Annotated in this window: 36 protein-coding genes, 1 pseudogene and 1 other annotated feature; of the genes and pseudogenes, 2 read left to right on the top strand and 35 right to left on the bottom strand. The window is 42.6% G+C overall.

The features are described 5' to 3' along the window. From fusA to AXF17_RS03475, 33 genes and pseudogenes are all read right to left on the bottom strand, one after another. The coding region (fusA, locus tag AXF17_RS03630) for an elongation factor G (protein ID WP_237049079.1) at positions 1-1,578 on the bottom strand (1,578 nt) is incomplete at its 3' end. Between the two features lie 51 nt (positions 1,579-1,629). Beyond that, positions 1,630-2,100, bottom strand: a complete 471-nt coding sequence (gene rpsG, locus AXF17_RS03625; RefSeq protein ID WP_094233848.1) for a 30S ribosomal protein S7 — start codon at positions 2,098-2,100, stop codon at positions 1,630-1,632. 99 nt (positions 2,101-2,199) lie between these two features. Continuing rightward, a complete protein-coding gene (gene rpsL / locus AXF17_RS03620) occupies positions 2,200-2,613 on the bottom strand; it encodes a 30S ribosomal protein S12 (protein WP_094233847.1) in 414 nt (137 codons plus the stop codon). Between the two features lie 177 nt (positions 2,614-2,790). Further along, positions 2,791-6,420 carry a DNA-directed RNA polymerase subunit beta' gene (rpoC, locus tag AXF17_RS03615; protein ID WP_094233846.1) on the bottom strand — a complete coding sequence of 1,210 codons (3,630 nt, stop codon included), beginning with the start codon at positions 6,418-6,420 and terminating at the stop codon, positions 2,791-2,793. Positions 6,421-6,433: 13 nt separating this feature from the next. Then, positions 6,434-10,243 carry a DNA-directed RNA polymerase subunit beta gene (gene rpoB, locus AXF17_RS03610; RefSeq protein ID WP_094233845.1) on the bottom strand — a complete coding sequence of 1,270 codons (3,810 nt, stop codon included), beginning with the start codon at positions 10,241-10,243 and terminating at the stop codon, positions 6,434-6,436. Positions 10,244-10,530: 287 nt separating this feature from the next. Then, positions 10,531-10,896 (bottom strand): 50S ribosomal protein L7/L12, encoded by a 366-nt coding sequence (gene rplL, locus AXF17_RS03605; RefSeq protein WP_094233844.1) that lies wholly within the window; start codon positions 10,894-10,896, stop codon positions 10,531-10,533. A 95-nt stretch (positions 10,897-10,991) separates the two neighbouring features. Beyond that, the gene (rplJ, locus tag AXF17_RS03600; protein WP_094233843.1) at positions 10,992-11,510 is read right to left on the bottom strand and encodes a 50S ribosomal protein L10; all 519 of its coding nucleotides are present in this window, start codon (positions 11,508-11,510) and stop codon (positions 10,992-10,994) included. Between the two features lie 73 nt (positions 11,511-11,583). Continuing rightward, positions 11,584-11,696, bottom strand: a sequence feature (ribosomal protein L10 leader region). Between the two features lie 13 nt (positions 11,697-11,709). Continuing rightward, positions 11,710-12,405 (bottom strand): 50S ribosomal protein L1, encoded by a 696-nt coding sequence (gene rplA, locus AXF17_RS03595; protein WP_094233842.1) that lies wholly within the window; start codon positions 12,403-12,405, stop codon positions 11,710-11,712. Positions 12,406-12,455: 50 nt separating this feature from the next. Beyond that, positions 12,456-12,881: a 50S ribosomal protein L11 gene (gene rplK, locus AXF17_RS03590; protein ID WP_094233841.1), complete on the bottom strand. Its 426-nt coding sequence runs from the start codon at positions 12,879-12,881 to the stop codon at positions 12,456-12,458. A 34-nt stretch (positions 12,882-12,915) separates the two neighbouring features. Then, positions 12,916-13,509, bottom strand: coding sequence for a transcription termination/antitermination protein NusG (gene nusG, locus AXF17_RS03585; protein ID WP_094233840.1), 594 nt, complete (start codon positions 13,507-13,509; stop codon positions 12,916-12,918). 17 nt (positions 13,510-13,526) lie between these two features. Continuing rightward, on the bottom strand, positions 13,527-13,811 hold the full coding sequence (gene secE, locus AXF17_RS03580) for a preprotein translocase subunit SecE (protein WP_094233839.1): 285 nt from the start codon (positions 13,809-13,811) through the stop codon (positions 13,527-13,529). Positions 13,812-13,824: 13 nt separating this feature from the next. After that, positions 13,825-13,974 carry a 50S ribosomal protein L33 gene (gene rpmG / locus AXF17_RS03575; protein ID WP_094233838.1) on the bottom strand — a complete coding sequence of 50 codons (150 nt, stop codon included), beginning with the start codon at positions 13,972-13,974 and terminating at the stop codon, positions 13,825-13,827. Between the two features lie 184 nt (positions 13,975-14,158). Then, the gene (gene rlmB / locus AXF17_RS03570; RefSeq protein WP_094233837.1) at positions 14,159-15,247 is read right to left on the bottom strand and encodes a 23S rRNA (guanosine(2251)-2'-O)-methyltransferase RlmB; all 1,089 of its coding nucleotides are present in this window, start codon (positions 15,245-15,247) and stop codon (positions 14,159-14,161) included. A gap of 127 nt (positions 15,248-15,374) precedes the next feature. Then, a complete protein-coding gene (locus AXF17_RS03565; RefSeq protein WP_094233836.1) occupies positions 15,375-15,860 on the bottom strand; it encodes a hypothetical protein in 486 nt (161 codons plus the stop codon). A 210-nt stretch (positions 15,861-16,070) separates the two neighbouring features. Beyond that, positions 16,071-16,499, bottom strand: coding sequence for a hypothetical protein (locus AXF17_RS03560; RefSeq protein WP_157682554.1), 429 nt, complete (start codon positions 16,497-16,499; stop codon positions 16,071-16,073). A gap of 216 nt (positions 16,500-16,715) precedes the next feature. Continuing rightward, positions 16,716-17,438 (bottom strand): hypothetical protein, encoded by a 723-nt coding sequence (locus AXF17_RS03555; RefSeq protein ID WP_157682553.1) that lies wholly within the window; start codon positions 17,436-17,438, stop codon positions 16,716-16,718. A 97-nt stretch (positions 17,439-17,535) separates the two neighbouring features. Continuing rightward, the gene (locus AXF17_RS03550) at positions 17,536-18,249 is read right to left on the bottom strand and encodes a hypothetical protein (RefSeq protein WP_094233833.1); all 714 of its coding nucleotides are present in this window, start codon (positions 18,247-18,249) and stop codon (positions 17,536-17,538) included. Positions 18,250-18,303: 54 nt separating this feature from the next. After that, complete coding sequence (locus tag AXF17_RS03545) at positions 18,304-19,023, bottom strand: hypothetical protein (RefSeq protein ID WP_094233832.1); 720 nt, start codon at positions 19,021-19,023, stop codon at positions 18,304-18,306. A 10-nt stretch (positions 19,024-19,033) separates the two neighbouring features. Beyond that, the gene (locus AXF17_RS03540; RefSeq protein WP_094233831.1) at positions 19,034-24,247 is read right to left on the bottom strand and encodes an RHS repeat-associated core domain-containing protein; all 5,214 of its coding nucleotides are present in this window, start codon (positions 24,245-24,247) and stop codon (positions 19,034-19,036) included. 15 nt (positions 24,248-24,262) lie between these two features. Further along, positions 24,263-24,580 carry a TIGR04197 family type VII secretion effector gene (locus AXF17_RS03535; RefSeq protein WP_094233830.1) on the bottom strand — a complete coding sequence of 106 codons (318 nt, stop codon included), beginning with the start codon at positions 24,578-24,580 and terminating at the stop codon, positions 24,263-24,265. A 1-nt stretch (position 24,581) separates the two neighbouring features. Next, on the bottom strand, positions 24,582-24,938 hold the full coding sequence (locus AXF17_RS03530; RefSeq protein ID WP_094233829.1) for a hypothetical protein: 357 nt from the start codon (positions 24,936-24,938) through the stop codon (positions 24,582-24,584). A 76-nt stretch (positions 24,939-25,014) separates the two neighbouring features. Then, positions 25,015-25,506, bottom strand: coding sequence for a dihydrofolate reductase (locus AXF17_RS03525; RefSeq protein ID WP_237049078.1), 492 nt, complete (start codon positions 25,504-25,506; stop codon positions 25,015-25,017). 103 nt (positions 25,507-25,609) lie between these two features. Further along, on the bottom strand, positions 25,610-26,440 hold the full coding sequence (thyA, locus tag AXF17_RS03520) for a thymidylate synthase (protein WP_094233827.1): 831 nt from the start codon (positions 26,438-26,440) through the stop codon (positions 25,610-25,612). A 1-nt stretch (position 26,441) separates the two neighbouring features. Further along, entirely contained in the window at positions 26,442-26,831 is a 390-nt protein-coding gene (locus tag AXF17_RS03515; RefSeq protein WP_094233826.1) for a Mini-ribonuclease 3, read from the bottom strand. Beyond that, entirely contained in the window at positions 26,824-28,227 is a 1,404-nt protein-coding gene (cysS, locus tag AXF17_RS03510) for a cysteine--tRNA ligase (protein WP_094233825.1), read from the bottom strand. Before cysS ends, AXF17_RS03515 begins: the two co-directional genes overlap by 8 nt. 66 nt (positions 28,228-28,293) lie before the next feature. Beyond that, positions 28,294-28,884, bottom strand: a complete 591-nt coding sequence (locus tag AXF17_RS03505; protein WP_237049091.1) for a chromate transporter — start codon at positions 28,882-28,884, stop codon at positions 28,294-28,296. Next, a complete protein-coding gene (locus tag AXF17_RS03500; RefSeq protein WP_094233823.1) occupies positions 28,884-29,555 on the bottom strand; it encodes a chromate transporter in 672 nt (223 codons plus the stop codon). Before AXF17_RS03500 ends, AXF17_RS03505 begins: the two co-directional genes overlap by 1 nt. 67 nt (positions 29,556-29,622) lie before the next feature. Beyond that, positions 29,623-31,359, bottom strand: coding sequence for a proline--tRNA ligase (locus AXF17_RS03495; RefSeq protein WP_094233822.1), 1,737 nt, complete (start codon positions 31,357-31,359; stop codon positions 29,623-29,625). A 2-nt stretch (positions 31,360-31,361) separates the two neighbouring features. Then, positions 31,362-31,832 (bottom strand): 2-C-methyl-D-erythritol 2,4-cyclodiphosphate synthase, encoded by a 471-nt coding sequence (ispF, locus tag AXF17_RS09805; protein WP_334293362.1) that lies wholly within the window; start codon positions 31,830-31,832, stop codon positions 31,362-31,364. Between the two features lie 21 nt (positions 31,833-31,853). Next, a pseudogene (locus tag AXF17_RS09800) lies at positions 31,854-32,693 on the bottom strand (IspD/TarI family cytidylyltransferase); the annotation flags it as partial. A 208-nt stretch (positions 32,694-32,901) separates the two neighbouring features. After that, positions 32,902-33,990: a PIN/TRAM domain-containing protein gene (locus AXF17_RS03485; RefSeq protein WP_094233820.1), complete on the bottom strand. Its 1,089-nt coding sequence runs from the start codon at positions 33,988-33,990 to the stop codon at positions 32,902-32,904. Positions 33,991-34,082: 92 nt separating this feature from the next. Next, a complete protein-coding gene (locus AXF17_RS03480; RefSeq protein WP_094233819.1) occupies positions 34,083-34,556 on the bottom strand; it encodes a CarD family transcriptional regulator in 474 nt (157 codons plus the stop codon). Between the two features lie 235 nt (positions 34,557-34,791). Next, entirely contained in the window at positions 34,792-36,021 is a 1,230-nt protein-coding gene (locus tag AXF17_RS03475; protein ID WP_094233818.1) for a prealbumin-like fold domain-containing protein, read from the bottom strand. Between the two features lie 340 nt (positions 36,022-36,361). On the opposite strand from AXF17_RS03475, the gene AXF17_RS03470 reads away from it, so the two are divergent. Together AXF17_RS03470 and AXF17_RS03465 are read left to right on the top strand one after the other, a co-directional pair. Further along, positions 36,362-37,042, top strand: a complete 681-nt coding sequence (locus AXF17_RS03470) for a response regulator transcription factor (protein WP_094233817.1) — start codon at positions 36,362-36,364, stop codon at positions 37,040-37,042. After that, positions 37,023-38,456: a sensor histidine kinase gene (locus AXF17_RS03465; protein ID WP_094233816.1), complete on the top strand. Its 1,434-nt coding sequence runs from the start codon at positions 37,023-37,025 to the stop codon at positions 38,454-38,456. The genes AXF17_RS03470 and AXF17_RS03465 overlap by 20 nt, the downstream gene beginning before the upstream one ends. A 337-nt stretch (positions 38,457-38,793) precedes the next feature. On the opposite strand, the gene AXF17_RS03460 is transcribed toward AXF17_RS03465, so the two are convergent. Further along, positions 38,794-40,224 carry a glutamate synthase-related protein gene (locus AXF17_RS03460; protein ID WP_094233815.1) on the bottom strand — a complete coding sequence of 477 codons (1,431 nt, stop codon included), beginning with the start codon at positions 40,222-40,224 and terminating at the stop codon, positions 38,794-38,796. A gap of 292 nt (positions 40,225-40,516) precedes the next feature. Beyond that, positions 40,517-41,502: magnesium chelatase domain-containing protein (locus AXF17_RS03455; protein ID WP_237049077.1), on the bottom strand; the 986-nt coding region annotated here is incomplete at its 5' end.

Below are 41,502 nucleotides of genomic sequence, written 5' to 3'. Positions count from 1 at the left end.
CTTGAACTCGAATCCAGCGCCTGCTTCTCTTGGGTATAGTCTGAACTTAACGTGTCCGTACTGACCGGAACCACCGGACTGCTTCTTGTGCTTGTAATCTTCATCAACCTCAACGGTGATAGTCTCTTTGTAGGATACCATTGGCTTACCTACGTTAGCCTCTACCTTGAACTCTCTGAGAAGTCTGTCAACGATGATCTCTAGGTGAAGCTCACCCATTCCAGCGATGATAGTCTGTCCAGTCTCTGGGTTAGTGTATGTTCTGAATGTTGGATCCTCTTCAGCCAGCTTAGCGAGAGCGATACCCATCTTCTCCTGACCGGCCTTGGTCTTAGGTTCGATAGCAATCTCGATTACTGGATCCGGGAATTCCATAGACTCGAGAATGATTGGTTTCTTCTCGTCGCAGAGTGTGTCTCCAGTTGTAGTCTGCTTTAGACCTACAGCTGCAGCGATATCTCCTGAATAAACCTTCTCAATCTCTTCTCTGTGGTTAGCGTGCATCTGAAGAATTCTTCCGATTCTCTCACGCTTGCCCTTAGTTGCGTTATATACGTATGAACCAGTCTCAAGCGTTCCAGAGTAAACTCTGAAGAACGCGAGCTTTCCAACGTATGGGTCTGCTACAATCTTAAACGCAAGTGCCGAGAATGGCTCCTTGTCGCTTGAGTGTCTTACATCCTCTTCTTCAGTATCAGGGTTTACACCGCCGATTGAAGGAATGTCTGTAGGTGCTGGCATGTAGTCAACTACACCGTCTAGCATCATCTGAACACCCTTGTTCTTGTATGCAGATCCGCAGAATACAGGGAAAATGTTTCCTGCGATAGTTTCTCTTCTGATAACTGCCTTGAGCTCCTCGATTGATATTTCCTCTCCCTCGAGATACTTCATAGTCAGCTCTTCATCGAGCTCAGCAACAGCCTCGATCATCTTATCATGCCAAGCCTGTGCTTCTCCCTTCATGTTCTCAGGGATATCTACGATTGCGAACTCCTTACCTGTAGCGTCGTTCTTGTCATATACCTCAGCCTTCATTTCGATAAGGTCGATAATTCCCTCGAACATGTTCTCAGAACCGATTGGAATCTGAACAGGTACAGCGTTAGCTCTTAATCTGTCATGAATAGTATCGATTACGTGGAAGAAGTTAGCTCCTAGAATATCCATCTTGTTAACAAAGATCATTCTTGGAACGCTATACTTCTCAGCCTGTCTCCATACTGTCTCGGACTGAGGCTCAACACCTTCCTTAGCACTTAATACCATTACCGCACCGTCGAGTACACGTAGTGATCTCTCTACCTCAACAGTAAAGTCAACGTGTCCAGGTGTGTCGATAATGTTAATTCTTGTGCCATTCCATTGAGCGGTTGTAGCAGCAGAGGTAATTGTAATACCACGCTCCTGCTCCTGAGCCATGAAGTCCATGGTAGCAGCACCGTCATGAGTCTCACCAATCTTATGAGTCTTTCCTGTGTAATAAAGGATTCTCTCGGTAGTTGTTGTCTTACCGGCGTCGATATGAGCCATGATTCCAATATTTCTGGTATTTTCTAGAGTAAATTGTCTAGCCATAAATCCTCCTTCCTGCTTTTATCTAATCTCTGTCAGGTGTGTCATCTCAGATTACCACCTGTAGTGTGCAAACGCCTTGTTAGCCTCAGCCATCTTATGAGTGTCTTCTTTTCTCTTCACAGATGCACCTGTGTTGTTAGAAGCGTCCATAAGCTCGTGAGCTAGTCTCTCAGCCATAGTTCTCTCACCTCTAAGTCTTGTGAACTTTGTGAGCCAACGTAGAGCGAGAGTCTGTCTTCTCTCTGGTCTAACTTCGATAGGAACCTGATAGTTTGCACCACCGACTCTTCTTGCTTTAACTTCTAGTACAGGCATGATGTTGCTCATTGCCTTCTCAAATACTTCCAGCGGTTCTTCGCCAGTGGATTCCTTAATCTGGTCAAACGCATCATAAACGATTGACTGGGCTACACCCTTCTTACCGTCTAGCATGATGCTGTTGATCAGCTTTGAAACCACTACGCTACCGTATACTGGATCTGGAAGTACTTCTCTCTTTGGTACGTTACCTTTTCTTGGCACTTCTCTTCCCTCCTTAAGTTCACGGGGTACTCGGCCTGTTTCTGTCGCTGGCCGTGTGCGCCTTAATATCATATATTAAGGACAATATCCCGAAATCAATTACTTCTTAGGTCTCTTTGCTCCATACTTGGAACGTCCCTGACCACGACCCGATACGCCGGCAGCGTCAAGTGTTCCTCTAACGATGTGATATCTCACACCAGGGAGATCCTTAACTCTTCCGCCTCTGATTAGTACAACACTGTGCTCCTGTAGGTTGTGACCGATTCCAGGAATATATGCTGTTACTTCGATACCGTTAGTCAAGCGAACTCTGGCAACTTTTCTTAGCGCCGAGTTAGGCTTCTTAGGAGTTACAGTCTTAACTGCAACGCATACTCCCCTCTTCTGAGGCGAATTTACATCAGTGAGAGTCTTCTTAAGGTTGTTCATGTTCTTTCCAAGAGCCGGGGAACCTGACTTCTTAACTGCACTCTTTCTGCCCTGACGAACTAATTGGTTAATAGTAGGCATTATTGTCTCCTTTCTTATAAAATTTAACTCATTCAAACCAGCAGTGACCATGTAGACAGTCCCCGCGTAGTATATTGAACCTATACATTATAACAGCCGATGCACTGAATTGTCAATGCATCGGCCATTTTTATACACGATTAATTTGTATGATTTGCGGATCAATTCCGTCTCGATTTATTCCTCTATACCGTCGTAAAGCGGTGTTGTCTGAGGCTGAACGTTAGCTGATGGCATCTTGAGAACCATATTCTCGTCATCATAGCTTGAGTTCATCAGAGGCTCATTTTCGCCGTAATCGACGTCAATTGAACCGTAACGCTTCATGCCGGTTCCTGCCGGGATTAGCTTACCAATCATGACATTCTCCTTGAGTCCGTCGAGATGGTCTGTCTTACCCTTAACCGCAGCGTCTGTCAGGACACGAGTTGTCTCCTGGAACGATGCAGCAGATAGGAACGAGCTTGTAGCAAGAGCTGCCTTGGTGATACCAAGTAACTGACGCTCGTATGTAGCCATCTCTCCCTCTTCTGGGTCAATTTCAGCATTTGCGTTGTTGATCTCATTGATACTGTACATGCTTCCAGGAAGCAGATTTGTATCTCCTGCCTTTTCAATCTTGTACTTGGATAGCATCTGAGATGCGATTACCTCAACGTGCTTGTCATTGATGTCTACACCCTGTTGTCTGTATACTCTCTGAACCTCGCGTAGCAAGTATTCGTATACGCCCTGAACGCCGAGGATTCTCATTACATCGTGTGGATCAAGAGGTCCCTTTGTAATCTGACCACCTGCCTTAACAGTATCGCCAACCTTTACATTGAGTCTTGAACCGTAAGAAATGATGTAATCACGGTTGCCATCTTCCTCCTTAACGACAACGCAAGTTCTGTTGTCATCAGTTGGCTCGATGGATACAACCTCTCCATCTCCTTCGCAGATTTCAGCAAGTCCCTTAGGCTTTCTAGCCTCAAACAGCTCCTCAACTCTTGGGAGACCCTGCGTGATATCGCTTCCAGCTACCCCACCGGTGTGGAACGTTCTCATAATCAGCTGTGTACCAGGCTCACCGATAGACTGAGCAGCTATGATACCAACAGTCTCACCTGGAAGAACTACCGTTCCAGTAGCGAGGTTTTTACCATAGCACTTAGCACAAACTCCATGCTCCGCCTGACAAGTCATAACAGACCTAATCTTAACCATCTCAACACCAGCAGCCTCGATTGCTTCTGCAACATCATCTTCGATGAAGTCACCTTCATCCGCGAGAACTTCGCCAGTCTCAGGGTGCACAACAGCTTCTGTTACGAATCTGCCTGCGATTCTCTGTGCTAGCGGCTCGATTACTTCCTTACCATCTGTGAATGCCTTGATTTCAACACCTTCTACTGATCCACAGTCATCTGTTGTAACGATTACGCTGTGCGAAATATCCACAAGTCTTCTCGTTAGATATCCGGAGTCTGCTGTACGAAGCGCAGTATCCGCAAGACCCTTACGAGCACCATTTGATGAAATGAAATACTCCAGGATAGACAGTCCCTCACGGAAGTTAGCCTTGATAGGAATCTCTACCGTGTGTCCTGTCGCGTTAGCCATCAGTCCTCTCATACCGCCAACCTGGCTGATCTGAGACTTGTTACCTCTGGCTCCAGAGCTTGCCATGATAAATAGGTTGTTGAGAGGTCCCAGGGAATCCATCAGTGCGTCCGCAACCTGATCGGTTGCATTCTTCCACGTCTTGATGATTCTATCGTAACGCTCTCTATCTGTCATCAGACCACGTCTGTATGCAGCCTCGAACTTATCTACCTGCTTGTTAGCAGCTGCAACGATTTCAGCCTTTTCCTCAGGAACCTCCATGTCGGATACACTGATTGTAACAGCAGCCTTAGTTGAGTAGTGGTAACCTATGCTCTTTACATAATCGAGCATAAGAACTGTTCTTGTATTGCCGTGCTTCTTGAAGCACTTGTCGATGATAACACCGAGCTTCTTCTTGTCACAGAGGAAGTCTACCTCGAGTGAATACGGATCTTCTTCTCTATTTACAAAGCCCATATCCTGAGGAAGTCCCTGGTTGAAGATGAATCTACCTACTGTAGATTCTACTAGCCGCCCTGGGTCTCCAGGGAACGCCTGTCTTCTAACCTTAACCTTTGCGTGAATTCCTACAGAATGGTTTCTATATGCCATGAGCATCTCATCAATATCTGCAAAGCACTTGCCGTCACCCTTTTCGTTCTCAAGGTTACGAGCTTCTGTACCCTCATGAGTGAGGTAGTAGCTTCCGAGAATCATGTCTTGAGTTGGAATTGTGATAGGTGAACCATCCTTAGGAGCAAGGATATTATTAACTGACAGCATGAGGAATCTAGCCTCTGCCTGTGCCTCTACGGATAGAGGTACGTGAACAGCCATCTGATCTCCGTCGAAGTCGGCGTTGAACGCTGTACAAACTAGCGGATGAAGCTTAATAGCCTTACCCTCTACTAGAACTGGCTCAAAAGCCTGAATTCCGAGTCTGTGCAGTGTCGGAGCACGGTTAAGAAGTACCGGATGATCCTTGATTACGTAGTCAAGAACGTCCCATACCTCGGACTTCATCTTCTCAACCATCGTCTTTGCACTCTTAATGTTATGCGCAAGTTCACGCTCTACAAGCTCCTTCATGATGAATGGCTTGAACAGCTCTAGCGCCATCGTCTTAGGAAGTCCGCACTGATAGAACTTCAGTTCAGGACCTACTACGATTACAGAACGTCCAGAGTAGTCAACACGCTTACCGAGCAGGTTCTGACGGAAGCGTCCCTGCTTACCCTTCAGCATGTCGGATAGTGACTTAAGCTGTCTGCCAGCAGCACCGGTAACTGCTCTGCCTCTTCTGCCGTTATCGATTAGAGAGTCAACTGACTCTTGAAGCATTCTCTTCTCGTTTCTAACGATGATGTCAGGTGCTCCGAGCTCTAGTAGCTTCTTAAGTCTGTTGTTTCTGTTGATAACTCTTCTGTATAGGTCGTTAAGATCAGATGTAGCGAATCTGCCACCCTCGAGCTGAACCATAGGTCTGAGATCTGGTGGAATTACAGGAACTACATCGAGAATCATCCACTCAGGTCTGTTTCCAGACTGCTTTAGTGCCTCGATAACCTCGAGCCTCTTAACTAGACGAATTCTCTTCTGACCAGTTGCCTTCTTGAGCTGCTCTCTAAGAAGTTCGGTTTCCTCGTCAACCTCTATGTTCTCAAGAAGCTTCTTGATAGCCTCTGCTCCCATCGCAGCCTCGAAATTCTTGCCGTAAATCTCGCGAGCTTCGTTATACTGATTCTCTTCGATAATCTGTTTGTACTCGAACGGAGTTTCTCCTGGATCAGTTACGACATATGCTGCAAAATACAGCACTCTCTCTAACTGCTTAGGCGTGATATCGAGTACGAGGCCGATTCTTGAAGGAATTCCCTTGAAATACCAAATGTGAGACACAGGGCTAACAAGCTGGATGTGACCCATTCTCTCTCTTCTAACCTTGGACTTCGTTACTTCAACTCCGCAGTAAGGGCAAACAATGCCCTTAAAGCGAATCTTGTTGTATTTTCCACAGGAGCACACCCAATCCTTAGTAGGTCCGAAGATCTTCTCACAGAAGAGTCCGTCCCTTTCAGGCTTGAGAGTTCTGTAGTTGATAGTCTCTGGCTTTGTTACCTCACCGTGAGACCACTCAAGCATCTTCTCTGTTGAAGCCAACTTGATCTGTAGGGATTCAAAATTTCTAAGATCTTGATTGTTATCGTTTTTAGCCATGTTTCCCCCTTAATTACTCATCAATAGCTTCGTCGCTTGTGCCAATTATTTCGTCAAGGCTTACCATCTCCGGTTCCTCATCGTCATCTATAATCGCCGGTACATCTTCTTCAACACCAAGTGCTGCCGAAAGTGTATTAAGGATATCTAGATCCGGCTCTTCATCGAAGTCTGCTGTCTCGCCAAACTCATCGTCTTCAGCCTGCCTTGCGCGAAGTTCTTCTTCGTGCTCACGCTCATGCATAGCCTCTGTGCGTCTATCAGCTTCCTTAAGCATGCGATCTACTGAAGCGGGTTCGTCGAACTCGGATGTATCCTTGAGTTTGATTTCCTGATTGTCGCCAGACATTACTCTAACATCAAGAGATAGTGCCTGCAGCTCCTTGATGAGCACCTTGAATGACTCTGGGATGCCCGGCTTTGGAATGTTGTTGCCCTTAACGATAGCTTCGTAAGTCTTAACACGTCCGATAATATCGTCAGACTTAACTGTCAGTATCTCCTGAAGTGTATAAGCAGCTCCATAAGCCTCGAGTGCCCATACCTCCATCTCTCCGAATCTCTGTCCACCGAACTGAGCCTTACCACCGAGTGGCTGCTGAGTTACTAGTGAGTAAGGTCCGGTACTTCTAGCGTGAATCTTGTCGTCTACAAGATGGTGCAGTTTGAGCATGTACATGTATCCGACAGTTACCGGATTATCGAAGTACTCGCCGGATCTTCCGTCTCTGAGTCTGAGCTTACCAGTCTTAGGGTATCCGCAATCGTCAAGCATGTTAATTACGTCAATCTCGCTAGCTCCGTCAAATACAGGTGTCGAAATGTACCAGCCCTTTGTCTTGGCTGCTAGTCCTAAATGAACCTCGAGTACCTGTCCAACGTTCATTCGGGAAGGTACACCCAGAGGGTTGAGCATTACCTGTAGTGTCTCACCATCTTCCTTAAACGGCATATCCTCTTCAGGGAGAATTCTGGAGATTACACCCTTGTTACCGTGACGACCAGCCATCTTATCTCCGACGTTAATCTTTCTCTTGGTAACTATGTAAACTCTTACGATCTTATTTACTCCCGGTGGGAGTTCAGAGCTGTTTTCTCTTGTAAATTCTCTTACGTCGATGACAATACCCGTCTCACCGTGAGGAACCTTGAGAGATGTGTCTCTTACTTCCTTGGACTTTTCACCGAAGATTGCACGAAGCATTCTAACCTCTGCGGTTAAATCTGTCTCACTCTTAGGTGTCAGTTTTCCTACAAGGATGTCAGAAGACTTAACTTCTGCACCGATTCTGATAATTCCGTCCTCATCAAGCTCCTTAAGAGCCTCTTCGCTGAGATTAGGAATATCTCTTGTAATCTCTTCCGGTCCAAGCTTTGTATCACGAGCTTCACACTCGTACTTAACTATGTGTAGCGATGTTAGAACATCGTCCATGAGAAGTCTCTCGTTGAGGATGATAGCATCCTCGTAGTTGTAACCTTCCCATGTCATAAATCCGATCAGTAGGTTCTTACCTAGCGAAATCTCACCGAGGTTAGTCGATGGTCCATCTGCCAGAACCTCTCCTGCATCAACATGCTCGCCGCATGCAACGATAGGTCTCTGGTTGATGCAAGTTCCCTGGTTGGATCTCTTGAACTTGAGCAGCCTATACTCATCAAGTTCACCATTGTCGTCTCTACGCACCTTTACGAACTGTGCATCAACAAACTCAACAGTACCAGAAGCCTTTGCAAGGAGAACTGCTCCAGAGTCGCAAGCAGCCTTGTACTCGATTCCTGTTCCAACGTATGGAGCTTCTGTAACGAGTAGTGGTACAGCCTGTCTCTGCATGTTAGATCCCATCAGCGCGCGGTTAGCATCGTCGTTCTCAAGGAACGGAATCATAGCAGTAGCAACAGATACTACCTGCTTAGGAGAAACGTCCATGTAGTCGACGCTTTCTTTTTTAGCAAGAGTAATCTCACCCTTGACTCCTCTTACTGCAACCTTGTTATTGACAAAGTGACCTTCAGCATCTAGCGGCTCGTTAGCCTGGGCTACGATCATCAGCTCTTCGTCGTCTGCAGATAGATAATCAACCTGTTCGGTTACAACGCCAGTTTCCTTATCAACCTTACGATATGGAGTTTCGATAAATCCATACTCGTTGATGATGCCGTATGTAGTTAGCGATCCGATAAGTCCGATGTTAGGACCTTCCGGCGTCTCGACTGGGCACATCCTGCCGTAATGTGTATAGTGAACGTCACGCACTTCAAATCCGGCTCTTTCTCTCGAAAGACCACCAGGTCCAAGTGCAGAAAGTCTTCTCTTGTGAGTTAGCTCTGCAAGAGGGTTGTTCTGATCCATAAACTGTGACAGCTGGGAGCTTCCAAAGAACTCCTTAACCGCTGCAGTTACAGGTCTGATGTTGATGAGTTGCTGAGGAGTTGCATTCTCAGTAGTCATTCTCTCTCTAACAGATCTCTCCATTCTTGCAAATCCAATACGGAACTGGTTCTGCAGAAGCTCTCCAACCGATCTCAGCCTACGATTACCGAGGTGGTCGATATCATCTGTCTCACCGATTCCATAAGATAGATTGAGGAAATAGCTCACAGATGCGATGATGTCATCGTGAACGATGTGCTTTGGAGAAAGTTCGTTCTTGCGGTTAGCAATAGCAGCTTTCAGTGCCTCATCATCTCCGTTTGCTTCTTCGATAATCTCCATCAGAACTGGATAATAAACCTTTTCCGACAGCTTATATGGAGCAAGATCCAGGTCAATGTACTTAGTTGGGTCAACGAAGTTATTACCGATAACCTTAACTACCTCATCATCCTCAGTCTTGCTGTTTACATATGCATAAGCAACACCCGCATCCTCGATTTCCATAGCTCTCTTGCGGGAGATGAACTCACCCTTTTCAACGAGAACTTCACCAGTTGCAGGATCAACAATCTGTTCAGCCGCAATTGTCTCAACTAGTCTGTTGTGGATACCTAGCTTCTTGTTGTACTTGTATCTACCAACCTTAGCTAGGTCGTATCTACGTGCATCAAATAGAAGCGAGTTAACCATGGACCTAGCATTCTCAACTGTCGGAGGATCTCCAGGTCTTAGTCTCTTGTATATTTCCTTAACACCATCGTCTGCAGTCTTAGTGCTGTCCTTTTCGAAAGTTCTTAAAAGAGCAGGAATTTCACCAAAAGTATCGGTGATCTCTTCGTTTGATCCGAGTCCCATCGCTCTCAAGAACGATGTGAGAGGAAGCTTTCTAGTTCTATCAACTCTTACGTATAGAACGCCAGCCGAGTCAGTTTCATACTCGAGCCATGCTCCTCTATTAGGAATAATAGTCGAAGAATAAAGCTTGTTGTTCGACTTGTCCGTATCAAACTCAAAATACGGTCCTGGAGATCTAACGAGCTGTGTTACGATAGCTCTCTCCGCACCGTTGTATATGAATGTGCCTTTTTCTGTCATCAATGGGAAATCTCCCATGAAAACATCTTGTTCCTTGATTTCAAGAGTCTCCCTGTTTATCAATCTTACCTTGACCGTCAGAGATGTAGCGTAAGTGGCGTCACGCTCCTTGCATTCCTCCTGATCGTATTTAGGCGTATCTGAGAAGGAGTAGTCAGCGAACTCTAGACTCAAAGTATTGGTGGTATCTCTGATTGGAGATACATCTTCCAGAACTTCGGCTAGTCCTTCTTCGACAAACCACTTGTATGACTCGGTCTGGATATCAATGAGGTTTGGCATCTCGCAAACTTCGTTGATCTTCGCAAAAGTCATACGTTCTTTCCTTCCAACTTTTACAGGTTTTGGCATGTTATCACTCCTTGTTATTTAAGAAAAAACGTTTCCATAGCAACTTATTATTATAGAGTAAGATTGTAAATATTTCAAGCTCCAAGATGAGCATATTATGCATTTTTTGTAATTTTTCATACTGGGTCTGACGGAAAACTACCAAAAACACATAATCTTGCCCTTTATCGCCAGAGCACTACCCGATGTTGCAAAAAAAGGATTTTGCGGCAAAACGGTCCTCTTATAAATAGCAAGAATTGGGCTCCCAAAATCAGGAGCCCAATTCAAAATGTTGTGCTATTTAATTACTTAAGCTCTACTGTAGCCCCAACTGCCTCGAGAGCTTCCTTAAGTGCGTTAGCTTCGCCAGCTTCAATGTTCTCCTTAACGTTAGCAGGTGCTCCATCAACAAGCTCCTTAGCTTCCTTAAGTCCAAGACCTGTAGCTTCTCTAACCGCCTTGATAACCTTGATCTTCTGGTCTCCAGCGCTAGCAAGAACTACTGTGAATTCTGTCTGCTCCTCAGCAGCCTCTCCGCCACCTGCAGCAGGTGCTGCAACTACAGCTGCAGCTGCAGATACTCCGAACTCCTCTTCACAAGCCTGAACGAGCTCGTTGATCTCAAGAATGGTCATACCCTTTAGGGCTTCAATGATCTGATTCTTATCCATTTTATTTCTCCTTTTGTCTAAATTTGCTGAAATGTCAGCTTCTCGATACACCGATTGTTCGGTAAAATTCTTAAAAATTGTTAGCTACTAATAGCTTATGCCTCAGCAGTCTCTCCTGCTGGAACTGCACCCTCATCAGCGATTGCCTTGAATGTTCTAACAAGCTGTGATACTGGTGACTGGATACTTCCCATGAAACGAGCGATAAGCTCTTCTCTTGATGGGATATCTGCAAGCGCTTCAACCTGCTTAGCATCATAAACTGAGCCATCAACGTATCCGCCCTTGAATGACATCTTGTTGTACTGCTTCATAGCCTTCTTAAGAAGTCTAGCTGAAGATGTTGCATCCTCTTCGCAGAATGCGAATGCGCTAGATCCCTTCAGGGCTTCGCCAAGTCCTTCGTACTCAGTTCCGGCGATAGCACGCTTTACAAGTGTGTTCTTATATACAGTTAGGTTCACGCCGTTCTCTCTAAGAGTCTTTCTTAGTTCATCAGCCTGAGCTACTGTAATTCCAAGATAGTCTACAACTACAACCGAGATTGATTTGTCAAATTTTGCCTTAATCTCATCGATAATTAGCTGTTTTGCGTTCTTTGCTTCTACAGACATTTGGTCTCCTTTCTTGAACACTGTTGTGCCCATAATTGTGGTTTAACCTATTCGGTCTTGTGTGCTAATACCAAGTACGGTACAAATAACCCCGCTGCGAGACAGCGGGGAACAAATTTATGTTTGTACCTCGGTGGGATATTAAGCTTTCGCTCCCACTGTCTACGGTTGATATTCGATTATTAACACCGGCCGACTATTAGCTTAGGGATGCTGTGCTTATCTTAACTCCAGGTCCCATTGTCGATGTAACAGTAACACTCTTGAAATACTGTCCTTTTGCAGCTGCCGGCTTGGCCTTAGCAACAACCTGGATTAGAGCGTTAGCATTTTCAACTAGCTGCTCCTCAGTGAATGAGCACTTACCGATAATTACATGGATAATGTTAGCCTTGTCAAGACGGTACTCTACCTTACCTGCTTTGATCTCCTCAAGTGCCTTATGTACGTCCATTGTTACAGTACCTGACTTAGGGTTTGGCATGAGTCCCTTAGGACCTAGAACCTTACCTAGACGTCCTACAACGCCCATCATGTCCGGTGTAGCAACTACTGAATCAAAGTCGAACCAGTTTTCCTTCTGGATCTTTTCTGCAAGATCCTCTGCGCCTACGTAATCTGCACCAGCTGCCTGAGCTTCTTCAGCTTTAGCACCCTTAGCAAAAACAAGAACCTTCTTGCTCTTACCTGTTCCGTGTGGAAGTACAGTTGCGCCTCTAACCTGCTGGTCTGCGTGTCTTCCGTCTACACCTAGACGAATGTGCATCTCAACAGTCTCATCGAACTTCGCATTAGCAAAGCTCTTTACGTTCTTTACAGCTTCTGCAACATCATAAGTCTGTGTCTTGTCGAACGACTCCATGATTGCGCTGTATCTTTTGCTTTTCTTAGCCATAATTCCTCCTTGTGGTTCTATCGACATCTCTTAAAAATGTCTCCCACTGATTACTCTGTTACAGTAACTCCCATGCTGCGAGCAGTACCCTTGATCATATCAGTAGCTGCTTCAAGTGTAGCTGCATTGAGATCCTGCATCTTAGTCTTCGCAATTTCCTCTGCCTGAGCATGTGTAATTGATGCGACCTTTGTCTTGTTAGGTTCACCCGATGCCTTATCAATACCTGCTGCCTTCTTGATAAGTACTGCTGCCGGTGGAGTCTTGCATACGAATGTGAATGATCTGTCTGTGTAAACTGTAATTACAACCGGAATGATCATTCCCTGCTGATCTTGAGTTTTAGCATTGAACTGCTTACAGAAGTCCATGATGTTAACACTCTTCTGACCTAGGGCAGGTCCAACCGGTGGTGCTGGTGTCGCGCCTCCTGCAGGGATCTGAAGCTTGATATAGCCGTCGATCTTCTTTGCCATCTTGTTCTCCTTTCTCTGAGACTATAGCTCCCAGTTAGTTAAGTTTTCCCACCTGCGAGAACTCAAGCTCTACAGGTGTATCTCTACCGAACATTGATACCTTTGCCTTAACAATCTGCTTATCAGGACTGATATCTTCAACGATACCCATCTGACCCTCGAAAGGTCCACCGATAATACGAATTGTGTCGCCAGTCTCAACATCCAGGTCGATGCGCATTTTCTCAACGCCCATCCTAACCACTTCTTCTTTAGTTAGTGGAATAGGATCCGAGCCGTGACCCACGAACCCTGTAACGCCCTCTGTATTGCGCACTAGATACCAGGTCTCGTTGTTGACAATCATCTTGATGACTACATAACCAGGATAAAGCTTTCTAGTCTTGACCTTTCTCTGGCCATTCTTAATCTCGACTCTATCCTCAGTAGGAATCGTAACCTCAAGGATGAGATCCTGCATTCCTCTGTACTCTACCATCTTCTCGATGTTAGTCTTAACCTTGTTCTCATAACCAGAATACGTATGGATTACGTACCACTTAGCGGTACCATCGCCACGTAGACCTTCGCCCTCAAGTGGTGACAGCGTTGTGCCGCCCGTATTCAAGTTTTCGGTCTTCTCTGTCATGTATATCTCCTTCTAGCCTATTTCGATAGCGTAATTCCGAGAAGCTTCTTGAGCACTGCTAAGAAGCCTGTATCCATCCCCCAGAACAACAGGGAGAAGAAGATGCACACACCAAAAACAACTACAGTATCCTTGGTCAGTTCCGCTCTCGTCGGCCATACTACTTTGGCCATCTCCTGTTTAACACCAGTGAAATATCCAATGATGCCCTTACGCTCCTTGCGCTGTTCCGGTTTGCTGGTCTTATTCTCTATTTTAGTATCCTTGCCATCTCTGGATAAATTCTCATTGTTGTTTGCCATGATGTTCCCTCGACTACTTAGTCTCCTTGTGGAGTGTTTCCTTACCGCAGAACTTGCAGAACTTTCTAAGCTCAATTCTATCAGGATTGTTCTTCTTGTTCTTAGTTGTGTTGTAGTTTCTCTGCTTGCACTCTGTGCATGCTAGTGTAATCTTGTTTCTCAAGGTGATGACCTCCTTTGCAAATATATATGTAAGCTAATTGCTTCTCTCAACTCAAAAGTCAGAGCCCGCCTCGCAAGCTCTGTCGTGAATTCATAAAGTAGCCTTATAATAATACGCTGTACAGATGTCAATGTCAAGCATTTTACTTGATATTTAATGCTGTACAAGTACTAAATATATTAGGCTAAAAGTCCCTGCTTCGTCTAATCGCATACATCATAATAGCTGCTGCATTAGATGCATTTAGAGAGTTGATGCTTCCCTTCATCGGAATTGATATCGTGAGGTCGCACTTCTCCTTGACGAGTCTGCTGATACCTTTGCCTTCATTTCCTATAACTAGGGCAATTGCACCCTTCATCACACCTGCTGTCTCATAATACGACTTTCCGTCCATATCTACAGCCGCTACCCACACGCCCTGTGCTTGTAGCTCTTCGATGGTCCGAGATATATTGGTCACTCTCGCAACCGGCATGCGTTCTAGTGCTCCTGCTGAAGTCTTAGCCACGGTACTTGTAAGTCCACAAGCATTGCGCTTAGGAATTATAACTCCATGAGCATTAGCACACTCTGCCGTCCTTATGATCGCACCAAGGTTGTGTGGATCAGAAATCTCATCGAGCACCATAATAAAGGGCGGTTCATCACTGTCTGCTGCTCGTTCCATAATCTCTTCAACTGTTGAATATGAGTATGCAGATATCTCCGCTGCCACGCCTTGATGCTTCTCACCTGGCGCCATTCTATCCAGTACAATTCTAGGTACTGTATCCACTACTATACCTGCGTCCTTAGCCATCGCTCTGATTTTTACGACGGAGCCCTCGGCTCCTGCCGCCATGTAGATTTTTTCTATCTCGCGGCCGCTTTTGATTGCTTCGATTACCGGATTGCGGCCGGCTATCAGATTCGCGGCTGGAGCATTCTGCGCCTCAGCAAAGCTGCCGCTGCGGCTGTCCCATTCACTGCTGCGGTACGTATTTTTGTAGTTATCTCGCGGGCGGCTGCTTGAGTTTCTGTCGCGCTGAGAATTGCTATAACTCCCTGAGTTGACATTACGCTGCGAACTACCATATCCGCCAGCGTTACCGCTAGTACGTTTAGTTCTTCCTGTGTTCCGCCCAGTATTGCTACTGAACTCTTCCGCAGGCTCTCCGTCATAAGGTCTGAATGCCGCTTTTCCTCGCTCCGCGCGTCTCTGATACACTCCGTGTGCATCACGTCTGTTCTTGCCACGAGCACTTGTTTTCTTTTTATCTGATTTTGCCATTACTAATTCACATCCTATCTTTAAACATGACTATTATTATATGTTACTCGAATTAATCCTAATCGTCTAGGAATCTTTCTGTACGCTGTGAATATCTCTTTATGACTGTCCATATATCATTGTATTTCTATGGTGTTAACTCCTCGTTCGGTGCAGATGGCAGTAAGTCTAAAATTCCGTATTTCTTCGCATACTTAAGTTGCATATAGTATTTTACTATATCGATTATTATAAATATTGGAATTGTAAACACAACAACATATAATAGTATTATTCCTTGTTTTGCAAGTCTACCTACTAAAAGCATTATTCCGAATACAAATACACTAATATAACTATCTTTATGCCATATATATGTATGCCACCAATCCCATTTTGCAACTTCTTCCGAATAGTCTTTGTAAGCCCCTGTTCTAATCCATTTCTCATGTTTTTTTAGTGATTTGCAGCATGTTAATGAGACTATAATTATTTGATACGCAATACCGATTATTGCATTGTATCCACCATGAAACTTATATAACAAATATGTAAATGACAGTTGAGCGGAAATACACGCTATAAAGTTGTATATAATTTGAAGCTTAATAAACTTGGTGTTATCCGTTACCATATTGGCTCTATGTCTTAACAAGACAATTGTCGGAATTATAACTACAGAATACACAAATAGGGATATATCTATAGCTGAATTTCCTGTTCGCTCAAAAAAACAAGCGAGCCACGCAAGCACAAGGAAGCAAATAACCGCTCCGTAAAGTTGCCATTTTATTCTGCTTTCAGAATCTGTAATGTAGTTATGCTTAACAAAAGCTTTAATGTTTTAGATAAAAACAATTGATAATATTATTACTTTGATAATATAATCTCCAACTTTCAATTCAGGATTTGTGCCTTGTACGAATGCAAGTAACGTCGGGATTGCCCATATTAATAGTACAATGTACACATCTCGCTCATATCCAATCCTTGCACGCCTTCTATGCTCCTTTAGCCGTCTAGTTGCAATGATATATAAAATTACACTTCCTAGAACTGCACAACTAACAGTAATCACGTATATCCATTTTGACAGAATGTTTAACTTATAGCCATTATCTCCCTCTGTTACAGCTAGCGGAATAGTAATTAACAAAATACCGAACGGGATAGGGGTAAGAAGTGTCCATATCCAACAGTCTTTAGTTTCCCATCTGGGCGAGTATCCAAGAAAAGCTATTAATTGGTCTTTTGAATATATTTTTTTCTTCATTTTATTCACCATGTGGCCTTTATTATTAACTTAAACTAATGGCCATGTGTTTTATATTTTTCTCCATATACTATCTCTTTCGAGGATATCTATTGCGTATCATGCAATAATGTTCATAGAGTCGTAATCACTTCCCTAAGAACCCTATCCCATTGGTTATTCTGCTTAAAATACATGTGTTTTAGTTCATAAGAGTGAAGATTTCGTTTGTGAATTTTATTTCCATCCAGTAAACTTACTAGGATGTGGCTTTGTTGGTAGATATTCTTCGAGTCCATACTCTTTGGCATATTTAAGTTTAAGGTAATACGCTGTAGAGAGAATTACAGATATTATCATGCAGCTTATTAGCATAAGCAAAATAAGAACTGGCATATTTGATTCTAAATTGTTTAATACAACACTTTTAATAATAAATACAGCAGATATAAACGAAGTCGATGAAAAAACGGCTACTTTGTTAAAATTTGTTCGCTTCTTATTTAAATAAATTCTTTTATTTAATCTGTACTTAATTGTCAACACCGTGACACATATTGAACCACTGATCAGCAACAAGATAAAAAGTGTTGCGACAATCAAATAAATATCTCTTTTCCACCATGATGTAACAAACTCGATATATATAATTGAATGAAAAATCAGCCCAACGTATTGTATAATTTCTGCTGAATACATGCCTTTTCCCGGATTGTTTGAGAATATCTGTAAACACATTCTTCTTAGTTTCATACTTATACAAAAGCAAATAATCGAACAAATCAGTCCCACAATACAAATTTCTCTTGTAGTAGAATATTTTTGCTCAGAAAAATATCCTATTACATACAAAACGCTCATAATTATAGACAAAAAAGGCGCTACGAAGAGTGGATATTCAATTGGTCTTATAATATTATGGTATTCAATAAAACTTGCTATCTTTTCTTTGCTTTCCATTTCACTTTCTTTTATATAGTTAAAAACCATTTAGCCTTTTCAAACTAATATGATACCCCTATCGCAGATTAGTAAATCATTCTCAGTTTACTATCATTTATAAAACATTCTTAAATAACTCATCCCTCATATCGTACTTATTGGCAAAATACCACTTATATACTTGTTGAATAAGTCCCCTAGACATAGTAAGTGTAACAAACGACGACGAGATAACAACAAAAAAAGCGAACAAATTCAAATTCTCTCTTAGCACAATCATGGTAACTATCATTACAACTACATAGATACCACCTTGAGATAAGTCTTTTATATTCTCAAATGGTTTCTTCATAATGCCATCACTATTATTAATAGCATTTAATATCTGTTTTCTCTCATAAATAGCAGCTCCAAAACTCTGCAAAAGTAATATTATTGACGGTATAACAAGATTTAAATCACTGTATACTATTCTCAAAACACCAACGAACATAAGATCAACAGTTATCAAAAAAATAATCAGCGACCATATTTGAAATAGTTTATTTCGGGGTATTACCGAAGTTATTTTTATTTTAAAATAAAACACCGATGCAAGTAGCCATATTAGAATAGCTACCATTTGGATAACAAAAATCAATCTTACGTTTATATCGCTTAACTGTATTGCATTTGATATTGTAAAAAGGAAATATGTAAGTAGCATTAACAAAAGCGTTGTTTTGTTAGATAACTCCTTTTTCGATTTTCTTTTCCCCTCTTCTGTCATTACTGAGCCTTTTCCCGAAACGAAATTCCTTATGGCTTGGTCATTGTATTTCTTACACATAGTATCGCGATGCTCCTATTTCAAGTTCTGCCTAAAGGCGTAGTGCTTTGATTATCATTTCCATCCTGTATACGGACCAGGATTAGGTCTGTTAGGCAAATACTCTTCAAGTCCATAACGCTCTGCATATTTTAGTTTAAGATAATATATAAGTGATAGAGCTGAAGATGCCATTACTAGCATAATTGACATAATTCCATATCCAATTCCCGTAAAATTCATTTTGATAAATTGAAAAATAATTATACATATTGCTATCCCTATCGCTGAGGAAATAAACGCAATTATTTTTTCATTAATTATGTTTTTTCTATGCAAATAATGCCCTCTCTTTATATTTAGTTTTACACGGACATATGTACTCGCAACAGTAACACCAGCAACCAAAATAGTAAATCCTATTGCACTTGGAACTTTTTTCGCACCATATTCGCATAGTACAACAAGCGTGACAAATAATATGCCTATAATCAAACAATATATATATATGGTTATTTGAACAATATATAAACTCTTACCAAATTCTTTTTCTTTAAGATAAAAGATTCGTTTCCTCAACAATATACTAACAACTAGTAACGTAACTGGAATACATAACGAGATATATAGTGCTATTGGGTCGGCTTTATCTGGAGGTGATATTGCAAATCTCAAGTATATTAATATCAATAAAATTGATATTAAGTGTGTGCCAAACATTAATGACTCTATTGTTTGGTGGATATTATTGTGCTTTATAAACTCCCCAATATATGTCATTTCCTTATCATTCATTATTTTGCTCCTAATCCAAACTATTAAGTCTTTTTTTAATTTTGTCTCTGTCTGAATAATAGTATTCATATAATACAACACCAATAATTGCAGCAATCCCTATTACTGGAGTTACAGCGAATGCAAGGCCAACGATTGCCCCTTCTGCTGCTCCAAATGTAAAATTAACCTTTGCATTAGAAGCAAGTTTGCTTCTAGACGCTCCCGCGAAGTAATCTTGACCTGCACCAATACCAACATCAAGCGTGCCACCTAGTATACCGCCTCGTATTCCAGCTCTCTTTAGGTTTTTAGCTGACAGTTCCTGTATCTGACCAGTATCAACAGACTTATCATGTATAAGCGCTTTATTAGCATTGTTATATCTTCTTGTTATCTGGCCAAGTGTCCCATTTTTAGCCCAAGGATTATTCGTTTCTTTTCGAATAATTTGAGCTAACTCTTTTGCAGGTCTATATTCCTTTTGATAATTATTATAAAGAAGCTTTTGACGAATTGCATATTCTGACTCAATCTCAACTGCCTCCGCTCCCTTGCCTATAGATTGATTTACCAGATAATCTCTTGTAAATTCACCCAGATTTTGCTTTGGCTCTTCCTCCATACCATTCAAATCCACAAACCCTACCGGATCGTTATGGCAGTACGCATACTCGTTGAGGCTTCTTGGCTGCTCTACTCTGCCCTTTAGGATATCTCTTCCCATGAATCGCCCTATTTCCGGCATATATTCTCTAGCCTGTGCAAATAGTGTGTCGGAAATATCATCTCGCATATATCCGGTAAAGCCTAGAGGTAGTTCGCCAGCTATTTCAGGTAACTTAGTTGCTTCTGGTATTCCGAATTCATCATAGCCGAAGTCATGTTCAGAAGCTCCTATTACTCTCTCCGGTGTCCCTAATCGGCCAGATAGGATTGGTGTTTCACCTGCCATTACTAGCTCGTTACCAAGCCATGTGAAGTCTTCCGATTTGCTATGACTTTCCATACTGCCTAGGTCATCTACCTGGATGCTTTCTAACAAGTTGTTATATATCTTCGTCTGGTCAAGGACGTAGTCTATGCTTCCTGCATCTGTAGCTCTGGACACTCTCATTCCAAGGCCGTTATATACATACCTTGCTGTGAGTAATTTGCCGTCAATACTCTTTACTGCCTGTATGAGCCTGTTGTTTGCTCCGTATGTATAATCTACAGAAACGCGGTGTTGTGAACTACCCGTGCGCTTATGTATAACATTACCTCGTTTATCGTATTCGAAGATAGTAGTGCCATGAGGAGTGTCTGTTCTCATTAGCTGATTCGCTTTGTTATACAGATACTCTGTCTTTGCCCCTGCTTCATCTAGGATGGTTCTGTTGCCAAAGGCATCGTAGGTATAGCTTCTGAGCGGACTTCCGTCCTTAACTACCCTATTAAGTCTACCTATCTCATCGTATCCATACTCATAGCTTCCGGTGGCTTCAGGCATGCCTTCTCTCTTTTGTCTAGATGCGACTAGATTGCCTGTTTGGTCATAGCTGTACTCGTATGAATCTAGAACTGTACCGCTCTTCTTATTTACAAGGCTTGCCAGATGTCCACATTTATCATATGTGTATGCAGTTTCATCAGGACCCACTGTCTTTGATGTTATTCTGCCGTATGCATCGTATGAAAGCGAGGCAGTATTTACTGATGCTGGTTCCATCGTAGGTGTAGCTGTTTCTACACCTGCGAGTAGTCCTCTATCATCGTATACGTACCTGACGTTCTTGCCATTAGCGTATCTTATACCTGTTCTGTTACCGGCATCGTCATACTTATACGAAATAGACCTACCCTTATGGTCGGTTATGTTTCTTTCTCTTCCGAGGATATCTCTATCTATCTTAGTTAATCCAAGAGAATCTTTTATAGCCTTTAGCTGCCCGAGAGCGTTATATGAATACTCTATATCCTCTCCGTCTCCATACGTAATACGCGAAATGTCTCCCAGATGCGTTCTTGTAATCTTGGTTCTGTTTCCGTCCATATCCGTCTTGGCTTTTATATGGCCTTTGCGGTCATATTCATAGCTTTCGACATTACCGAGTGCATCCGTGACAGATGTTACTCTTCCAAGGATATCTCTTGCGTATGACGTAATTCTTATGCTGTTATGTTTCTTGTTAAGCTTCTGGACTTCTTCAGCATCTTCAAGGAGTTCTAAATTAATATCTTCTGCTTCAGTTCCCACGCCCTGAACGATGTTCATAAGCCTATGGGCTTTATCGTATCTGTATCTGGTAACATTACCTAGAGGATCAACTACAGCAGCAATATCACCGCCCTTTGTTCTGATATACTTTGTCTGATTTCCAAGGCCATCTGTCACAGAACTTATATTGCCGGCAGCATCGTAGGTGTAGCTTGCAGTTAATGCTCCTGCAGTGAACTCTTTAGTAATTCTGTTCATAGAGTCGTAATCAAATGACTTCTCTACATCTCCTACCTTCCTTGATAAGAGATTTCCGTTGTTGTCATATGAAAAGCTTGTTACCACTCCTGCCGCATCAATTACCTCTGTTAATCTTCCGGCTGCATCGTAACTATATCTTATGGTCATGCCTGCACTTCGTTCTTCGATAAGGTTTCCACGTAGGCCGTATGTATACACTGTATCTACACCCATTGGGTTTATCGACTTTATCTTCTGACCGGCTGCATCGTATTCATTTATCCATTCACCGCCAAGGGCGTCTATGAATTTGGTTTCATTTCCGAAAGCATCGTACGCATAGTATTCCGCACTTCCATCCGCCATTACTGCCGAGGTCATGCGGTTCATCTTGTCATACGTATACTTGGTGACGTATCCTTCTTGATCCCTAACCTTTGTTATGTTGCCACAGGAATCGTAAGAGTACCTGATTGTTGAATATGATGCATCTACGACATTAGTCAGATTTCCCTCGGCATCATATAGACATAGGATATTTGCGCCTGTAGGGTCTTTAATCTGGTCAATCTGCCACATCTCGTTGTAGTAGTATTCTGTTCTGCTACCATCTTTATCAACATATGCAGACACCTTGTTCAGCTCGTTGTATTCGGTAAATTCCTCATTTCCGTCGTAGTCAACAACGTGCGTGAGTTTTCCGCTTTCGTTATAATCAAACGTCCTTATGTCCCCGAGCGGATTTATACTCTCGGTCAGTTCATTTCTTGCATTATAAGCGAACTTCTCCAGGTTGCCGTTAGCGTCAACTGTAGAAGTAACTCTATTTAGGTCATCGTAGCTGTATTTATTGGTATTACCGAGCTCATCTATGATTTCGTCAATGTTTCCTCTGTCATCATAACTTAGAGAAATACTGGTGCCGTCTGGGTTTATGATTTTCACTGGAAGCTTATACTCGTTATACTCGTATCCGATAGCTCTACCCAGCGCATCGCTCGAAGAGACTAGATTATCTTTGTCATCGTACTCATTCTGCGCCATGACTTTGCCATTTACCTCTACCGAGAGTAGCATACCTGATTCAGAATACGTAGCCTTAATTACATCCCCCGTTGGGGTCTTCTCCACGATCACATTACCTTTGTCATCGTATTCATACGATGTAATGTTGCCATTCTTATCGCGGTGCGAGGTTCGATCATTGGTATCATTGTATGTAAACTCTTCATAACCACTTGTATATCTGGATACGGTGCTTCGGAATTTCTCATCATGTTCATAGACAGTTTGGCTGCCATTCTGATGAGTAGCTATAGCCTTTCTACCTATGTCATAGTACTGAACCGTTATCTCGTCGCCATCCGGGAATATCTGCCTAGTAACCCTTCCACTGCCATCGTATTCATTGATAAGATTTACGGTATTTCTCGCGTTGATGACAGTGTACATCTTGCACAAATTGTTATACTTGAACGAGTATACGCTCCCCATTTCATCGTGAATTTCAGAGAGAACATGCATCTTGCCAGTCCTACTGAACTTATCATCTATATCTTCGTACTTGAGTTCAATGCTGCGACCCGAGAAATCAGATACCTTGGTCACATAAGAATTGCCGTCATCAGATTCCTCGTAGTCAAATACATATCCTGTGCCAAATTCGGTGCTGAGCTTTTTAAGCTTCAATTCGTCGTACTCGAATTGTATAGCTCTACCTTCACCTGTGAGCTTCTTGATACATCTACCTATATCATCAAAGAAGAATTGCTCTTGCCTTTCGTTAGTATACTTATACCTGTATTCTTCACCATCTAGACGCTCGATTTTTCTTGAAGTAAATCCGTCATCACTTACATATACGTCTCCTTTTAGTATGTACGTCTCCTGCCTGCCGCTGTCTATATTGACCACAATTTTAGATTCGTAAATCGTTAGTTCATTTCTATAGTTGTGAGTCCATCCAGCAGAGGCGAATCTCCTTCTAAAATTATCCACACTGTTATATGTGATCTCCAAAACGAGAGGAACCACACCAGGTGTCTCAAGAAAGTTCTTTCGGTACATGTAGTTTCCAGTAGCCATATTTACTGGATCGAGGGCTTCAATGGTAAGCTTTTCATCCTTAACCATTGTATCTAGCTTTTTCCTCGTTTCACCTAGTCTAATATTGGATGGCTTAAACATTCCTGTTTTGCTATCGAAATGTTTGTCTGAGTAGATTTGATTAACTCCGTTTTTTATGGACTTGATTAGCTCTTTTATTTCGGCAAATAAACTCTCAGTTTGACCAGCGAGATTCTCCATGTCGCTTATTTGTTTCTCAATCTCCTGAATTTGATTTTCTTTTCTTGAAATATAAAAGGAGTATTTCGAAGCTGAGTTACCCCAGATGGATCCGCAATATAAATTGTCGCCTTTTGCTAGAGTGTTTTCCAAAGATTGTAGCTGTTTTTCAAGCTGCATCATCTCATCAAACAACTTCTGTTTATTCAACTCGTTGTGGTTTGCCAAGGTTATGTAATTTTCTATTGCAACATCAAGCTCAATATTCTTTAAGCCCATTAACGCACATACACTATTTAGATCATGGAGCAACTCTTTATAAGTCTTTGTGAAATAGTCCTCTACCGCTTCGAATCCCTTTCCTTGTAGCGTTTTTCCCCTACCACAATCCTCTAGAAAGTTATCTATAGCACGCTGAATAGCGGTAGAACTTATCATCAGCTTATTTATCTGCTGATTCATCTCACGTAGCATATATAGAGTATCTCTTTTATTAATGATTTTGTTTCCGCCTGGCATATGTTCGTTCCCTTCTTATATTTTAACCTTGCTATTACCTATATCTTCGAAAGTAACCGTTAGATATGTTGCGATTTCTTTATCTTCTTTCTTCCATACATCTGCAACTTTAGCTATATTAGCACAATCCTGCTCTAGTTTTTGCTGTAGATGAGGAACAATGTCGCTAAGTGTTTTATAACATGCTTCTGCATCTTTAATTGCAGTATACCCTTCACTATGCACATGCTTTGCTCTACCTAATGAATCATCTCCTAATTTTGTTACAGACCTGCGTATTCTCTCCGCATGATCTTTGGCAAGCGAATTATTTACAGCTATATTTTTACTCATATCAATAGTCCCTCCTCATCTGCATAAGCTCGTCTTCACACTCACGTTCTTCTTTCAGAAGCTTCTGGATTGCTTGTCTTCGCTTCTCAATTCCGACTTCAGCATCTCTTATTAAACTATTATAAAGTGCATCCTCTTGAGAATTTAACTCTGCCACCACTCTACCGAATTCAGTTCCCGCCCAATACTCAAGCATCTCTTCTTGAGTATTACCGCTCCTTTGTCTTAGAGCTATTACATCATCAATAATCTCATTTATACAGGCTTGCTCCTTCTTATTTAGAGCAACTTCATCCTGTATTTCACGAAGGCGCCTATTGATCTCTATCCTTTTGTCCTCTATCCTTCTATCTTCCATTCTTCTACCTTTACCACATTTATAACCTATCGTCACAAGTAGCTGATTAATAATTCATCTTCCTTGTGCAATCCACCTATGCTCTTTCATACAGAGCGAACTCATAGTCGATGCCGTTTTCACTATACATCTCACTCTTCCACGTCTCTTTAAAATCTTCATCTTCGTCGAGGTTAACCATGAATTTGTCGGCATTAAGGTTCGCGTGCATCTTGGTTACAAAGCACTTATCACAATGTTTGTAGAATTTCTTGTAAATGCTCTCCCCACCGATGATAAAAATATGCTCTGGGTCATATTGTTCGAGTTCCTTTAACAGTTCCTCCTCGCTGTGTACGGCTATACATCTCTCAGCCTCAAACTCTTTGTTGGAAGTGAGCACGTAGTTGATACGTTTTAGCAGACCTCTCTGCTTAGGCAGACTCTCGAGAGTCCTACGCCCCATAACTACAACTCCGTCAGTCGTCTTTTCCTTAAAATACTGCATATCCCCAGGAATTGAAGCGAGAAGGTTGTTGTCGCATCCGATTCCCCATTTCTCATCAACAGCCACTATTAGATTCATCATTCACCTCTGTTTATATACTTTCGTTTCCTGTTTTCTCGTTTTAAAAATACTTAAGACGGCACCCATGCAATTGATGCAGGCACCGCCTTTATATAATCTCAATTTATATAGCCACCGGAATGTTCTTCACCTGTGGATTTTTCTGGTAATCTTCGACGATTAGATCATCTACTGTGAACTCGTAGAAGTCTTTCACATCCGGATTTAACGCCACCTTAGGCGCCGGATACTGCGGTCGTTCTATAAGCTCCTTAACTATATCCACATGTCTATCATAGATATGAGCATCTGAAATCACGTGAACAAGCTCTCCCGCCTTGAGTCCACTAACTTGTGCGAACATCATCAGGAGCAGCGAGTACTGCACTACATTCCAGTTATTTGCCGTCAAGATGTCCTGCGAGCGCTGGTTTAGAATCGCGTTGAGTGTATCGCCCTTTACATTGAAAGTCATGCTATATGCGCACGGCTCTAGGTTCATCTCGCTAAGGTCAGCAAAGTTGTACATGTTAGCCATGATTCTTCTGGAATATCTGTCATGCTCAAGCAGCCAAAGGATGTTATCAACCTGATCCATCTCACCCTGCTTGAACTTGTACTTAACTCCGAGCTGGTATCCATATGCCTTACCGATGGTGCCATCTTCACCTGCCCACTCGTCCCAGATATGGCTGCCGAGATCAGAAACCCTGTTCGACTTCTTCTGCCATATCCAGAGCAACTCATCAAAAGCAAGCTTAATAGCCGTAGGTCTTACGGTGAGTGCCGGAAATTCTTCCTGCAAATTATATCTATTAACCACGCCAAAATTCTTTATCGTATGCGCAGGCGCCCCGTCCGGCCAGTGAGGCCTTACCTTCTGACCCTCTGAACTAAATCCGTTCGCTATTATATCTTCGCACATACTCACAAACAGTTTATCTGCTTTACTCACTCTAATCCTCCTCTATAATTCGAATAGCTTCAGCCAGCACCTCTTCAAGTCTATCTTCATCTCTATCCATATGAAGTGCCCCTATCAGTGCTTCAAACCCTGTTGCAAGCTTGTACTTGCGCGGGTCTGCATTCTTAGGTCTTGATGTTGCACGTTTATTCCTCGCACGCTTAACGAACTTCTGCTCCTCTTCAGTGAGAAAATCCTTCATCATAGACTTGATAGCTTTTGCCTGTCCATCTGAAGATACGTACGATACGGCCCTCTTGTGTACTTTGCCGACATCACCTTTATTTCTGCCAATCAGAAGTTCTCTAATATGTAATTCATAGATAGCATCCCCTATATAGGCGAGTGCCGTCGTATTCATGCTCTTGATATCGTTATGCATCTGCTTTAATTATCTGAACTCCCTGTGGTGTGTCTTTGAGTGTATATCCCATAACTGCTAGTTGATCTCTAATCTCATCAGCTCTGGCCCAGTTCTTCTCCTTACGAGCCTGTTGTCTCTCATCTACGAGCGCTTGGATATCATCCCCTATTGCATTTTCGTTGCTTCTCTGTAGAACTCCTAGAACATCAGCGAGTTCATGGATTATATCAAGTGCCTTGCCTGCAAATTCCTTCGATGCTCCGCCTTCTATCTCTATATTGATAGCCGAAACTAGCTCGAAGAGAGCTCCTATAGCACCGGCAGTGTTGAGGTCATCGCTCATGCACTCAACGAATTTCTCCTTATAATCAGCAAATGACTTAACTGTCTGCTCTTCCTGCTCTGTCATCGCTTCAGAACCATTCTGTACGAGGAATTCCAAAGTCTCGGTTGCATTTACAAGTCTATCGTAGCCCTGCTTAACCTGCTTCATACCCTCATCGCTGAAGTTGATTGGTCCCCTGTACTGAACGCTGAGAAGGAAGAATCTGATAAAGTCACCATCATACTCATTACGGATGTCTCTTACTGTAAAGAAGTTATTGAGAGACTTTGACATCTTCTCGCCATCAACCATGATGTATCCGTTGTGCATCCAGTAGTTTGCAAACGGTGCACAGTTGCAAGCCTCAGACTGAGCGATTTCATTTTCATGGTGAGGAAACTTTAGGTCCTGTCCGCCGCCGTGAATGTCAATCGTTGTGCCGAGATGCTTCTTGGCCATAGTTGAGCATTCGATATGCCAGCCGGGTCTTCCTTTACCCCAAGGAGATTCCCACGCGATTTCATCATCTGTCTTCTGAGCCTTCCATAGCGCGAAGTCGAGTGGATCCTTTTTAACCTCACCGATGGCAATTCTAGCACCTGACTCAAGGTCATCAATGTTCTGTCCTGATAGCTTTCCGTACTCAGGGAACTTACGAGTAATATAGTAAACATCTCCGTCAGCCTCGTAAGCATAACCCTTGTCTATGAGTGTGCTGATGAACTCGATGATGTCCTCAATATGCTCGGAAACCTTAGGGTGCACGTCAGCCTTTATTACATTGAGAGCCTGTGCATCGTCAAAATATTCTTTGATGTACTTTTCCGATACCTCAAGTGCCGGTAAATTTTCTTCCTTCGCTCTATTGATGATCTTGTCATCTACATCCGTAAAATTCTGCACGAACTTAACTTCGTATCCGATATATTTGAAAAACCTGCGCAGCGTATCGAACACTACGAAAGGTCTAGCGTTACCTATATGAAAATAGTTGTAAACCGTAGGACCGCAAACGTAAATATTAACCTTGCCTTCCTGGACAGGTACAAACTCTTCCTTGCTTCTAGTCATAGAGTTATAAATCTTCATTTCTTTCCTCCGCAAAATCATATCTCGACTTAATTCGTCATTCCCATTTGGGTATAATTATTTAAATTATACACCAAGGACAGCTCCTACGCACCCAATAATGATAAGTACGAGCATTGGATTTATCTTAAACTTTTGAATTAGCAAAATAGTCAGCCCCGTGAGCGCTATCGCAATCAAATCTATGTGTGAATTACCGACTGAAAGCGACAATCCTCGTAGAGCTGCAAAATTTCCGCCTAGAGAGCTCTTCGGCATAACTGCCGCACCTCCAATAGTAATTGCTGCTCCTGCTATAAGTCCTACTGTCGCCGGTCTTATACCCTCTAGAGCACCTTTAACAGCAGTGCTTTCCTTATAACGATTAACAGCCTTAGCCACTAGAGAGATAATTATAAATGCCGGTGTTGCAACACCTAGTGTTGCCATAGCGGACCCAAGATAGCCGCCAACCTCATATCCCACATAAGTTGCCGAATTTACTGCAACTGGGCCCGGTGTCACCTGTGCGATAGCGACGATATTTGCAAACTCCTCTTGAGATATGTTCGCAAACTCCCTAATGCTATCGTATATGAGCTGGATAATCGCAAGACCGCCACCAAATCCAAACAGACCTATTTTGAAGAAGGCAAGATATAGCTTTAGTAAAATCATCACTTGTCGCCCCCTCTTCTCTTTATATTATGATTCAAACTGGATGCTTCTTCATCAACTTTGAACTTTGATGATTCTGTATCACATTTTCCTTCTGCAAGCTCCGCATCGTCTCTTGCTCTCGAAGCTTCTGCATCCTCGACAGATGATTTCGTCATATAGGCACGAGTAACTCCTAGAGTTAGGAACAACAGAATAATGTAAATAACATTTATCTTAAATACAGCAATTAGCACGAAGCTGACCACTGAGCCTATTGCACTGAATCTATCCTTGATCACACCCTTCGCAATTTGATACACAGCTAAGATTATGAGCCCCAGCGCAGCTGCTCTCAGTCCTCCAAGCGCCCCTTGAACGTACGGATTTCCGTCTATGAAATTCATACCTTTAGCTATAATGACGATTATCATAAACGAAGGTAGAATCACACCAAAAGTTGCAACAAAGGATCCAATCAGCCCGCGCCTCTTGAATCCTACGTAAGTTGCCATATTAATGGCAATGACGCCTGGAAGTCCCTGACAGATCGCGATAATATCTATCATCTCGTCTTCAGAGAACCATTTCTTGTCTTTTACCATAATATTAGAGAGGATGGGAATCATAGCGACCCCACCCCCTATTGTGAATAAGCCCAGTTTGAAAAATGTGACGAATAGTTCCAGCATTTTCCCTCCTAATTCTTAGGACATTAAATCACCTTGTAATTAATTTTTTCCCTTCGAAATTATCGGATTATAGTCCGAAGATTTCCTTATCAACGAGCTCTGCCGCAGCCTTGATAGCTTCATCGGCCGACATAACTTCGTTGCCCTCTTCACGTCTTAGCTTGTACTCAACGTTTCCGTCCTTAGCAAGCTTTCCAACTGTGATTCTAACAGGGATACCGATCAGGTCAGCATCGTTAAACTTAACTCCAGCTCTCTCATCTCTATCATCTACGAGAACTTCAACGCGCTTAGCTTCCAGTTCAGACTCAATCTTGTTAGCAATTTTCATCTGCACTTCATCAGCAGGATTGATAACGGTTACGATTACGTGGTATGGCGCAACTGACATTGGCCAAATGATGCCCTTATCATCATGACTCTGCTCCACGATTGCCTGCATAGTTCTTGTAATCCCGATTCCGTAGCAACCCATCCAGTAAATCTGGTCCTCACCATTTTCATCCTTATAAGTTGCACTCATCGAATCTGAATACTTAGTTCCGAGCTTGAAAATCTGTCCAACCTCAATACCTCTTGTGTGCTTGATTGGAGCTCCGCAGTGTGGGCATGGGTCGCCTTCCTTGAGCGTCTTGATATCAGTTACGATATCTCCAACGTAATCTCTACCGTAGCAAACGCCCTTCATATGATGGTCTTCCTTGTTAGCTCCGGCAACCATGTTCTTAGTTCCTACTAGCTCGCTATCAACAACAATCTTGCAATTATGAATTCCAACTGGTCCTGTGAATCCGCCAACGATTCCTGTAACAGGTCCCATCTCGTCCTCATCCGCAAACTCGATGTAGTGCTCAGGAATTCCAAGAGCATTTACAAGCTTAATCATGTTAACGTCTCTATCGCCTCTGATAAAAACGCAAACGTAATCAGCCGGATTCAAATCCTGGTCAAATGTAGTGAACATAAGAGCCTTAACAGTCTGCTTCTCCTCAACACCAAGGAAGTCGCATACGTCCTTGATAGTCTTCGTACCTGGAGTATATACTGTCTCAAGAGCCTGCTCTGGCTCATCAACAGGCTTCTCATCTATGCACTCAGCTCTCTCGATAGTAGCCGCCATATCGCACTTCTCACAGTAAGCGATTTCACTCTCACCAACGTTAGATAGAGCTGAGAACTCGTGTGAATTGCTGCCACCGATTGGACCGTTGTCAGCCTCAACGATTCTGAAGTCAAGACCACATCTTGAAAATGTTCTCACATATGCGTCGTACTGCAGTCTGTAAGCCACTTCTAAATCTTCTGGAGTTCTGTCAAACGAGTATGCATCCTTCATGATAAACTCACGAGATCTCATCAGACCGTATCTTGGACGGGCTTCGTCACGATACTTGAACTGAATGTGGTATAGCTGAAGAGGAAGCTCTCTATAAGAAGAAATCTCCTGTTTAACGATATTCGTACACAGCTCCTCACATGTAGGAACAAGGCAGAAGTCTCTGCCGTTTCTATCCTTGATTCTCCAAAGCTCCGGTCCATAAGCGTACCATCTTCCCGACTCCTTCCAGAGTTCAGATGGATTTACGTGAGGCATGTGGAGCTCCTGACAACCGATTCTGTCCTGCTCCTGTCTTACGATATCTTCGATCTTTCTGATTGTTCTCCAGCCAAATGGCATGAATGTATATATTCCAGCAGCTTCCTTCTTGATTAGGTTAGCTCTGATCATCAGCTTGTGGCTGATTAGTTCCGCTTCGTTTGGTGCTTCTCTCAAAGTCTTGAGGTGGAGCCTCGATAATTTCATAGTTAAAATCTCCCTTCTATTGTGCAAACAGCCTGTGCTGCAATGCCTTCTTCTCTTCCGGTAAAGCCAAGCTTCTCTGTCGTCGTGGCTTTTACACTCACAGCGCCAACGGGCATCTCAAGTGCTTCAGCGATGTTCTCTCTCATCTTATCTATATACGGTGCAAGCTTAGGTCTCTCGGCAATTATCGTGATATCAACATTGCCAATGCTCATGTCACCAAGCTCCTTCTTGACTTCACGAAGAAGTGTAACACTATCTGCACCCTTATAACTCTCATCTGTATCAGGAAAATGCTTTCCTATATCGCCCAAGCAAGCTGCCCCGAGCAGCGCATCCATCAGCGCATGTGTCGCCACGTCTGCGTCCGAATGTCCGACGAGCCCCTTGTCGCTGGGGAGTGGAACCCCGCACAGTATAAGTCTGTGCCCTTCGGCGAGTCTATGAACATCATATCCTGTACCTACTCGTATTCCCATAGGGATGTCCTTTCCAGTAGTTATCTTGGAATTGGCATAGTCTCCTTCAACAAGAGCGATGTCCAGTCCAAAATATTCCGCGATAGAAGCATCATCTGTACCGACATATCCGTCACGTCTCGCTTTGTCGTACGCAGCCATTAAACTGTTTAGTTTAAAACACTGCGGCGTCTGTACAGCGACCACTCTATCTCTATCAATAGATTTACTATTAATTATAAGATAATCATTATGTGATGACAAGTCGTCAAAAAATTCACTTGCTGATTTTTCTGTCATTCTGAGCGAATCAATAGCTGGAACTACAGTACATGTTGCTTCATTTGATCTCATCGCGGCTATATTTCTGTCTATGACTCCTTCAGTTATTTCAGCTCTAGCTGCATCGTGAACCAGTACCACCACCTCTGAGCATCCTGCTGATTCAGAATTAGCAGTGCCTTTAGCGTTCTTCGCATCATCTTCACCATCTGAAGCTTGCTCACATTCAGCCAAATACCGCGAAATGGCCTGCAAGCCGTTATACACCGACTCTCCTCGGGAATTTCCGCCATACGAACAGCGGACAGGCTTGTTGTGCAAGTGTCTCAGCCTGTCTGCTATTTGGAAGAATGTCTCATCGTATTCTTTATCTTGTGGTATGAGGAGAAATATCGCATCAATCTCCTCGTGTGTCGCAAAGACTGAAGCAGTTCGCTCTATCACCGTAGTTCCCTTATAGCTCATAAGCTGCTTAGGAAGCTCCGACCCCATGCGCGTACCCTTACCAGCCGCGGCGATGAGCGCAATATGAATGCTACGGTGCTTCGCCGCTAATCTCTGTCTATCTAAATTAATACTAATCGCTATTTCCATCCCTCGTTTAGTCTGCGAAGGAGCTTCCCTTCGCGAATGTAACTCTATATGACGAGCCACTTACTCCACCTGCAATCTGCAATTTGCAGCAACCAACTGACAACTATACATCACTAAACAGTTGATAGTTTCTAACAGCTAATCTATAGTTGATAGTTAATAGTTAATAGTTGATAGTCACTAGGTGCTTGTTGCTTATATTATTGCATTATGGATTGATGCGTGCAAATATCATTTTGCCTGCCGCTGTCTGTATAACGCTCGTAACTGTTGCTGCTACGTTTTCAGCGATGTGATCAGCACCATCTTCAACGACAATCATCGTACCATCATCGAGATAGCCGATACCTTGCTCACGATCTTTTCCACGCTTTACAATGTCGATAAGCATTTGCTCGCCAGGAATAACCACCGGCTTGATTGCATTTGCCAACTCATTGATATTGAGTACCTTTATATCGTTGATTGTCGCAACCTTGTTGAGATTAAAATCAGTAGTAATCAAATTGGCATTTAGTTCACGCGCCAACTTAATAAGCTTCACGTCTACCTCAGGAATATCGTCAAGGTACTTAAACTTCGTAGTATTGTTGCAAATTTCTACGTTAAATTCACTTCTAATCTGATTGAGTATATCGAGACCACGTCTTCCGCGCACACGTTTGATATTGTCACTGGAATCAGCGATATGACGAAGCTCATCCAATACAAAAGCTGGAATTATAATCTTGCCGTCTATGAATCCCGCTCTCATGATATCGAGGATTCTGCCATCAATAATTACACTCGTATCAATTACTTTAGGCACACCAGCTTGAATTTTCTCCTGACCACGAATTGCAAAGTTATCAAATATCTTTCTGTTGCCCTTAACTTTAGCTGATGCAATCGCAAAGCCAAAGAACCCAAGCATGAAGTAAAGTACAATCGTCACTACTGCGTACCAGAGTGGTGGCAAAAGCGATCTGTAGCTCATAGAAATGATGAGTGCAATAACTAGTCCGATAACCACACCGAGTGCATCTACGAGAATCGCATCAATGGATATATCTTTGAGATCATGCTCTATATACGATGCGGCTTTCTTCTGTTTCTTGATGAGTGTCGGTGCAAAAATTCTAAAAATAAGTCCGAAAATCACTACAAAAAGCACTAGTATGCTGAAATCAACGACACTCGTAACAGCAACTTCATTAAAGCTGATATTTTCAAGTTGCATCTGCAGTACACAGAACAAGAGTCCTCCGATTATACCGCCCATGACAAACAGCAATACGGAATACATCTTCTTGATCATTCTTACCCCTCCTTTCTGCCAAAAATTAAACAATCGTTTTTATAAAAAAAGGCACTTGCGGTCAAGGCTTGACGCAACAAGCACCCTAATGGCTAAATGTTAGATTCTACAAGGTTATCGGCTTCGTCCAAAGAAAGCCCTCCCGCGAGCACTAGTTCGCTCTCAAGAATCTGCTTGGCATTGCCTAAAAGTTTTTTCTCTCCTGTCGACAGCTTCTTTACCCTGTCGCTACGTACGAGATTTCTCACTACGCCAGCAACTTCGTATATATCGCCAGTACGAAGCTTCTCTGTGTTCTCTCTAAACCTTCTATTCCAGTTGTTAGACATCTCATCAGACTCGCCTCCAAGCACTTTGAGAACACCTTGAATGTCTTCCTTGCAAATGATGGCTCTAACCCCTACCTTATCCGAATTATCAACAGGAACCATCACATGCATCTTGCTATATGGGAGGCTTACATGATAATAGCGGCAAATCTCACCGAGCACTTCTTTTTCTTCGATTTCGGTAATAACACCTGCCCCATGCATTGGATATGCAATGTTGTCTCCGATATTGAACACGGTTAGCCTCCTTCCTGCACAATCTACATATTAAAATTATAATATAATTGCATTTTTTAAGCAACACATGAATTTTTTAGATTAGCATGTTCAATTCATGATGTCAACATATTTTATAAATAGTTTTTACGTATTAATATCTAAAAAATAAGGGATTAGAGTTTAAACTCTAATCCCTTGAATATAGAATATGATTCAAAACCATACTATAAGTTCTGATGAACACAGCTACTATTTATTTCTGTAGGCGCTTGCGCATGTACAATGCAACTAGTATAGTCGCTACAGATGTAGCAAAGACTACAACAGGCACGGTCAAATCAGTATTATCTCCTGTCTTTGGCGACTTTGGTTTCTTTTCAGGAGTATTATACATAACAACATGTTCTTTCTGCCCTGCAACAAATTCTATTTTTTCATTACTAAGCTGATAACCTTTAGGTGCTGCAAGCTCACTCAATATATACTTTCTACCATTTACAAGATTATTGATATCATGAGGGGTATCTGTAGAAGTCCATTCATCTACAACATCGCCACTCTCAGCATCAATAACCTTCATCTGTGCGCCAGGCAGTTCACTCTTATTAGTTATATCCTGCTTGCTTATCTTTACATCATTGAATTTAAGCCATGTTACCTGAAATTGTGTAACTGCTGTCTTATCCTCAATTATTCTAAGAGTACCTATATCCTGCTTACCTCTCTCGGTCTTGATAACTAAAGGCTCATATTTAAAGTTTTTTCCGATTTCCCCTGTGCTATAAACTCCGCTTACACCTGGATTCGCTTCAAGATGGAAAACATCACCAACAGAAAGGGTTACTTTGCCTGTAAGTACAGTTCCATCCTTCTTAACTACCTTAACTCCATTTGGAACATTGAACGAAAGTTTTTGGTCTGCTGTACCTTTAACTTCATTATCTTCAGTCACCTGTACTTTTCTCTTTGCGTCCCAAGATGTTTTGAGATTTTTCTTCGCGAACTGAGTAATCTCACTTGGTGGCATAGGCTTACTATTAAGGAAATCCTTAAATTCCTTTACTCCCTCAACATTATTATAGTTGTTAACGTTGCCATAGAAATCACTCAACGTAAGTGAAGTTATAACTACACCCTTGGCCTCATCACCATTAAATCCTTCCCAAGGTTCTACGCCATATTGTCCATAATAAAGTGCTTTTGCAACATTAGTATTATTATAAATCTCTTCACTTATTGGATTTGTTCCTGAAGGGTCACCATTATGAGATTCCAAACAGAAGCACTTGTGTTCCCCCTTGTATATAAATATAGTTGCACGATAACCTTTGTAATTTCCAATATTCTTTGCAACTATATCATTAGCATCTGCGTTGACGCTTTTAGGCATCATAGATACAAATACTGTAAAAATTAATGTCATAATAGCAAGAATAAGGAGAAGATGCTTACCTTTTCTTACACCGAGCTTATTGTGAGTCATATGAACCTCCCATTTATAATTTAAGTGTGTTTAATATTTAGCGTATTATAACGCATTATAGTCACGCGGTGGTTACATAAATCTACAAATTGTTGTTTTTCTGTTATTTTATTAAAGTTCTAAACTTTCTGAACTGATTATTATAAAATAATTGGGTGTAACAAACAAAATTACAAATACGCTTTTATGGTTTCAAAATACATCCACACTTTACAATCTTGTATTCTTCAATGGATTTCCACAATGTGAAGATGGGTTGTGATATAATTGTACAAAATTTAGGAACTATAAATTTGAATTAGTGTTTTGTATTATTCACATGATATGAAAGGAATAAGATATGAAAAAGCTACTTGTTGTAGATGACGAAGCGAAAATCAGAGAGGTCATCAAGGAATATTCAGAATTTAGCGGCTACGAAGTTACAGAGGCTGCAGACGGAATGAGCGCAATTGGACTATGCAAGCTTAACGATTACGACCTGATTATCATGGATGTAATGATGCCTAAGCTAGATGGTTTCAGCTCAGTTAAAGAAATCAAGAAGTTCAAGGACATTCCAGTCATCATGCTTTCTGCAAGAGGAGAAGAATACGATAAGCTATTCGGCTTCGAGCTAGGTGTTGACGATTACGTAGTAAAACCATTTAGCCCTAAGGAGCTCATGGCTCGTGTAAATGCAGTTATTACTAGACGCGAAGGTGCCGACCACGGAACGAGCAACGTGATGAAATTTGACGGTCTCGAGGTTAACTTTGCGGCTCGTACAATCTATATAGACGGAGAGAGAGTAAACCTTACACCTAAGGAGTACGACCTTCTCTTCTATCTAATCCAGAACAGAAATATCGCTCTATCTAGAGATAAGCTTCTCTCGGATATCTGGGGATATGATTTCTTCGGCGACGATAGAACTATTGACACTCACATCAAAAACCTGAGAAACAACCTCGGCCCATACAGAGATTTCATCGTTACGCTAAGAGGAGTAGGTTACAAGTTTGAATACGAAGACAAATAGAAGCAAGTGGGATCCGAACAGCATACGTGCAATCTCACTGATGTACTTCATGGTGTTTGCTGCGGTTATCCTGCTCATGGTTTGGTTCATGCAGAGCTTCTTCATGAACACATACTACGAGCGAATGATGGCTCACGAAGCGCAGGCAACGGCGAATAAACTCGGTAATTATTATTCTACAAATAGGGATAATTTCGATGCATACGCACGCAAAGCTGCTGACCGAAACGGTCTATACATAAGACTTGAGACGGCAGATGCTACTACAGAGTATGGTAACAGTGGCTTTTCGCAGGGCGACTTACCTCATTATCAGTTCGAGATTTCAGATGCCAGAGACAAACTTGCTAAGGGTTCACTCGGTACCATTTCGCTCACTGTAGCTGATAAAGGAAACAAAGCTTCTCGTCTCGTATACGCGACATACCTTGGTAATCGAAACGATGGAACTATCCTTTACATGATCGCACCACTATACCCGGTAGAGTCGACTATTTCGATTCTGCGTTCTCAGTTGCTCTACATCACATTTATCACGCTTATGATAGCCAGCATGCTTGCTATCATCATGTCGACATGGCTGTCTTTACCGATTGCAAGCATAACAAAATCTGCAGTGCAACTCAGTAATGGCAACTATAATGTCAAGTTCAGAGGTGGTCTATTTACTGAAACGAATGAGCTTGCCAGAACGCTAAACAAGGCTTCGTACGAGATGCAGAAGACTGATTCATACCAGCGCGACCTGATTGCCAACGTATCTCACGATCTCAAGACACCGCTCACGATGATTAAATCATATGCGGAGATGATTAATGATATCTCTGGAGATAATCCTGAGAAGAGAGCTGAACACCTTGCAGTTATCATAGCTGAAGCAGATAGGCTCAACAAGCTTGTTTCCGATATGCTCTCAGCATCGAGACTGCAGTCGAATTCTGCAGAGCTCAATATGACGAAATTCGACATCGTCAAGGCAGCTAGTGAAGTCGAAGAGACATTTGAGGTCCTAAACCAGCAAGAGGGATACGATATCTCATTTAGCAAGTGTAAATCAGCGTATGTATATGGTGATTACGATAAGCTCAAGCAGGTTATGACAAATCTGATTTCCAATGCGATAAAATATTGCGGCGAAGATAAGTATGTGCGCATCGAACTTAAGAAGGTCGGACGTAATGTGAGATTTGACGTAATAGATCACGGTGACGGAATCGCTGCTGAAGAGATTTCCCACGTGTGGGAGCGCTATTACAGAACTAGTGCTAACAGAAACCGCAACATCGAAGGAACCGGCCTGGGACTGTCCATCGTAAAAGGTATCCTCAGCCTCCACAACGCCAATTACGGTGTCGAGAGTGAAGAAGGTAAAGGAAGCGATTTCTGGTTCGAGCTAGCTACAGTTAAAAAATAATTTCTAAGTAGAAATGCATGTTTCGGCAAGTTCCCAAAATACATTTATAGATAAAACACAATTGGAATATGAAACAGGAAGGTGAATTCTCACCTTCCTGCTTTTGTCTTACCATACTTCGAGCAACCACTACCGCAAACAGGGCAAATAACACGTTTCATTTAACTATCCTCCTAAAATGTTGTTTCTAAGGAAGATATAACCCCAATACACCTTGAAATTTTAAGTGTTTTAGACGATTTTACCAACACGTTTTGTCCTATAAACCTGAAATTCTCTCTATTTTATATATAATCTATCTGCGCTGTTTTATTGATGACAACTTTAATAGCTTTAACTATACATGCGCAATATTGGTATGCTCAGATATCTCTCTGTTAGTAGTAACGAGATCTTCGACACTAAGATCGTGAAGCTTACTATGCCCCGTAACTCTTGCAAATGCCTTGAGCTCCTCAAGCGACACATTTAGATAGTTCGCAACACGCTTTGCAGCCGCTTCTTCCTTGAATCTAGCGCGTAGTTCAGGATTCTGTGTTGCAATTCCTACTGGACAAAGTCCTGTACCACAGATTCTGTATTGCTGACAAGCCGCTGCGACGAGTGGCGCCGTAGCAACTGCTACCGCATCCGCTCCCATAGCTATCGCTTTAGCGAAATCAGATGAAACCCTAAGTCCGCCAGTTATAATAAGCGAGATATCTGAGTTGATGCTATCAAGGTATTTGCGAGCTCTATAAAGTGCAAATATTGTCGGTACACTTGTTGACTCTCTTAGAAAAAATGGGCTGGAACCAGTTGCACCACCTCTTCCATCGATAGTGATGAAGTCAGGCTCAGCGTAAACGGCAAAAGCCACATCCTTCTCAATTCTACCTGCCGCCAGCTTGATACCAATTGGTCTGCCCTCGGAACGCTCCCGTAGCTCGAAAACTAATGCCTTAAGGTCATCCTTGCTGTGTATGTTAGGGAATTTTGAAGGACTTTTGATATCTTGGCCTTCTGGTTTTCCACGCATTGCCGCAATCTCAGGAGTTACCTTATCTCCAGGAAGATGTCCGCCCATTCCAGGCTTAGTCCCCTGACCTATCTTAATCTCGATAGCGTCTACCTTCTTTAGATTTTCGTCTGTAACACTGTAGAGATTCGGGATGTACTCAAATATATATTTATCAGCAGCCTCGTATTCCTCAGGAAGCATCCCGCCTTCACCGCTGCACATAGCAGAATGAGCGAGCGCGCTTCCCTTGGCAAGCGCTACCTTGGATTCCTTAGACAAAGCGCCAAAAGACATGTGTGACACATATACAGGGTTCTCGAGTACTAGCGGCTTACGTGCTTTTTTGCCGATTACTACCGATGTATCAACCTCATCCTCATCATTTAAAGGCATCGGATCAAGCTGCGCTCCAAGTAGTAGAATGTCGTCGAAGCCTGGCATCTGCATCTGCGTGCCCATGGCTGCACTGATCGACTTTCCCGAAACTGCCATCTCATGAATCTCTTTCATATATCTGCAGCTCTCATCTGTTTTTGTAGTCGCTTTGTCATATTCTAGGTTCGCTGAAGTATTATCATCCTGTGAAGACGTATCAGTCTTTGCTGAAGCTGACGCTTCCTCCTGAGGTATGCTTTCGCCCTCATCTACAAGGAGCATAACATACTTTGGCTGCTTACATACTGGACATACATCAAGCGATTCAAACGATTTGCCTTCTTTTTCCTCATCAAAAACGTATCCGCAAATCTTACATTTATATTTAGCCATAATTTTCACCCCCATATTCATTTAAGTCATTTTGTCCATTGTATCATTTAATTGTATGCAATTGTGAACAATCTATGACTTTTAGCTTGACTAAATATGCGAGTATCTATTGATGCTTGCTCAGTCATTGGAGGTAGAATCTGATTTTATATTGCAATCAGCCTGCTATAAAAGAGAGCACCGCATTTGCGGTGCTCTCCATGTTGCATAATATATTCTATCTCATTGAAGAGCTAACTGCTTCGCTTGCTATCGTCCTCTATGTCTCTTGGGACTCTAGGAACTAGCGCAGCTAGTTCTTACCTATATATGCTCTGATGGCGTCGCCGAGGCTATCCGCTCCTACTACTTGGATGCCGGATGCTGACTTCTCGCATTTGAGGTTCCCTTTCGGGATGATTATGATCTCGTAGCCGAGGCGTGCCGCTTCGCTTACTATACGGTCTGCATTCCTCACTGTCCGCAGATTTCCGGTAAGCCCGACCTCGCCGAGCGCCACGACGCGGCGAGGCGAGGTGCGCTCGCGGAACGAGCTGTAGATCGCGAGCGCGACGGCCAGGTCTGCACCTGGCCCGTCGGGCTTCAGTCCGCCGACCACGTTTACATATACATCATAATTAAGAAGGGAGATTCCGACCTTCTTTTCTAATACAGCCAGAATCATGTTGAGTCTGTTATTGTCGATACCGATTGCGCTTCGGCGCGCGAAACCGACATTGGCGGGCGTCACTAGCGCCTGAATTTCAAAGAACACTGGACGGCTGCCCTCGTAGAGCGCCGAAGCTACCGAACCCTCTTCACGTATATCCGAACTCTCGAGCAGAGTTCCCGATAAGTCCCTTACCTCGGTCATACCTGCAGCACCCATGCTGAATGCCCCGATTTCCTCGGTGGTTCCAAATCTGTTTTTGACAGAACGCAGAATCCTGAGATCCCTATCTCGCTCACCCACAAAGTTCAACACACAGTCAACCATGTGCTCGATAGTCTTAGGTCCAGCCAAATCTCCTGATTTATTGACATGTGCAACTATAAAAATTGGCACATTATTGATCTTAGCATACTTCATAAGCAGATTTGAGCACGCACGAATCTGTGTGATGCTACCAGCCGTGTTATCGAGTTCCTCTGAGTACATCGTCTGAATCGAATCGATTACCAAGAACTTCGGTTTAGTCTGCTCGCAGACCGCAAGCACGCTCTCGATATTAGTCTCTGGAAAAATCAGCAGATTGTCCGACAGGTTTTCGCAAACCCTGTCAGCCCTTAGTTTCACCT

Source organism: Mogibacterium pumilum, from assembly GCF_002243385.1.
Taxonomy (GTDB): Bacteria; Bacillota; Clostridia; order Peptostreptococcales; family Anaerovoracaceae; genus Mogibacterium; species Mogibacterium pumilum.
The sequence above is the reverse complement of the archived record's forward strand: the minus strand, read 5'-3'. Positions and strand labels throughout refer to the sequence as shown.

Excerpts from the sequence above, each read along its gene's own strand:
- rpsL (WP_094233847.1), bottom strand. The coding sequence starts at position 2,613 with ATGCCTACTATTAACCAATTAGTTCGTCAGGGCAGAAAGAGTGCAGTT.
- rpoC (WP_094233846.1), bottom strand. The coding sequence starts at position 6,420 with ATGGCTAAAAACGATAACAATCAAGATCTTAGAAATTTTGAATCCCTA.
- rpoB (WP_094233845.1), bottom strand. The coding sequence starts at position 10,243 with ATGCCAAAACCTGTAAAAGTTGGAAGGAAAGAACGTATGACTTTTGCG.
- rplL (WP_094233844.1), bottom strand. The coding sequence starts at position 10,896 with ATGGATAAGAATCAGATCATTGAAGCCCTAAAGGGTATGACCATTCTT.
- rplJ (WP_094233843.1), bottom strand. The coding sequence starts at position 11,510 with ATGTCTGTAGAAGCAAAGAACGCAAAACAGCTAATTATCGATGAGATT.
- rplA (WP_094233842.1), bottom strand. The coding sequence starts at position 12,405 with ATGGCTAAGAAAAGCAAAAGATACAGCGCAATCATGGAGTCGTTCGAC.
- rplK (WP_094233841.1), bottom strand. The coding sequence starts at position 12,881 with ATGGCAAAGAAGATCGACGGCTATATCAAGCTTCAGATCCCTGCAGGA.
- nusG (WP_094233840.1), bottom strand. The coding sequence starts at position 13,509 with ATGACAGAGAAGACCGAAAACTTGAATACGGGCGGCACAACGCTGTCA.
- secE (WP_094233839.1), bottom strand. The coding sequence starts at position 13,811 with ATGGCAAACAACAATGAGAATTTATCCAGAGATGGCAAGGATACTAAA.
- rlmB (WP_094233837.1), bottom strand. The coding sequence starts at position 15,247 with ATGGCAAAATCAGATAAAAAGAAAACAAGTGCTCGTGGCAAGAACAGA.
- AXF17_RS03565 (WP_094233836.1), bottom strand. The coding sequence starts at position 15,860 with ATGGTAACGGATAACACCAAGTTTATTAAGCTTCAAATTATATACAAC.
- AXF17_RS03560 (WP_157682554.1), bottom strand. The coding sequence starts at position 16,499 with ATGAAGAAAAAAATATATTCAAAAGACCAATTAATAGCTTTTCTTGGA.
- AXF17_RS03555 (WP_157682553.1), bottom strand. The coding sequence starts at position 17,438 with ATGGAAAGCAAAGAAAAGATAGCAAGTTTTATTGAATACCATAATATT.
- AXF17_RS03550 (WP_094233833.1), bottom strand. The coding sequence starts at position 18,249 with ATGTGTAAGAAATACAATGACCAAGCCATAAGGAATTTCGTTTCGGGA.
- AXF17_RS03545 (WP_094233832.1), bottom strand. The coding sequence starts at position 19,023 with ATGAATGATAAGGAAATGACATATATTGGGGAGTTTATAAAGCACAAT.
- AXF17_RS03540 (WP_094233831.1), bottom strand. The coding sequence starts at position 24,247 with ATGCCAGGCGGAAACAAAATCATTAATAAAAGAGATACTCTATATATG.
- AXF17_RS03535 (WP_094233830.1), bottom strand. The coding sequence starts at position 24,580 with ATGAGTAAAAATATAGCTGTAAATAATTCGCTTGCCAAAGATCATGCG.
- AXF17_RS03530 (WP_094233829.1), bottom strand. The coding sequence starts at position 24,938 with ATGGAAGATAGAAGGATAGAGGACAAAAGGATAGAGATCAATAGGCGC.
- AXF17_RS03525 (WP_237049078.1), bottom strand. The coding sequence starts at position 25,506 with ATGATGAATCTAATAGTGGCTGTTGATGAGAAATGGGGAATCGGATGC.
- AXF17_RS03515 (WP_094233826.1), bottom strand. The coding sequence starts at position 26,831 with ATGCATAACGATATCAAGAGCATGAATACGACGGCACTCGCCTATATA.
- cysS (WP_094233825.1), bottom strand. The coding sequence starts at position 28,227 with ATGAAGATTTATAACTCTATGACTAGAAGCAAGGAAGAGTTTGTACCT.
- AXF17_RS03505 (WP_237049091.1), bottom strand. The coding sequence starts at position 28,884 with ATGATTTTACTAAAGCTATATCTTGCCTTCTTCAAAATAGGTCTGTTT.
- AXF17_RS03500 (WP_094233823.1), bottom strand. The coding sequence starts at position 29,555 with ATGCTGGAACTATTCGTCACATTTTTCAAACTGGGCTTATTCACAATA.
- AXF17_RS03495 (WP_094233822.1), bottom strand. The coding sequence starts at position 31,359 with ATGAAATTATCGAGGCTCCACCTCAAGACTTTGAGAGAAGCACCAAAC.
- AXF17_RS03485 (WP_094233820.1), bottom strand. The coding sequence starts at position 33,990 with ATGATCAAGAAGATGTATTCCGTATTGCTGTTTGTCATGGGCGGTATA.
- AXF17_RS03475 (WP_094233818.1), bottom strand. The coding sequence starts at position 36,021 with ATGACTCACAATAAGCTCGGTGTAAGAAAAGGTAAGCATCTTCTCCTT.
- AXF17_RS03470 (WP_094233817.1), top strand. The coding sequence starts at position 36,362 with ATGAAAAAGCTACTTGTTGTAGATGACGAAGCGAAAATCAGAGAGGTC.
- AXF17_RS03460 (WP_094233815.1), bottom strand. The coding sequence starts at position 40,224 with ATGGCTAAATATAAATGTAAGATTTGCGGATACGTTTTTGATGAGGAA.